The organism is Shewanella sp. 8A (assembly GCF_023475945.1).
Lineage (GTDB): Bacteria > Pseudomonadota > Gammaproteobacteria > Enterobacterales > Shewanellaceae > Shewanella > Shewanella xiamenensis.
The window spans coordinates 1-56,028 of the sequence record NZ_JAMDJP010000015.1; the positions used below are offsets into that span (position 1 = coordinate 1).

58 protein-coding genes and 1 other RNA gene (1 of these 59 only partly in view) are annotated in these 56,028 nt (G+C 46.2%); 37 read left to right on the top strand and 22 right to left on the bottom strand.

Annotated elements, in window-relative coordinates; all coding sequences use genetic code 11:
* The first annotated feature begins 992 nt into the window (after nucleotides 1–992).
* The 5 genes from M0413_RS12820 to M0413_RS12840 all read left to right on the top strand — a co-directional run bounded on the left by M0413_RS12820 (nucleotide 993) and on the right by M0413_RS12840 (nucleotide 3,809).
* Nucleotides 993–1,295, top strand: a complete 303-nt coding sequence (locus M0413_RS12820; RefSeq protein ID WP_133179628.1) for a c-type cytochrome — start codon at nucleotides 993–995, stop codon at nucleotides 1,293–1,295.
* Nucleotide 1,296: 1 nt separating this feature from the next.
* On the top strand, nucleotides 1,297–2,523 hold the full coding sequence (locus tag M0413_RS12825) for a sulfite oxidase (protein WP_249554476.1): 1,227 nt from the start codon (nucleotides 1,297–1,299) through the stop codon (nucleotides 2,521–2,523).
* The gene (locus M0413_RS12830) at nucleotides 2,523–2,906 is read left to right on the top strand and encodes a cytochrome c (RefSeq protein WP_037414220.1); all 384 of its coding nucleotides are present in this window, start codon (nucleotides 2,523–2,525) and stop codon (nucleotides 2,904–2,906) included. Before M0413_RS12825 ends, M0413_RS12830 begins: the two co-directional genes overlap by 1 nt.
* A complete protein-coding gene (locus M0413_RS12835) occupies nucleotides 2,903–3,238 on the top strand; it encodes a c-type cytochrome (protein WP_037414218.1) in 336 nt (111 codons plus the stop codon). Before M0413_RS12830 ends, M0413_RS12835 begins: the two co-directional genes overlap by 4 nt.
* A 100-nt stretch (nucleotides 3,239–3,338) precedes the next feature.
* Complete coding sequence (locus M0413_RS12840; RefSeq protein ID WP_240199973.1) at nucleotides 3,339–3,809, top strand: hypothetical protein; 471 nt, start codon at nucleotides 3,339–3,341, stop codon at nucleotides 3,807–3,809.
* A gap of 141 nt (nucleotides 3,810–3,950) precedes the next feature.
* Here the strand turns inward: M0413_RS12840 and M0413_RS12845 are convergent, their stop codons facing one another.
* Nucleotides 3,951–6,194, bottom strand: coding sequence for a TonB-dependent hemoglobin/transferrin/lactoferrin family receptor (locus tag M0413_RS12845; RefSeq protein ID WP_249554478.1), 2,244 nt, complete (start codon nucleotides 6,192–6,194; stop codon nucleotides 3,951–3,953).
* A 190-nt stretch (nucleotides 6,195–6,384) separates the two neighbouring features.
* Between M0413_RS12845 and M0413_RS12850 the strand changes: the two genes are divergently transcribed.
* Nucleotides 6,385–6,789 carry a carboxymuconolactone decarboxylase family protein gene (locus tag M0413_RS12850; protein WP_249554479.1) on the top strand — a complete coding sequence of 135 codons (405 nt, stop codon included), beginning with the start codon at nucleotides 6,385–6,387 and terminating at the stop codon, nucleotides 6,787–6,789.
* Nucleotides 6,790–6,990: 201 nt separating this feature from the next.
* Here M0413_RS12850 and M0413_RS12855 read toward each other — a convergent pair whose 3' ends face one another.
* Nucleotides 6,991–7,491 (bottom strand): hypothetical protein, encoded by a 501-nt coding sequence (locus tag M0413_RS12855; protein ID WP_249554481.1) that lies wholly within the window; start codon nucleotides 7,489–7,491, stop codon nucleotides 6,991–6,993.
* 185 nt (nucleotides 7,492–7,676) lie between these two features.
* Nucleotides 7,677–7,928, bottom strand: coding sequence for a DUF2999 family protein (locus M0413_RS12860; RefSeq protein WP_249554482.1), 252 nt, complete (start codon nucleotides 7,926–7,928; stop codon nucleotides 7,677–7,679).
* A gap of 387 nt (nucleotides 7,929–8,315) precedes the next feature.
* Here M0413_RS12860 and katG point away from each other — a divergent pair, with 387 nt between their 5' ends.
* The 4 genes from katG to M0413_RS12880 all read left to right on the top strand — a co-directional run bounded on the left by katG (nucleotide 8,316) and on the right by M0413_RS12880 (nucleotide 13,201).
* On the top strand, nucleotides 8,316–10,538 hold the full coding sequence (gene katG / locus M0413_RS12865) for a catalase/peroxidase HPI (RefSeq protein WP_249554484.1): 2,223 nt from the start codon (nucleotides 8,316–8,318) through the stop codon (nucleotides 10,536–10,538).
* A 197-nt stretch (nucleotides 10,539–10,735) separates the two neighbouring features.
* Nucleotides 10,736–12,229 carry an ATP-binding cassette domain-containing protein gene (locus tag M0413_RS12870; RefSeq protein ID WP_249554486.1) on the top strand — a complete coding sequence of 498 codons (1,494 nt, stop codon included), beginning with the start codon at nucleotides 10,736–10,738 and terminating at the stop codon, nucleotides 12,227–12,229.
* A 175-nt stretch (nucleotides 12,230–12,404) separates the two neighbouring features.
* Entirely contained in the window at nucleotides 12,405–12,701 is a 297-nt protein-coding gene (locus M0413_RS12875) for a DUF134 domain-containing protein (RefSeq protein ID WP_198783622.1), read from the top strand.
* On the top strand, nucleotides 12,698–13,201 hold the full coding sequence (locus M0413_RS12880; protein WP_037414203.1) for a NifB/NifX family molybdenum-iron cluster-binding protein: 504 nt from the start codon (nucleotides 12,698–12,700) through the stop codon (nucleotides 13,199–13,201). Before M0413_RS12875 ends, M0413_RS12880 begins: the two co-directional genes overlap by 4 nt.
* Nucleotides 13,202–13,701: 500 nt before the next feature.
* On the opposite strand, the gene M0413_RS12885 is transcribed toward M0413_RS12880, so the two are convergent.
* The 6 genes from M0413_RS12885 to M0413_RS12910 all read right to left on the bottom strand — a co-directional run bounded on the left by M0413_RS12885 (nucleotide 13,702) and on the right by M0413_RS12910 (nucleotide 19,374).
* Nucleotides 13,702–14,736: a transposase gene (locus M0413_RS12885; protein ID WP_203432239.1), complete on the bottom strand. Its 1,035-nt coding sequence runs from the start codon at nucleotides 14,734–14,736 to the stop codon at nucleotides 13,702–13,704.
* 292 nt (nucleotides 14,737–15,028) lie between these two features.
* On the bottom strand, nucleotides 15,029–15,433 hold the full coding sequence (locus M0413_RS12890; RefSeq protein ID WP_249554488.1) for a hypothetical protein: 405 nt from the start codon (nucleotides 15,431–15,433) through the stop codon (nucleotides 15,029–15,031).
* Nucleotides 15,427–16,782 carry an RHS repeat domain-containing protein gene (locus M0413_RS22945; RefSeq protein ID WP_283771956.1) on the bottom strand — a complete coding sequence of 452 codons (1,356 nt, stop codon included), beginning with the start codon at nucleotides 16,780–16,782 and terminating at the stop codon, nucleotides 15,427–15,429. The genes M0413_RS12890 and M0413_RS22945 overlap by 7 nt, the downstream gene beginning before the upstream one ends.
* A gap of 248 nt (nucleotides 16,783–17,030) precedes the next feature.
* The gene (locus tag M0413_RS12900; RefSeq protein WP_249554490.1) at nucleotides 17,031–18,008 is read right to left on the bottom strand and encodes a transposase; all 978 of its coding nucleotides are present in this window, start codon (nucleotides 18,006–18,008) and stop codon (nucleotides 17,031–17,033) included.
* Nucleotides 18,009–18,207: 199 nt separating this feature from the next.
* Entirely contained in the window at nucleotides 18,208–18,555 is a 348-nt protein-coding gene (locus M0413_RS12905) for a thioredoxin family protein (protein WP_169548405.1), read from the bottom strand.
* Between the two features lie 207 nt (nucleotides 18,556–18,762).
* Nucleotides 18,763–19,374 (bottom strand): excalibur calcium-binding domain-containing protein, encoded by a 612-nt coding sequence (locus M0413_RS12910; RefSeq protein WP_249554491.1) that lies wholly within the window; start codon nucleotides 19,372–19,374, stop codon nucleotides 18,763–18,765.
* Nucleotides 19,375–19,679: 305 nt separating this feature from the next.
* On the opposite strand from M0413_RS12910, the gene M0413_RS12915 reads away from it, so the two are divergent.
* Nucleotides 19,680–20,036 carry a PadR family transcriptional regulator gene (locus tag M0413_RS12915; protein ID WP_037414271.1) on the top strand — a complete coding sequence of 119 codons (357 nt, stop codon included), beginning with the start codon at nucleotides 19,680–19,682 and terminating at the stop codon, nucleotides 20,034–20,036.
* A 1-nt stretch (nucleotide 20,037) separates the two neighbouring features.
* Nucleotides 20,038–20,988, top strand: a complete 951-nt coding sequence (locus M0413_RS12920; protein ID WP_037414273.1) for an HAAS signaling domain-containing protein — start codon at nucleotides 20,038–20,040, stop codon at nucleotides 20,986–20,988.
* 34 nt (nucleotides 20,989–21,022) lie between these two features.
* Here the strand turns inward: M0413_RS12920 and M0413_RS12925 are convergent, their stop codons facing one another.
* Complete coding sequence (locus tag M0413_RS12925; protein ID WP_249554493.1) at nucleotides 21,023–21,823, bottom strand: transporter substrate-binding domain-containing protein; 801 nt, start codon at nucleotides 21,821–21,823, stop codon at nucleotides 21,023–21,025.
* Nucleotides 21,824–22,278: 455 nt separating this feature from the next.
* Between M0413_RS12925 and M0413_RS12930 the strand changes: the two genes are divergently transcribed.
* The 6 genes from M0413_RS12930 (at nucleotide 22,279) to M0413_RS12955 (ending at nucleotide 28,633) form a co-directional block, all read left to right on the top strand.
* A complete protein-coding gene (locus M0413_RS12930) occupies nucleotides 22,279–24,360 on the top strand; it encodes a TonB-dependent receptor (protein ID WP_249554495.1) in 2,082 nt (693 codons plus the stop codon).
* Between the two features lie 262 nt (nucleotides 24,361–24,622).
* A complete protein-coding gene (locus M0413_RS12935; RefSeq protein WP_249554497.1) occupies nucleotides 24,623–24,775 on the top strand; it encodes a hypothetical protein in 153 nt (50 codons plus the stop codon).
* 444 nt (nucleotides 24,776–25,219) lie between these two features.
* Nucleotides 25,220–26,050 carry a helix-turn-helix transcriptional regulator gene (locus M0413_RS12940; RefSeq protein ID WP_249554499.1) on the top strand — a complete coding sequence of 277 codons (831 nt, stop codon included), beginning with the start codon at nucleotides 25,220–25,222 and terminating at the stop codon, nucleotides 26,048–26,050.
* A gap of 102 nt (nucleotides 26,051–26,152) precedes the next feature.
* Entirely contained in the window at nucleotides 26,153–26,857 is a 705-nt protein-coding gene (locus tag M0413_RS12945) for a LysE family translocator (protein ID WP_249554501.1), read from the top strand.
* A 134-nt stretch (nucleotides 26,858–26,991) separates the two neighbouring features.
* Entirely contained in the window at nucleotides 26,992–27,801 is an 810-nt protein-coding gene (locus tag M0413_RS12950; RefSeq protein WP_249554503.1) for a hypothetical protein, read from the top strand.
* A 97-nt stretch (nucleotides 27,802–27,898) separates the two neighbouring features.
* Entirely contained in the window at nucleotides 27,899–28,633 is a 735-nt protein-coding gene (locus M0413_RS12955; protein WP_249554545.1) for an Lcl C-terminal domain-containing protein, read from the top strand.
* A gap of 37 nt (nucleotides 28,634–28,670) precedes the next feature.
* Here M0413_RS12955 and M0413_RS12960 read toward each other — a convergent pair whose 3' ends face one another.
* A complete protein-coding gene (locus M0413_RS12960) occupies nucleotides 28,671–29,213 on the bottom strand; it encodes a hydrolase (protein ID WP_037414286.1) in 543 nt (180 codons plus the stop codon).
* Between the two features lie 326 nt (nucleotides 29,214–29,539).
* Here M0413_RS12960 and M0413_RS12965 point away from each other — a divergent pair, with 326 nt between their 5' ends.
* The 5 genes from M0413_RS12965 (at nucleotide 29,540) to aroG (ending at nucleotide 34,274) form a co-directional block, all read left to right on the top strand.
* The gene (locus tag M0413_RS12965; protein WP_011071066.1) at nucleotides 29,540–29,878 is read left to right on the top strand and encodes a P-II family nitrogen regulator; all 339 of its coding nucleotides are present in this window, start codon (nucleotides 29,540–29,542) and stop codon (nucleotides 29,876–29,878) included.
* A 10-nt stretch (nucleotides 29,879–29,888) separates the two neighbouring features.
* On the top strand, nucleotides 29,889–31,139 hold the full coding sequence (locus M0413_RS12970; RefSeq protein ID WP_037414289.1) for an ammonium transporter AmtB: 1,251 nt from the start codon (nucleotides 29,889–29,891) through the stop codon (nucleotides 31,137–31,139).
* 115 nt (nucleotides 31,140–31,254) lie between these two features.
* On the top strand, nucleotides 31,255–31,602 hold the full coding sequence (locus tag M0413_RS12975) for a hypothetical protein (RefSeq protein ID WP_144345433.1): 348 nt from the start codon (nucleotides 31,255–31,257) through the stop codon (nucleotides 31,600–31,602).
* Between the two features lie 118 nt (nucleotides 31,603–31,720).
* Nucleotides 31,721–32,908, top strand: coding sequence for a tetratricopeptide repeat protein (locus M0413_RS12980; protein WP_037414293.1), 1,188 nt, complete (start codon nucleotides 31,721–31,723; stop codon nucleotides 32,906–32,908).
* A 307-nt stretch (nucleotides 32,909–33,215) separates the two neighbouring features.
* On the top strand, nucleotides 33,216–34,274 hold the full coding sequence (gene aroG, locus M0413_RS12985; protein WP_144376345.1) for a 3-deoxy-7-phosphoheptulonate synthase AroG: 1,059 nt from the start codon (nucleotides 33,216–33,218) through the stop codon (nucleotides 34,272–34,274).
* A gap of 50 nt (nucleotides 34,275–34,324) precedes the next feature.
* On the opposite strand, the gene M0413_RS12990 is transcribed toward aroG, so the two are convergent.
* Nucleotides 34,325–34,501 (bottom strand): hypothetical protein, encoded by a 177-nt coding sequence (locus M0413_RS12990; RefSeq protein ID WP_011624090.1) that lies wholly within the window; start codon nucleotides 34,499–34,501, stop codon nucleotides 34,325–34,327.
* Between the two features lie 503 nt (nucleotides 34,502–35,004).
* Between M0413_RS12990 and M0413_RS12995 the strand changes: the two genes are divergently transcribed.
* Nucleotides 35,005–36,795 carry an ABCB family ABC transporter ATP-binding protein/permease gene (locus M0413_RS12995; protein WP_249554505.1) on the top strand — a complete coding sequence of 597 codons (1,791 nt, stop codon included), beginning with the start codon at nucleotides 35,005–35,007 and terminating at the stop codon, nucleotides 36,793–36,795.
* A gap of 110 nt (nucleotides 36,796–36,905) precedes the next feature.
* Nucleotides 36,906–37,163, top strand: coding sequence for a hypothetical protein (locus M0413_RS13000; protein ID WP_037414299.1), 258 nt, complete (start codon nucleotides 36,906–36,908; stop codon nucleotides 37,161–37,163).
* A 23-nt stretch (nucleotides 37,164–37,186) separates the two neighbouring features.
* Here M0413_RS13000 and M0413_RS13005 read toward each other — a convergent pair whose 3' ends face one another.
* The 3 genes from M0413_RS13005 to M0413_RS13015 all read right to left on the bottom strand — a co-directional run bounded on the left by M0413_RS13005 (nucleotide 37,187) and on the right by M0413_RS13015 (nucleotide 39,634).
* The gene (locus M0413_RS13005) at nucleotides 37,187–37,393 is read right to left on the bottom strand and encodes a hypothetical protein (RefSeq protein WP_037414301.1); all 207 of its coding nucleotides are present in this window, start codon (nucleotides 37,391–37,393) and stop codon (nucleotides 37,187–37,189) included.
* Nucleotides 37,394–37,538: 145 nt separating this feature from the next.
* Nucleotides 37,539–39,029: an FMN-binding glutamate synthase family protein gene (locus M0413_RS13010; RefSeq protein ID WP_047538818.1), complete on the bottom strand. Its 1,491-nt coding sequence runs from the start codon at nucleotides 39,027–39,029 to the stop codon at nucleotides 37,539–37,541.
* Nucleotides 39,030–39,040: 11 nt separating this feature from the next.
* Complete coding sequence (locus M0413_RS13015; protein WP_099457011.1) at nucleotides 39,041–39,634, bottom strand: phosphoglycerate mutase family protein; 594 nt, start codon at nucleotides 39,632–39,634, stop codon at nucleotides 39,041–39,043.
* A 183-nt stretch (nucleotides 39,635–39,817) separates the two neighbouring features.
* On the opposite strand from M0413_RS13015, the gene M0413_RS13020 reads away from it, so the two are divergent.
* The 3 genes from M0413_RS13020 (at nucleotide 39,818) to M0413_RS13030 (ending at nucleotide 41,950) form a co-directional block, all read left to right on the top strand.
* Complete coding sequence (locus M0413_RS13020) at nucleotides 39,818–40,423, top strand: DUF5610 domain-containing protein (RefSeq protein WP_037414307.1); 606 nt, start codon at nucleotides 39,818–39,820, stop codon at nucleotides 40,421–40,423.
* 109 nt (nucleotides 40,424–40,532) lie between these two features.
* On the top strand, nucleotides 40,533–41,282 hold the full coding sequence (locus tag M0413_RS13025) for a ferredoxin--NADP reductase (RefSeq protein WP_099457010.1): 750 nt from the start codon (nucleotides 40,533–40,535) through the stop codon (nucleotides 41,280–41,282).
* 71 nt (nucleotides 41,283–41,353) lie between these two features.
* Nucleotides 41,354–41,950, top strand: coding sequence for a glutathione S-transferase N-terminal domain-containing protein (locus tag M0413_RS13030; protein ID WP_037414311.1), 597 nt, complete (start codon nucleotides 41,354–41,356; stop codon nucleotides 41,948–41,950).
* A gap of 6 nt (nucleotides 41,951–41,956) precedes the next feature.
* On the opposite strand, the gene M0413_RS13035 is transcribed toward M0413_RS13030, so the two are convergent.
* A complete protein-coding gene (locus M0413_RS13035; protein WP_249558829.1) occupies nucleotides 41,957–42,376 on the bottom strand; it encodes a hypothetical protein in 420 nt (139 codons plus the stop codon).
* A gap of 215 nt (nucleotides 42,377–42,591) precedes the next feature.
* On the opposite strand from M0413_RS13035, the gene M0413_RS13040 reads away from it, so the two are divergent.
* The 5 genes from M0413_RS13040 (at nucleotide 42,592) to M0413_RS13060 (ending at nucleotide 49,338) form a co-directional block, all read left to right on the top strand.
* The gene (locus M0413_RS13040; protein ID WP_249554509.1) at nucleotides 42,592–43,599 is read left to right on the top strand and encodes a Fe(3+) ABC transporter substrate-binding protein; all 1,008 of its coding nucleotides are present in this window, start codon (nucleotides 42,592–42,594) and stop codon (nucleotides 43,597–43,599) included.
* Between the two features lie 58 nt (nucleotides 43,600–43,657).
* A complete protein-coding gene (locus M0413_RS13045) occupies nucleotides 43,658–45,292 on the top strand; it encodes an ABC transporter permease (RefSeq protein WP_249554510.1) in 1,635 nt (544 codons plus the stop codon).
* On the top strand, nucleotides 45,289–46,338 hold the full coding sequence (locus M0413_RS13050; protein WP_037428482.1) for an ABC transporter ATP-binding protein: 1,050 nt from the start codon (nucleotides 45,289–45,291) through the stop codon (nucleotides 46,336–46,338). The genes M0413_RS13045 and M0413_RS13050 overlap by 4 nt, the downstream gene beginning before the upstream one ends.
* Before the next feature lie 142 nt (nucleotides 46,339–46,480).
* Nucleotides 46,481–48,193 carry a gamma-glutamyltransferase gene (gene ggt, locus M0413_RS13055; RefSeq protein ID WP_037428480.1) on the top strand — a complete coding sequence of 571 codons (1,713 nt, stop codon included), beginning with the start codon at nucleotides 46,481–46,483 and terminating at the stop codon, nucleotides 48,191–48,193.
* Between the two features lie 203 nt (nucleotides 48,194–48,396).
* A complete protein-coding gene (locus tag M0413_RS13060) occupies nucleotides 48,397–49,338 on the top strand; it encodes a Dyp-type peroxidase (protein WP_037414323.1) in 942 nt (313 codons plus the stop codon).
* Nucleotides 49,339–49,402: 64 nt separating this feature from the next.
* Here the strand turns inward: M0413_RS13060 and M0413_RS13065 are convergent, their stop codons facing one another.
* Nucleotides 49,403–50,305, bottom strand: coding sequence for a LysR family transcriptional regulator (locus M0413_RS13065; protein WP_088210150.1), 903 nt, complete (start codon nucleotides 50,303–50,305; stop codon nucleotides 49,403–49,405).
* Nucleotides 50,306–50,424: 119 nt separating this feature from the next.
* Here M0413_RS13065 and M0413_RS13070 point away from each other — a divergent pair, with 119 nt between their 5' ends.
* Nucleotides 50,425–51,057: an NAD(P)-dependent oxidoreductase gene (locus M0413_RS13070; RefSeq protein WP_037428474.1), complete on the top strand. Its 633-nt coding sequence runs from the start codon at nucleotides 50,425–50,427 to the stop codon at nucleotides 51,055–51,057.
* Between the two features lie 121 nt (nucleotides 51,058–51,178).
* Here the strand turns inward: M0413_RS13070 and argR are convergent, their stop codons facing one another.
* Nucleotides 51,179–51,649: a transcriptional regulator ArgR gene (argR, locus tag M0413_RS13075; RefSeq protein ID WP_011071072.1), complete on the bottom strand. Its 471-nt coding sequence runs from the start codon at nucleotides 51,647–51,649 to the stop codon at nucleotides 51,179–51,181.
* Nucleotides 51,650–51,938: 289 nt separating this feature from the next.
* Here argR and mdh point away from each other — a divergent pair, with 289 nt between their 5' ends.
* Nucleotides 51,939–52,874 (top strand): malate dehydrogenase, encoded by a 936-nt coding sequence (gene mdh, locus M0413_RS13080; protein ID WP_037414331.1) that lies wholly within the window; start codon nucleotides 51,939–51,941, stop codon nucleotides 52,872–52,874.
* A gap of 95 nt (nucleotides 52,875–52,969) precedes the next feature.
* On the opposite strand, the gene M0413_RS13085 is transcribed toward mdh, so the two are convergent.
* Nucleotides 52,970–53,359: a thiol-disulfide oxidoreductase DCC family protein gene (locus tag M0413_RS13085; RefSeq protein WP_218677881.1), complete on the bottom strand. Its 390-nt coding sequence runs from the start codon at nucleotides 53,357–53,359 to the stop codon at nucleotides 52,970–52,972.
* A gap of 211 nt (nucleotides 53,360–53,570) precedes the next feature.
* On the opposite strand from M0413_RS13085, the gene folM reads away from it, so the two are divergent.
* Nucleotides 53,571–54,290, top strand: coding sequence for a dihydromonapterin reductase (folM, locus tag M0413_RS13090; protein WP_249554512.1), 720 nt, complete (start codon nucleotides 53,571–53,573; stop codon nucleotides 54,288–54,290).
* 74 nt (nucleotides 54,291–54,364) lie between these two features.
* On the opposite strand, the gene M0413_RS13095 is transcribed toward folM, so the two are convergent.
* The 3 genes from M0413_RS13095 to M0413_RS13105 all read right to left on the bottom strand — a co-directional run bounded on the left by M0413_RS13095 (nucleotide 54,365) and on the right by M0413_RS13105 (nucleotide 55,656).
* A complete protein-coding gene (locus tag M0413_RS13095) occupies nucleotides 54,365–55,051 on the bottom strand; it encodes a 5-formyltetrahydrofolate cyclo-ligase (RefSeq protein WP_249554513.1) in 687 nt (228 codons plus the stop codon).
* A 7-nt stretch (nucleotides 55,052–55,058) separates the two neighbouring features.
* Nucleotides 55,059–55,239: non-coding RNA, 6S RNA (gene ssrS / locus M0413_RS13100), on the bottom strand.
* 114 nt (nucleotides 55,240–55,353) lie between these two features.
* Entirely contained in the window at nucleotides 55,354–55,656 is a 303-nt protein-coding gene (locus M0413_RS13105) for a cell division protein ZapA (RefSeq protein WP_037414335.1), read from the bottom strand.
* Nucleotides 55,657–55,881: 225 nt separating this feature from the next.
* On the opposite strand from M0413_RS13105, the gene M0413_RS13110 reads away from it, so the two are divergent.
* A protein-coding gene (locus tag M0413_RS13110; RefSeq protein WP_249554514.1) for a UPF0149 family protein crosses the window boundary here: on the top strand, nucleotides 55,882–56,028 show its 5' portion. 429 nt of this gene lie beyond the right edge of the window; 147 of the gene's 576 nt are visible here — the first part of the coding sequence; its start codon is at nucleotides 55,882–55,884; its stop codon lies off the right edge, out of view.

The window sequence follows — 56,028 nt, forward strand, 5'->3', positions numbered from 1 at the left end:
GTTGATTACAATCGAACCAGACGGCATAGTGCTCTTGGGTACTTAAGCCCTGAAAACTTTGAATTAAAAAATAGTGCTTAGCAAAGTGTCCACTATTACTGGATCAGATCATTTTCCATAACGGAGGAATGCGGCTTACTGAGCTAAATGAATACACCAAATATGATTTTAGTTAGACATCACTTGATGAATACAGCTAATTAAAGGGCAATAAATACCTAGGTATTTATTGGCACGCTTAATCGATATGAGTGAAAGCTCGAACAGGCACAGATCTTTGGGGATTAATAATTCGCTCTGTAGTCACAGGAGTTCACCTTCCCCTGCGAAGTTGCCGCAGGGCGTTGGAATAAATTGCGTGAGTCCGGTCATGGTCGTTCTCGTGCATCTGATCCATAGGGAAATGGAAAATGTCAGTATGATGTATGGAACATCATTGACCATGCACTTCACGACATTCAGGCCTCCTGCCTATCAGATGTCCGGCTAGCTTTCGTAGGTACAGGGGCGAATGAAAATCGGTGATTTTCGCGCTTATGAGCGAGAGGCTGGGACTGCCGAACTGGAGGGCTTTACATGGATGTAAAGTGGAGCCTTCGGAAGCGATAGCTATTTATCCATAAGACCAAGGCTGATTTATAAATAAAGCGTTAATGCATGTAACTTCGCTAGGGGCGCCGAGGCTTCGCTTTATGAATAATGCAAAAGGGGAACAGGCGTTTTTCCCCCTCTTGGTCGACTCTTTATTAAAAAATCAGGGGTTGAAGCCCCACGACTTTAATTCCACTTGGCCATAAGGCCACAAACCATCTCCCTTTTCTAATCAATGGCTTGTCATTTTACTACTTACTAATACAAGTCACTTCTCTTGAGCTTTTGACTCAATTGTATTGAATGTAAACCTCGATAAGCATTGATGTAACTTAATGTTATCTGAATGGCTACGTTCAATGACAGTCGTCGTGATGAACACTAACTGAAGAGAATAACGGATGTTGCTGCGAGTGATTTATTCGGCGGGTGTGCTGATGCTTATGTTACCGGCGGTAACCCACGCCGATGAGAGCAATAAATTGTTGAATATGTGCAAGGCCTGCCATGGCAAGTCTGGCATGAGTCGTTTTGAACATATTCCGAATATTGGATGGCAAAACTCGGATTATCTGTTGAAGCAGCTTCGAGCCTTTAAGGCTGGCACGCGCCAAGACCCCACTATGACTAAAGTCGCTCAGTTGTTGAGTGAGGCGGATATGCAGCAGATGGCGGAATACTTTTACCTCGGAAAGGACAAATAACATGGATCTTAATCGTCGAGTTTTTATAAAAGGTGCGGTAGCGACGTCGGTGTTATCCGCGCTGCCGGTTAAGTGGGTATTTGCCGATAAGCTTCCTGCTGGGGTGAGTGCTTTGGATATTTCGGCATTAACTTGGACTAAGGCTGAGGACTTACCGAGTTATTGCAAAGTATTAAACACTAATCCGCTGAATGCGTATCCGCCAGAGCATATGCTTGCGCCTGCGGTGACGCCTGCCGATGTTTCGTTTATCCGCTGGAATGGCATAGTGCCTGATTTTAAGACGCTGGATGCTAAAACCTGGACTTTTACAGTGGATGGCGAGTCGGTTATCACCCCTAAAACCTACACCATTGATGAGTTAAAGCGCCGCTTTAAACATCATACCTTACAGCTATTGATTGAATGTGGCGGTAATAGTCGCGCGGGCTTTTTCCCGAGCACTAAGGGCAATCAGTGGAATAACTCAGCGGTATTTTGTTCCGAGTGGACAGGGGTGTTGGTGAGCGATGTGCTTAAGGATTGTGGTGTTAAAGCCGATGCGGTTTACACCGGCCACCACGGGGCTGATGTGCATTTGAGCGGAAAAGGTGAGGCTATTTCCCGCGGTGTTCCTATCAAGGCGGCGCTCGAAGAGCTTGGGCTAATCGCGTGGTCGATGAATGGTGAGGATATTCCTTACCTGCATGGTTATCCCCTACGTATCGTATTTGGTGGCCGGCCGGGATCGGTTTCGCAAAAAGCGGCAACGGGGATCAGTGTGCGTAATAAAGTCCACGACGGGCATAAAATGGCAGCGCCAGCGTATCAAGTGCCTAAATATCCGATTGCACCCGGCGAGACGGTTGCTGAAAAAGACTATCGAATTATTGAAGAAATGATCGTGAAGTCTTTGATCACTCAACCACAATCTGGCACTGAACTGGCTCAAGGGCAAAAACTGACGGTTGCGGGCCATGCGTGGGCGGGCGTGCGCGAAGTGGTGAAGGTGGAGGTGAGTTACGATTATGGCACCCGTTGGTTTGTCGCGGAGCTACAAAAACCGAAAAACGCCACCGCATGGCAGCAATGGAGCATTGAGTTGCAGCTGCCAACACAGGGCTATTACGAAATCTGGGCCAAAGCGACCGATAGCGAAGGTGATAGCCAGCCCGTTGTACAGCCACAATGGAACCCTAAGGGATATATGTTTAATGGTTGCCACCGTATTGCCGTTAGGGTGGTGTGATGAGAGCGCATGTCAATAAGCTGATCATGTGTGGGCTGCTTTTCACTGGGGCGTCGTTCGCCACCGAGTATCCCGTGGACCCTCAATCGGGCCTTATTATGGCGCCCGGTTGGGAGTTGGTTAATTATCAATGCAATGCCTGTCACACCAGTATGATTGTTACCCAAAATCGCGGTGATAAAGCCTTTTGGAAAGAAACCTTGCAGTGGATGGTGGATACCCAAGGCTTATGGGATTTGTCGGATACGTGGGAGCCGACGTTGAGCTACCTCAGTACCTATTATGGTCAAGCTGAAATGGATATGACCCTCTTTAGGCGTCTGCCCCTTGACGCAAGCCAGTTACCACCGCCAGCTAAACCTGCCGCTAAGGGATCTCAATGAAAACGTTTATCGTCAGTTTGCTTGTCCTGTGCGGCTTATCCACAGCGGTTTATGCCGAAGGTTATCAAGCCGATATCGAGCGGGGTAAGGCTCTGGCCACGGCTCAATGTGAGTCATGCCATGGGCTGGCGATGATCGCCATGGCCAAGCAATTCCCCAATTTAAGGGGGCAAAAACCGGCTTACCTTAATAAGCAGTTAGTCGATTTCAAAGCGGGCTTACGCCTCGATCCGTTAATGCAATCACAGGTTAGTGCGTTGACTGCCGAGCAATTACAGGATGTGGCGCTGTTTTATAGTCAGCAACAGATCCCCAATCTCAGTGCAAATTAGTGCGGCTAGCCGTTTGCTTGCTGACAAGAGTAAGTTAAGCGGTTAGCATCATCACCATCGGCTTATGGCGACGACACGGCTGGAAATGGCGTTGATAGGAATGGCATTGATAAATCGCAGAAAATTAGCATCTCTTATTGGCGTGCTGGTGTTATTGCCAGCATGGGGATATGCCCAGCAAGCGGAGGTGAGCGAAGCTAATCACTGCCAGCCTGTCAGCGGCTCTGAACAACACTCAGGTCAGTGTGAGCACAGCGCGGATAATACCGCCTACGATAAATTTGATGGCGTGGTATACCGTGGCGTCATCAATACTAAGCCCGTCACGCTGGAAATTATTGGTCAAGGCAACCAATATCGAATGACCGTTGATGGCTTGGCAACATTTGGGGAGTTGAATACCGAGCGCGGCTTTGAGCAGGATGAAAACGCTTCGCTCTTTATCCTTAACTGGCAACAGCCTGAAGCAGAACAGATAAAGTTTGTGAAATTATCCAAAGACCATTCAGTACTGGTGCGGGTTGATGCCAATGGCCAGCTCGATAACACCGCAACCCTGCATACGCGATAAAATGAGTCATTGTTGTTGCGAGCGCTTGATTACAAATCAGGGGATGAAGCTGCGATTTTGATTGAGTGTATGGCTCAGAGAGATTGCTAAACATTCCCCGGTAAACACCGGGGAATCGCTTAGAAAGTACAACAGCTTGAATTAAAACTGATAATTAACACTCAGGTTGAAATAACGCCCAGGTTGGGTGAAATCATCCTTTTGCAAGTTCATGGTGCTATTGAGTAAGAACACGGATTGGCCAGCCACATCAGCGTAGTCAACATATTCCTTATCAAACAGGTTATACACCCCAGCACGCAGATGCAGATTGTCGGTAACGTGCAGGCCCATGGTTAAGTCAAACACGGCGTAACCGGCGGTGTTGTAGACTTCGTTAAAGCTTTCTTTAGGAATACATTGGCCCATCACGCAAATATCATCGATGGTCAGGTTGATATCGTGGGTGCGGTCCATCTTATCGGCCCAGCGTACTACTGCGCCAATATCGGTTTCCATTCCACCAATATTGCTATACCAATTCACCCCTAGGTTACCTTTTAGCGGGCTAACGCTGTTAAGGTATTGACCGTTTTCATCGGTTCCATGGGTATAGGAGATATTGCCCCATAGCTCTATGGTATCTGTCAGCCAATGGTTGGCTTGGGCCTCTGCGCCATAGAGGGTCACTTGATCGCGGTTGAAGTACTGGTATTTGAACTCCATGGGCTGCATCACCGGACCAAACACTGGCGGTTTAAAGCTGACATATTGCCAGTCAATAAAGTCGACCGCGTGGGTGTAGAAGGTGGTGAGTTCATATTGAGTATCTGCATGGTTGCCACGGATACCCAGTTCCCAGGTGTGGGATTGCTCAGACTTTAAGTCATAGTTGGCTTGAATGATCACATCGGTCATCGAGCCGCCATCGACCTCTAACTCCCCCCATTTTTGATCGGGCGTAGGCATTTTATAGCCATAGGCATATTGGGCGTAGGCACTCACTGTGTCGGTAAGTTTATAAACGAGCCCCACTTTGGGTGACCAAAAGGTGTCGCTCATTACCGCAAAGTCGGCTGGATCTTTACCTGCTTCCATCGCTTGTTGTTGGTCGGGGCTATTACGGAAATAGTCATAACGTAAACCGCCAATCAGGTTTAAATCCCCATTTAACAGGGTGATATCGTCCTGCAAAAATAGCCCTAAACGGTTGCTATCGGTATCGGCAAAGGTAAAGGGGATTTCGGTTTGCCAATCACCGCCGCTGCTAGCGATATTGTTGTTGCGATGGCGCATCATTTTGGACCATTCATAGTCCATACCGTAGGTGAGCTGATGGCCGTATCCCTCTGCGCCTAGGTATTTACTAAAGGTACTGGTTAATCCAAGCCGTTGATCTTTAAATTTATAGTCGCGATATTCGGTGAGTGGGCGCGCTGTGGTACGCAAATCAAAATAATCACGGTGTTCGAGTTGCTCCGTTTGGCCAAAATAGGCGGTAACGGTCAAATCATCGTGTAAATACGTGGCTTTATCGGAGCGCAATTGCAGGGCGCCGTTGATCACTTGGGTATCGCGATCGGTATCAATCCGCTCCTGCGGTACTTGGGCACGATTGAGCTTATCTTCCCAGCGTTCTAGCGTTTGCTCTAGGTAGTCGAGGGTGAGCTGCACTGTGGTGTGCTCATTAAAGCGGTATTTGCTCTTGAATAGCAGGCTGTCCTGTAACAGATCGCTTTCAGGCTGAGTATCAAAGTAGTTAGGTAACTCTTCGCCTTTGCGATGCTGATAGGTGAGCAAATTCTCAAAATCGCTATAGGCCGCTGCACTGGTAAAACCGCCGGAGTATTCGTTATTGATGCCTGTGTAACCCGCATTGAGCGACACATAATAATCTTCGCCCCGCAGGTAGTCGCTGGCATCTTTGGTGCGCATCACGACTACGCCACCGAGGGCATCGGAGCCGTACATAGTGGATGCAGCGGCTTTAACTACTTCAATTTGCTTAAGACTTTGCACTTCGGTTAAACCACGGCCTGTGCCTTCAGCACCTGGGCCTAACGGCGAAGCATACTGGTTATTTACCCGTACGCCATCTTTTACCATCATGACTCGGTTGCCGCCGATACCGCGAATGGTCACTGAGGTCGGTTTACCTGCACCACCCTTGATATCGACTGCCGATTCATTACGGAACAGGCTACCAAAATCATTGCTCATATTACGTTCGATGGCTTGTTCATCTATGACCAAAATAGAGCCTGCCACCTGTTCAATGTTTTGTTCCATACGGGAACCTGAGACCACAATTACTTCTTGAATAAGTGGTTTAGATTGTTCGTCTGCCCAAGCGGGCAATGCACTTGCGACGGCAAGGGCACATAGACTGAGCGGCAATGGTTTCATCAATCACCTTTTTATAAATGAGAATTGTTCTTACCTTGAATATGCGCGATAGCTTATATGGAATTTACCTTGAGGTCAGGTTTTAATTGCCATAATGTGATCGATGCAAAGCCTGTGAATGATGTTTTTAAAGGGAATTATCTATTGAGCCAGTTAACCTTGTCAGAGTGTAGAGTAAAAGGATTGTCAGATGAACGAAGAGCAATATGAAAAAGGGCTTAAGGTGCGCCGCGCTGTGATGGGTGACAGTTTTGTTGATAAGGCCCTTAGCAGCGCAACGGATTTTACCCAGCCATTACAGGCGTTAGTGACTGCCAATTGTTGGGGTGAAGTGTGGTCTCGCGAGGGATTACCGCTGCAAACGCGCAGTTTAATCACCATCGCAACCTTAGCGGCACTAAAAGCGCCAGCTGAGTTAAAAGGTCATGTTCGCGGTGCCTTGCGCAATGGCTGCACAGTTGCAGAAATACAAGAAGTACTCTTACATTCAACCGTTTATTGCGGTATGCCGTCGGGCATTGAAGCCTTTAGAGCGGCAAAGGAAGTAATTGAAGAGTGGCAAGCTGAGCTGGACAAGGTGTCGGAGCAGTCTTAATGTTAGACCCGTGTGGCATGTATCCTTTGAGCCATCGGATGTGGCACCATCACCTGATGTGTGCGTACTTAGGATACCTTGCCTGAACGAGGGGATGCTATTCGCTCGATGTTCAATGTTCGATGTTCGATGTTCGATGTTCAATAAGTGTGGCCTGAGTTTTTGCCTGTAGCTTGCGGCTCACACTCAGGCCAAGGCTTGTTAGAGTCGTGGATCGGCCGATTGGCTCTCGACTTGGCCGATGACAGTGATATCACTCAAGTTTGATAGTTTACCCCACTGCTGAATAGTCATCATGCCGGTGATTTCCAGGGCGGTGAAACTTAAACGTATGCCGTCTTTGCGGTATTCCTGCGGCAGATTTTTAGGCAATATTTTTTGGCCGTTGTCGGCGATAATCCCCCAAAAACCCCCTTCTAAATTGAGATATCTTACAGTGCCTTGCAGCATTATACCTTCTCCTTTAGGTGAAATACTTGGCTTGTTAACACCTTGTTTAGCAGCTTGCTGTTGCTGACTTTCGCGCTTATCCATATTGAGCGGATTGATCTCTACTGTAATTGCTTGAGCCGTGCTTGTTTGTGAACTCGTTTGCTCGGCGGGTTTGTCCATACCTTGTGCATGTTGCGCTTGAGTTTGCTTTTGACAACCCAACAACAGTGCGGGCAACAGTAATGCAAATAGACGAATAGGTGGGCGCATCTTGATTCCTTTCAATCACTTTTGGTTATGATGGCGTGTTGCAACACTCTAGCAAATATTGTCCGCGAGGGGCGATAAGGTTTTTATATCTTTGTGTAGCAGTGTGAAAGGGTAGAGATAACAATTTGAATAAAAAGGCAAAGCCAATACTGCTTTGCCTTTATAAGCCGATTGGCTGGGATAAATTACTTTTGTAGCTGCGCTTTAGCGGCTTCAACCTTAGCAAAATCTAAGCCCAGCTCGAGTACCGCTTCTTTAATCACGGCAGGGTTTTGCATTACCAGAGCGATCAGTTGTTGCAGTTTTTCAGGTGGAATACCGAGCTGGCCAATAATGCCCATCGCCATCAGGGGATTATCGGTTAATGCTTGAAAAAGCTCGTTAATTTTTGCATCAGTGACATTGTGTTCTTTTAAGATGGCAATAATCGGATTCATTGCAATACCTTATCAACGTTAACGGAAAACGGCCGCTATGCTATCACAGATAGCTAAACCTTTTGGATGAACAATTTTATACCATAGTCATTCCCTATAAGTTGACTACTAATACAGTATGGATTTCGGTAAGCGGCAACTTTCTTAATGCTTTCATAAATTAACCATCGTTAATCTATTTTCGCGATTCCAATCATCGGTATTAATCGTTTCAATTACTTAGAAGCCTGTCATTAGACTGCAATCTCGGTTGTGTTAACGGCATATGACAATTTTGCCTTGGAGTAACACAACGATAAGGATTGCTGTATGCCGTCAAGCAGCAAGCGGATGGCTCATTGTTAATACAAATCAATGGGCCGAACAGGACGAAACTAGGTAACGATCATGAAAATAAACACCCTTCCTACGCTATCGGCGTTAACTTTGGCTATGTCTCTCGCATTGGGGGCGGGAACGGCCACAGCGCAAGAGCAAGTCACAGGTAATCAATTTTGGTGGCCTGAAAAATTAAATCTCAGTCCATTACGTCAAAATGCGATTGAATCCAATCCCTATGGCAGTGATTATAACTATGCCGAAGCCTTTAAAACCTTAGATCTCGATGCGGTAAAAAAAGATATCAAATCCTTGATGACCGAGTCTCAGGACTGGTGGCCCGCCGATTATGGTCACTACGGACCTTTCTTTATTCGTATGGCGTGGCATAGCGCGGGCGTATACCGGATTTTTGATGGCCGCGGTGGTGCTGCGGGTGGCCAACAACGCTTTGAACCCTTAAATAGCTGGCCGGATAACGTGAGCTTAGATAAGGCGCGCCGTCTGTTGTGGCCCATCAAGCAAAAATACGGCAGCAAGCTTTCTTGGGGCGACTTGATGGTGCTAACCGGTAACGTGGCATTAGAGTCGATGGGCTTTAAAACCTTTGGTTTTGCGGGTGGTCGTGAAGACGACTGGGAAGCCGAAATGGTCAATTGGGGCTCAGAAAAAGCGTGGCTCGATAGTAAAAGACGCAACGAAAAGGGCGAATTGGCTAAACCTATGGGCGCGACCCAAATGGGCTTAATTTACGTTAACCCAGAAGGCCCGAACGGGGTGCCCGATCCTTTAGCATCGGCAAAGGAAATCCGCGATACCTTTGGCCGTATGGCGATGAATGACGAAGAAACCGTTGCCTTAATCGCCGGTGGTCACACCTTTGGTAAGGCGCACGGCGCACACGATCCCGCAAAATGCGTGGGGGCCGATCCGGCTGCAGCAGGCATTGAAGAGCAAGGTCTAGGCTGGAAAAACAAATGTGGTAAAGGCCACTCTGAAGACACTGTTACCAGTGGTCTGGAAGGGGCTTGGTCATCCAATCCAACCAAATGGACCATGGAATATTTAACTTGGTTGTATACCTTTGACTGGGTACAAACCAAGAGTCCAGCGGGCCATATCCAATGGACGCCAGCCGATGATAAAGCGGCAAATCTGGTACCCGATGCCCACTTACCGGATAAGCGCCACGCGCCGATTATGTTCACCAGTGATATAGCATTGAAGGAAGACCCTATTTATCGCGAGATCACCACGCGTTTCCTGAAAAATCCTAAGGAGTTTGAACTAGCCTTCGCCAAGGCATGGTTTAAATTAACTCACCGCGATATGGGACCAAAAGCGAGATATTTAGGCGCCGATGTGCCAGCAGAAACGCTGATTTGGCAAGATCCTATTCCTGCGCTTGATCATCCGCTTATCGATAACACCGATATTAAAGCCTTAGGCAATAAGATATTAGCTTCAGGGTTAACGGTGCCAGAATTGGTGAGAACAGCTTGGGCATCTGCCAGTAGCTTCCGTGGCACCGATATGCGTGGCGGGGCAAATGGCGCGCGCATTCGTTTAGAGCCTATGATGAACTGGCAGGCCAACAATCCAAAAGAATTAGCTAAGGTGTTGGCTAAGCTTGAGAAAGTCCAAAAAGACTTTAACGGTTCGCTCAAGGGCGGCAAAAAAGTCTCCTTAGCTGATGTGATTGTGCTTGGCGGTAGCGTCGCGGTTGAGAAAGCCGCGAAAGAGGCGGGAGTGATGATTTCGGTGCCATTTACCCCAGGTCGTATGGACGCCACACAGGCGCAAACCGATGTGAACTCTTTTGCGGTGCTTGAACCTACGGCCGATGGTTTCCGTAACTATTACTCAAAAGACAGCAGTCTTTCTCCCGCTGAGATGCTGATTGAGCGCGCCAATATGCTTAATCTGACCGTGCCCGAAATGACTGTGCTGGTGGGTGGTTTGCGTGCGTTGGATGCCAATAGTGCTGGCGTTAAACACGGTGTATTTACCGATAAGCCAGGTGTGCTGAGCAATGACTTCTTCGTTAACTTACTCGATATGTCAACTAAGTGGAGCAAGTCAGCCAAACAAGAGGGCATTTACGAGGGGCAAGACCGTAAGAGCGGTAAGCTTAAGTGGACGGCAACCCCTGTCGATCTTATCTTCGGCTCTCACTCTGAATTGCGCGCCGTGTCTGAAGTCTATGGTGCACAGGATGGTCAAGACAGATTCGTGCAAGACTTTGTGAAAGCGTGGAATAAAGTCATGAACGCCGATCGCTTCGACATCTAAAGTGAGCGGTTAACCTCAAGCCCATCCGCGCGTTTTCGTCGGGTGGGCTTTTTTATTTTTGTGGGTAATCAGTGTTTGAGCGATTGCTGGCTGGCATTCCATTCTGCTTATTTACTCAGTAGTATCAATGCCATGATAGATTTTACGCATATTCAGTCGAGTCAATGTTAATCGGGTTGAATACCTAAGGAAGTGGGATGGGGAATAGTGCAACGTACGGGGATAAAACGCTTGTTGTAAAAGGGTTGCGCTACGGTCGTGGCAATGAGCTGCTAGTCGTTGAAGATTGGCAGTTAATGTCAATGCAACATTGGGCCATTTTTGCGACCGACAGCTATAGCGGCTCACTCCTTGGGCGAATATTAGCGGGTGATATACAGCCTGATGAAGGCGAGATATCTGGATTACCGTCGCGAATTGGTTGGGTATCTCTCGGTTTACAGCAGGCATTACTTGAACGTGAGCTAGCAAAGGATGAACTCGACTATGGTTCAACGGTTGAATCCTTAGTGCTGGAGTCTTGTTTGCATACTGAGCGTTTGAGCGCCTTTTTACAAAAAGTGGAACTCGAACACTTAGCGCAAAGAGGATTTAGACAGTTATCGACTGGTGAAACCCGGCGGGTGATGTTAGCGAGGGCACTGGCAACTGAACCTGAATTATTGATTTTAGATGACCCCTACGCTGGGTTGGATAGCGAGCATCAACTCAGCCTATCACGGCTGTTAGTTGAAATTGCCGAATATACTCAGTTGCTTATCATCACCTCCCGCCAAGAAGAGTTACCACCCTGTATTAGCCATGTGGCACTGTTTAATAGCGATATGCTCAAATCAGGTCAGCATGTGCATCAACTCAGTGCACCCATGTCGATTGAGCAATGGCATAGTCATCCCGTGATGGCACACTTAAATGCGCTTTCGGCTAGCCGCAGTGCCGAGTTGTTGGCGTTAATGGAACGCCAACGCCACAATGCCGAAGCCTTTGATCCCTTAGTTGAGATTAAAAATGGCAAGGTGGAATATGTTAGCGGCTTGATTTTTAAAGATGTGAATTGGCGGATTAATGCGGGCCAACATTGGCAAGTGCGGGGGCCAAATGGTTGCGGTAAGAGTACCTTACTCGGGCTGATTTTGGGCGATCATCCCCAATGCTACAGTAACGATATCACCCTCTTTGGGCGTCCACGAGGCAGTGGTGAGAGTATTTGGCAAATAAAACAACGGATTGGAATAGTGTCATCGGCCTTGCATTTGCAATACCGAGTGAGTTGTTCGGCGCTCGATGTCTTGCTATCGGGTTTTTACGATTCTATCGGCCTGTACCATAAACCCACTAAAGCTCAGGTCGATTTGGCGAAGGAATGGTTAGCGATACTGCATATGAGTGAGTTTGCCAGCACGGGCTTTAAGCAACTGGATTACGGCCAGCAGCGGCTATTGCTTATAGGCAGAGCCTTGATTAAACAGCCGTTATTGTTGATTTTGGATGAACCATACCAAGGGCTCGACTTTATCAATCGCATTTTGGTGATGCGGGCGCTGAATATGATTGCCGAACACCATCTTAGCCAATTGCTGTATGTCTCCCATCATAGGGAAGATGCCTTGCCAGCCATTAAAAACTTTGTCGATTTTATCAAGCAGGAAGAAGGTTATTCGGTTGAGATTAGTGAGGGTGCCGATGTGTAACTCGAATTAGCTATCGAGCCGAACCTTATCATCATGGTGAGTAAAACTGTGATAACAACCTCGGTTTAAAAGTGGTAAATGACCATAATAGTTTTTGGCGTACGCCAAAAACTATTCAAAGGGAGCGTCAATACTCGATTGCTTTCTAACATTTGCCCCTGAGGTGCAATTACAAATGCCCAGACCCAAAAAGTGCCGTCAATTATCGAGTTGTGTGCCCTGTAGTCTGTTTAAACCTAATGGCATACCAGCGGCTAACTTATCCCAAATCCTTTTAGCTGCCGACGAGTTTGAAGCCTTGGAGCTTGGTGATGTGCAGCGCTTAAGCCAGCTTGAGGCCGCAGCGCAAATGGGGATCTCGCGGCAAACCTTTGGTTATCTGCTCGCCAGTGCTCGCCAAAAAGTGGCGACCGCCATTACTCAAGGGCTGGTGCTGAAATTACCGACTCCAAATGATAAGGACCCAGTATGATTATCGCCCTACCGATTAGCCGTGGACGGCTTGCCAGCCATTTTACTAAGGCGCAGCAAGTCCATTTTTATGATGAAAATCATCAGCTTTTACTTTCTATCCCGAACCCCGCCCTTGGCGGCAATTGCCAAGATAAAAAAGCCTTGTTAGATGTCATTCGTGCCCAGCACACCAGCATTGTGGTGGTGCAACATATTGGTGAGCGTATGCTTGGTAAGCTGCTCGATGCAGGGATCAGTGTGAGCCGAGGGGATAATCAATTATCGATTGCCACGCTGCTCGCCCAGAGTAAAGAGGTGAATTTGCGTTTAACCCAAGCATCACAGGGGCGTGCATCCCTAAAACATTTAGCCAAGGGCGGATGCTGTGGTGCTAAAAGAAGTTGTGGCTGCGGCGGTAAGGCAAAGACAACTCAAACCTTGTTGAGCCTGACTCAAGCGCAGCCAAGCTTAACCTTAGCTAAACCCATCGCATACAGTGGTTTTAGATTATCAAAATAGTCATGGCATTATTGTAGGAGCGGAATAAAGTTTGATACTAAACAATCAATTACCCCTGCGAGTACCGTTTAGATTAAACATGACCCAAAATAAAGATTCATACTAATTGCTACTACTCAGTCCGAATCGAGCTACAACCAAGTTTTAAAGTATCATACCCGTTGTAGCTCACTTCGGGACAAAAGCGATTAATCTTTTATCTATTTATGGAGTTTATTGTCATTGTTTCCCCAGTGACTCGCCGCCTCTTTATTTAACATGAAGTATCCCTATAGGCTCGACGGCGACATCTGCGGTACAGGATGTACTAATGCAGCGATCACATGGATGTGAATGAGCTGCCATGTCGCCAACGGTCACTGTAGACCCAATGCCAATTTTAACTACCCATTTGCGATATGTACGTAAAAAGCAAAGGGACAAAAAGCGTGCTATGTTTTGCGCGAAATTACCTCCATTTCGGATAAAAAAATAATCCTAAACGCTGAGTCGTGAGCAACTTAAGGATGTAACGCTTGGCTTGAGGCTTTACCTTTACACCATTTTCCGCTGTTATGCTGCTTTTTAAATGCACACATGCTATCCCATCGACCACTTATGCCACTGTATTGACGACGAAACTCTTTGGCTGATGTGAGCCACGCATCGGGCGCAATACCTAATTCATGGAGCAGCTTAGGTCTCTGGTTATCGATATAGCCTTTCTTATCAAGGCGAATGGCGCGGCCTGTCCAATCAATCAGTTCGAGATAATCGGCAAAATGAAATGGAATGCCCACTTGCTGATTCTGGTGAGCTGCGCCATCGAATTGGACGAGATACTTGTGAAGAATATGAGCTTGATTGGTTGCGGAGTCAGTTTGTGGCGTTGAGATAGCTAATGGGCGCTTGGGTGAATCTAGCGAGTTAATTCGCTCCTGAATCGATGTAAAATCAGAGGATTGCAAAGAATCGGCAATGCCTGCTCTGATTGGATTTAAATCCACATACATCATACAGGCCAGTAGTGCTTGCTCATCTAACAGTGCTTGCGATTTAAAACGACCTTCCCAAAAGGCGCCTTTACACTCATCTTCTCGATTGGCTTTACGGGCAATTTCTTCATTTAAACAACGCATAAACCAAGAAATACTGCTTAATCGTTCATGCCACTCAGTAATTAAGCCATCGAGTAACATGCGTTCACCTTCGATTAAAGCATCACCATTCATATACTTAGTAGCAATTGCATGGCCTTTAGTGATTTGGCACCAACGGCTGATAATGTCTTTTTGCGTTAACGATTTGGCCTTATCGACATCTATTTTAAGCACTAAGTGGTAATGGTTACTCATCACCGCGTAGGCGCAAATATCGATACAAAATATCGTAGACAAGGCTTTGATTTTATCAACAATCCAGCTACGTCGATGCTCGTAACTACGTCCAGAGAGCTTATCCTCACCACACAAAAAAGCCCTTCTGACACAGCGATTTATCACATGATAGAAGGGCGTTGCATTAGCATCAATTAGCTGTCTTCTGGCCGAAGTCATAGCAAACTCCACACAGACAAAATCAGGATAATTTAAAGCCTAGTTGAAGGTGCTGAATAACACAAAAAGATATGGCTGTCCCCGATATCCGATATCCCCGATATTTTGTTATTTTAATAATGATAGATATTTGTCTCTACTTTGGGATAAATTAAATCATTTGCAACTGTAGAGGAGCAAATAATTTCTCCATTTACATTAACCAATGAGAGCTTTGTATTCGTCAACGGTGGTGTATGGGATGGAACCACTACCTCTCCAATAAAATGATCAAATCTAAATGACTTAGATTTCACTCCTTCAACAACCAAAACATTTCATCATTTATTTCATTTAAGCCCAAAATCATGCCATGAAATGTTTTATTTAAAACTTTTCCATAATTTATGATTTCCAAAGTAGTAATTGCCCAATTTTTAGAGTCACTCTGCACCTTAAAAGATACAGAAAGCCTACCATTACTGAGCATTTTACTTAATGGAGAATACTTTTCTTTCACAGATGCAAGACTAATCCCTGAGTAATCCCACTTATAATTTTCATTGAAACTATTATTATCATAATAATCTATTACATTAAAATTTATCAATTCATTATTAAGATATCCTGCACATTCATGTTGTGTACTAGTTATTGTGGCTGATGAACAGCCAGAGATAAAAGCAAAAATAAGCATATAAATGTATATTTTTAGCATCCACATCCTCCTAATTTAAACCAAGCAGAAGACTTTATGTAAGACGCCGTAGCAGCCCGTACAGCATTGGAAGTTGTAATTGAAGCAACGGAATCTTGAACTCCATGAGCCCAAACTGCTGGGTTCAAGTAATTCATTCCATTCCAAGGTTGCATATCTCTATGAGCAGGGGAAAAACTATCTTGCAATGCATGTATTCCTGCCGCCAAGTCATCTTTATTACAACTGGTTAGCCCCTTGCTTATTAATTCGTTATACAGTTCTGTTGTGTCTTGAATAGGTTGATCAACTTTACCGTCTCTCATGTGGTGTGTATAAGAATTTTCAGGCATTTGACTGCCCGGCCTGAAATCAACTCCTGCAACATCACTTCCTAAACTTCCACAACTGCATCCCAACATTCCCATTGCTTCATTTGTCCATCGATTATGAAACCCTGGAACAAATAGCCCTGTAGGGTCAGTTAATGCAATAGAGTTATTTTCTGCATAAGTATAAGTATTAGAGCCCCCCGCCAAACCAATCGGGTCGCTTTGAATATACCTACCCAGTTGAGGATCGTAATACCTAAACATGTTGTAGTATAAACTGGATTCCATATCGAAATATTGTCCAGGGAAGCCTATGTTGAACTCACTAATACTACTGGTTAGTACTGTCCGGTCAAAGGCTTTCAGGTTAGCTTTCCAGACAACAGCTTGACTGGTATTGGTCAGTAACTCTGGCCTACCTAATTGATCATTGTGGACATAATACAGCTGATTGCTTTTGACATAGCCTACAGGCTGACCGCCATAATAAATATACTCTTGGGCACTGTTTGGTTCGGCAAGCAATAATCCTGCTGTAGAATAGACATAACGTTCGGTGCTGCTGCCGTTGGCCTTATAAGCTCGCTGACCAATTGCATTATATCCGTAGCGAGTATCTACCCCATTTTTAGTGAGCTTAATAAGTTGTTCGAATGCATCATAGGTATAAGTATTACCACGGCTACTGTCAGATATAATGTTCCCGTTTGCATCATGGCCAATACTCTTAGCCACACCATTCGGCAGATACTGATTTAGTCGATTACTGATAGATGAGTATTGATAGCTATGATTGAGGTTATTAACGCTGTGAGTCTTACGATTGCCAACGTCATCGTAGGTCATAAATTGATTGTCAGCCGAGCTCGTTACGCTTTCGAGACGATATGCATCATCATATCCTAGTGTTTGGCTATAGCTGGTATTTTGACCATTGGTGATACTGTCAATGTTATTAGCAACATCATATTCAAAATGGAGGTCTTGTTTACCACTCGTATCAATATCTGTTAACCGATAATCCATATCATGTGTCATAGTTCGTGTCAGAAAATAAATCGAGCCACCCATTTTAAATCAACAACATAATGCACTTTCCGTTTACCTACAACTTGTAAAAGTTAATATTGTTCAAAAAAGAACCATCAAAAGTCACAGGGATAGCATCTGAGGTAATAAATTGAGCTAATTCCTTAAAAAATAGTGTATTTCAGACGAGGTAAGTCATCCCATAGTGCTTGGGAAGTTTTAGGCAATGATTGTTGTCGAAGGGATATAAGCAGTTGTCAGTCACTGTAAAAGTGCTGGCAGCTTGCGACAAAGTGCCGTCGTCGCTTTTCTAAGTGTTCGCAGTAATGAGTCAGTTCTTGTAATGTGCCTACTGGACCATGAAATAGCTTACCAAACTCGGTAGTCAATTTGAGCCAATTGTCATGGGGGATATTTAATCTGGTCAGTAACTTACCACTATTTTCACTGATGCTTCCACGTTTATCATTGCGAATGATTCGGCCTGTATCTTCCACCAATTGAAGGTAATCGGTTAAGGAAAACGCAATGCCATTGGGTTGGTTGTCACACTCGTTACCAATAAACGGTAATAGATTACTCGGCTGCTCACCTTTTAATGCGGCCCGAATACGTAGTTGGATACTGGTATGGGCGGATTGTTCTAGTGTATCAGCAAGTTGCGCTCGAATCGGATTCAAATCAACATAGGTCATACAGGCTAATACCGCAGCTTCATCGAGTAGGGCTTGCGATTTAAATCGCCCCTCCCAGAAACGACCTGTACAGTTATCCTCTTGATTTGCTTGCCTTGCTATTGGTTCGTTAAGGCAGCGCATAAACCATGAGATATCACACAAACGACTACGATAAAGGGCGATTGAGTGCTTTAATCGGTTGACCTGATGGGCTTCGACTAACTCACCTTTAGCGAATTTTTGCGTTAACTCATCGCCTTTAAACAACTTATGCCACTGCTCAAGCACTTCGCGGTCAGTCCAACGATTTGCCGTCTCGATATCGACTCGCAACACCAGATGCAGATGATTAGACATCACGGCAAAGGCTGCGATATCAATAGCAAAAACAGCTTCAAGTTCAAACATTAGCGATTCTACCCAACCTCGACGATGGTCATAATTTTTACCCGAGTAACTGTCATCACCACATAAAAATGCCCGCCGCACCACGCGGCTACAGCAATGGTAATAGGGCGTGTCTTCAAGACTTATCTGAGTTCTGCGAGGGCGCGGCATACAAACCTCCTTGTTCAATGCTTAACCAAAGCATAGTCGGAGGTTAGCTACCTCGCTATTAAGGTTGGGTGTCCATGTTTTGTCCTAATGTTTTGTCCTATGTTTTGTCCATGTTTTGGGGGCATAAATATTTTAGAAAAGGCTGTACACCGATGTGTTAGCTGCCTTTTAAGTATGATTCTTTATTATTTGGTGACAGTTATTCTGCATTCAGTAATTTATAGGGGCGGGCAATCGCTCCTTTGAGATCGCCGAGGGAAAACACCTTCGAAAAGCGCGCAAAGCTTTTGCCATAAAATATTGTTTCTACCACGGGCAGACTAAAGACATTGTATCTCGCGGCAAGCTCTAGGTGAGCCTCACAGTCGATATAGACTAACTGCATTTGGGGAAAATCCTCCGCTAGCATAGCGGCGATTTGCGGTTTTAGTACCTGACATACCCCACAACTTGGCGCACCAAATAGCAGTAATACCGCTGGATTTTGCTTTAGTATGGCATCCAGTTGCTCAGGTGTTTCAAGGGTGTGGATAACGGCAGTCGGCATGGACAATCCTATCGAATTTGGGGTTTTACAGGCAGAGTATCACGGAATTAATCCCCATTTTACGGCACTGCTGCCGATAAATGAGCCTACGAAAAATAGACCCACCGTCAGTATGATAATGCCGAATACTATTAGTCCTGCTATTTGTGCTCCGCTGAGCTTATCGATCCAATGCGAAAGCTTATTTATCATTTTTGTTTTACCTCGTTACAACATGGATGAGCTGCACCATTGGCTTTCACAGGGAATACCATCGTCGTCACCATCCATTTGCGTGTTGGGACAATTTTGAATGTAAAAGGTCGCTTCAGCACAGGAGCGCATATGGCTGCAATGCGTTTTACCTGCTTCACAGTGAAATTGAGGTTCGACTGTTCTTGGAGATTGTACTTCGGAATAAGCGGCTGGTTTTTCCTCAATAATAGTCTCTTGCCTTTGCTGAAATGCCTTATAGCCAAATCCCGCTATGGCAACAAGTAATAATATTGAAATCAAACGGTTGAGTGATGTCTGGGGTTTCTTGGTATTGGCGCTTTTGTTGCCTCGATTGACCTGCGGCGTTCGGCTTGCGGCTGTTGATGTGGGGGTTGCTGCCAGTACCGCAACGCCCTCTATTGAAGCGATTACAGCTTTAATTTTGCCGTCATTCTGGATTTCTGTTTGGTATAAAATGCTATCGCCGACTTTCGGTTTTCGCGCCATCTTCTTAAGCACTGAGATATGGATAAACACATCGCGATCACCACTTTTATCGGGCTGAATAAAACCAAATCCCTTTTCATCGTTCCAGCGTACTAAAACGCCTCTCTCCATGAGCATTGATAGTTTCCTTATGAGTTGATTCTGCGCCTAATTGGATTTACTTGCATAAAAGGCTGCCAGCTAAGTTACTCAAGTTACAGCCTTTTGGCAATTTGTATCTGGGTTGCATCGCGATTGATGCACTTTGCTTTGTGCGGGCGATGGCCTCAGTACCTTGTGGTTTATTTGATTTGAAAAACAACTCACCAAACCGTTTTGACTAAATTTTGCGCTAAAAACTTGCCATATTACTGTGTGTCGCATAGTATTTGCTGTGTGCCACATAGTATGTACGGCACAGTGTTAATCAATAGGAATTGATCATGACAAGTTCACAGCTAGTCAAAATGCGACTCGAGTTACGCCGTGGCGTATTAGTGTTGGCGGTATTGGGATTGTTAAAACAACCCCATTATGGTTATTCGCTTCGCAAACAGTTGCAGGACGGCGGTATCGATATCGACGAGGGAACGCTGTATCCCTTAGTGCGCCGTTTAGCCGAGCAGGGATTGTTAGAAAGTGAGTGGCGACAGGCTGAAGGACGCGAACGCCGTTACTATCAATTGTCATCATCGGGGGCTGAGTTACTTAGCCAACTGACCGAGGAATGGCAGCAACTTAATGGGGCTTTAGCATTTTTGCTAGGGCAGGTTACCGATGAGAATACAGAGGAAAACTGATATGGAATTAGTTGACCGTTATATTGCCGCTGTGCAACGGGAATTGCCCGAAGATAAACGTCAGGAAATTAGTCGTGAACTAAAAGCCAATATCTGTGATCAATTGGATGCCCTTGCTGAACAAGGTGAGCTGTCGGAATCACAAATCGCCGCAGTGTTAAAGCAAATGGGACATCCGGCACAGGTCGCTTGGCAATTTGTGCCACCAAGCCCCATAGTGGCTAATGAAGATATCTCTTTGTTTAAGTACACCTTGTATATGGTGCTGGGCGTCTTATTTGTATTGCAGGTGATTGGCGGTGCGACCCAATGGCTTGGTGCGAGTGAAGGGAGTTTATTAGGATTTCTGCTGCATATTGTCCATGGCTTTATCGGTGATGCTTGCTTTGCATTTACCGTAATTGTGTTGTCATTTTGGAGTTTTTCAATTCAGGGAAAATCAATTTCTGCTGGCTGTAATAAAGACTGGCAACCGCAACAACTGCCCAAAGTGGTGCCTTCTTGGCAGCAAATCCGCTTTAGTGATGTGTTTTTCGATCTAGCGACTTATCTTTTTTTACTCTTAGTAATTTGGAATAGTGTCTGGATGAGCGCCGAGCAACTGGCGGCACGTTCAGTTATCTTCAGTGTTAATGCACAGCAATTGCTGCAATGGTTTAGCCCCATTATCTTGCTGTCTATTTTCAATAGTCTTTGGCAACTGCGCCGTCAGGTGTGGACGGCAACATTATTGCTAACGAATATGGGGATGAATCTAGCCTATGCGTTATTGCTTGTTTTTCTGGCGTTTAACTCGCCATTGTTACAGGTTCAAGGATCTGACTTAAATGGTCTTTTTACAGTGGAACAGTTAGATAAATGGTTAAGCCATGTCCTGTTGATTACCGCATTATTCCCCAGTTATGAATGTATCCGTGATCTGTTGAGGTGGCGCAAGTTAATCGCAAGCTAGAGGCTTAAATGGTGGCGTGATTCGTGGTGAGGGATTATTTGTTTTGCTTACTGCTAATACTTGCTTGCGCTTGTTGCTTGTAAAGTTCAAATAAGCCTTGCTGCTTCATTTTTTTGAGTTGTGCAGCGAGGTTTATGGCCAGTTGGCTATGGCGTTCGTTTAAATACCCATAGCTTGTGATTGCCTCTAATGTCGCTATCGGTTTTATTAGGCCGTCTTTAAACTCAGGAGTTTGCTGAAGGAGTTGTGAACTTATTTCTGAATCGATGTAGATATCTATCCGGCCGTGAAGTAATTTTCGAAATGAGTTAATGGGTGAAGATGATTCACTAAGCCGCGTTTCTGGGATAAGCGCTGTAAGGATTTGTTCTACTCGCAATATGCCTCGGTAATATTCAACCTTATAGTCTGCTGTGGTTAGTGATTGCCAATCAGCAAGCTTGATATTCGGATTATTACTAAAGGCGATTAAATGTGTTTCGATAATGGGTTCTTCAACCCTAATCACATGTTGTACTTTATCGCCATAGGTGAACACTCTACCGGGTTCGCCATCGACTTTACCTGACTCCAGCATTTTGCTGGCTCGAATTGCGGGTACGAGTTCATAACTAAATTGATAACCCAGTTGGTCTAAGGCATGGCTGTAAATGAGTTCGGCCCATTTAAAGTAAAAGCTATGCTCAGGATCCTCATAAAACGCCATAGTAAATATGGGCTTATCCGTTACAGTCGCCGCTGTTGGCGAAGGTGTGGTTTCACTCGCTTGGGCGCTTAAGCAAAAGACGATTCCAATTAATATATTGGATATACCCGCAAGGTTCCTAAACGGCATACTCACTCCCTTTAATATTGACTATATAACCTGAACTCGGGGTAACGAGTGTCGAAAAATCTAAACTCAACAAACTAAATCAATGCTATAAATGATTATTTTTAAAAGAAAAATTTTTCTGACTGAATGCGCAGATTTTTGCGCATATCAAGGCGCGCTGTCGTACGCATAGTGAGCTCAGGTTATATAGAGTATAGCCATCCTAATTCACTGGCTTAGCTTTATTCTGCCTTGTTCTTCGAACGGTGAAAAACCTCAATATCGGCAATAAAGTGTGATCTGGTGACGGACAAATTGTCCTTTTGTCAGTAAAAATGTGCGACTCAGCACATAAATTTGACAGATAAATGTCGTTGGCGATTTTTCTCTCACTGGAGTTTGAGCTAGATCCGCTTTTGTGCTGTGAAGACAGTGTTAAATCCGCGTCATCAACTCGTTGACTCGGGAAACACTCAATGAAACTAAAACAACACGTTTTAAAAACACGGCCAGCTAAAGTCTATTTAACTGGCCTATGTTTATTGCCACTTAGCGGCTTATCGGCCACAGCACTTGCTGATGATCTGGATAAAATCGAGCGTTTAGAAGTGCGTGGCAGGCAAATTAACACCTTAGGCCATAGTACTTCGGCGTCAGAAGGGATTGTGGGGGCGGCGGAGATCGAGAGTCGCCCGCTGCTGCGCACGGGGGAGATCCTTGAGTTTGTCCCCGGGATGATAGTCACTCAGCACAGTGGTTCGGGTAAGGCGAATCAGTATTTTCTGCGTGGCTTTAACTTAGACCATGGCACAGATTTTAATACTCGCGTCGAAGGTATGCCGGTCAATATGCGGACTCACGGGCATGGGCAAGGGTATACGGATCTTAACTTTTTAATCCCCGAGCTGTTAGGGGAAATACGTTATGCCAAAGGAGCTTATTATCCTGAAGTGGCAGACTTTTCTGGCGCGGGTGCGGCGCAAATTCTGCTCGCCGATGAACTCGCTTATCGCCAAGTTGGGGTGACCTTAGGGGAATACGGTTATCAACGGCTGGTGGCCACTCAGGATATGAAGACCGAGGTCGGCCGATTTATTTTAGGCACAGAATTACAGGCTTACGATGGTCCTTGGAGTGATATTAAGGAAGATGTCAGCAAGGTCAATGTGGTTGGTCGCTATCTTACCAAGCTTAATGGCGGGGACTTTAGCCTCACTATGATGGCCTACGACAATAGCTGGAATTCGGCGGATCAAATTCCGGCGCGGGCGGTGGAGTCTGGGCTGATTGATTTTTACGGTTCACTCGACACCGATGTGGGCGGTGAGGCCAGTCGTTACAGCATTTCGGCGAATTATGACGCTGGCAACTGGCAGGCCAATGCCTATGCCATTCGCTCGACCATGGATCTGTTTTCAAACTTTACCTACTTCTTAAACGATCCCATCAATGGCGATGAATTTGAGCAGGTCGATGAGCGCACCATTTGGGGCGGCGATATTAAACGCGACTGGCAAATGAGTCTGGCGGGGACACAAATCAATTACAGTCTAGGTGCCGATGTGCGCTACGACGATATTGGTGCCGTGGGTTTATATAACACCAAAGCACGGGAACGCCTCAGCACTGTGAGGCTCGATGAAGTGCAGGAATTCTCCACGGGATTGTTTGGCAAGCTGGAGTGGTTGCCTGCTGACCAATGGCGTTTGAATTTAGGCTTGAGATACGACTATTTCGATGTGCAGGTCGATAGTGATAATCCCCTCAACAGCGGCGATGCTTCCGATGGTATGTTGAGCTTAAAGGCGGGCGCTTCCTACCTAGTAAACGATAATCTGGAACTCTATATGAATGCGGGGCAGGGATTGCATTCTAACGATGCCCGCGGAGCAACCATTAAGGTCGACCCAGTCACGGGCGATCCGGTTGAAAAGGTCGATTTGTTAGTGCGCTCCAATGGTGGCGAGTTTGGGGTCAAATACTATGATCGCGACTTTATTAACTTCTCGGCGGCGCTTTGGTATTTGGAACTCGACTCTGAACTACTCTTCGTTGGCGATGCGGGCAATACCGAACCAAGCCGCGCCTCTGAGCGTTACGGCGCTGAAATCACGGCCTATTATTGGCTTAACGATGATGTGAGCTTAGATATGGAACTGGCCTGGACCCGTGCCCGTTTTACCGAAAATGAACTCGATGAAGGCAAATATGTCGATGGTGCCGTGCCCTTTGTTGGCAGTGCGGGCATTACCTACCGTCCCGATGGCGATGGTTGGTATACCAGTGTCAGGCTGAGATATTTAGGTGAGCGAATTCTCGATAGTTTTGATGAGCATAAAGCTGATGACACCACCTTAGTTAACCTTGCCCTGGGTTATCAGTTATCTGGCTTCGATACTAAGCTTGAGCTATTGAATATATTTGATAGCAAAGACCACGATATCGATTATTTCTACGAGTCTCGTCTAGCGGGTGAGCCAGCTGAAGGCGTGGAAGACTTGCATTATCATCCTGTTGAGCCGCGCATGGTGCGGGTGAGTGTCAGTTATCGTTTCTAACTTGAGTGACCGAGTGACCATTGCTAGCGCCAACCGATACGCTAAGTTTGTTCCGCACCTAGGATAAACTTAGCGTTTCTATTCTGTTTAACATCATCATTTCGACATCTAGCTCAAATAAAATATTTTTAAAATCAAGATAGTTAGTCATGTTAGACATTGAGGTTGTAGGCGCTTTTAAGGGAATACCCTCAAACACTCAATACTAAAATTGGTGATGAATATTAAACGGATCGCTGCCGTTATCTCCTGAAGTTTAATCATGGCATTAGCCACTCCCGTTACCGCTTCTTCTACCAACGAGGTGAATGCCCAATGTGCAACGTTTAAGGCAAGCCACTTAACAGCCCAATACCAAGTGAACAATGCTAATAAGGAGCAACGCTGGCAGATGACACTACTCAGAGTTATTTAAAGGGATAACACCACCTTTGAACAATAGGCTCCCAATGGCGAGTATTTGCATTATTTCTCCGTTGAAAGTGCTCTGTCACTTAGCGCAAGGGTGACTTTCGGGCGTTAAACATCAAGCACGATCGTGAACCCTTATACCATGTGATCTCACTGGTATTGCCCGCTGATATAACTAACATTGACCTAAAACAACTACTTTATTGAACTAACACAATTACTTTGCTTTGTGGTTTAAAGCGTTATCGAACACGGTCACAGTGGCTTCTATAATAGCGAAGGCCATGCCATTGAGGCGTAAGACGGCCATGGCAGTCATTCGCACTCATCCGCCATTTGGCATTTTTTGGGCGGGCGCTGCAATAATTTACTATTCCGACCAAGAGCTCGGCGGCTAAAATGAGTAGTATCTAAAGTTGTGTTTGCCCTGTGAGATTAAGCTTGTCCTATGAGCCGTGTGACTCCTGTTGAAAATATCAATTACTGGCGCCATCCCAGTCTCTCGGGCATTGAACTGAGTCAGGCGGAATTTACCCATTTCAGTTTTGATAAACACGTGCATCTGGATTATCACTTAGGTGTGGTGACTCAAGGGGCACAGCAATTTATCAATAAGGGCTGTCATTATCAGCTAGGACAACATGGGCTATCGACCCTCAATCCCGATGATACCCATGATGGACAAAGCCGCGACGCCGAAGGTTATCGGGTTAAGGTGATGTCGATCCCCGTGGAATATATGAATGGTATCAGCCTAGAGTTAGGGCTGAAGGCACATTTCTTTAATGCGCCGATGGTGGATGATCCCGCGTTATATCAGTACTTTATCCAGTTGCATGATTTGCTTATCCAAGGTCAATGTTCTGAGCTTGCGGCCGAGTCCCATCTGCTGAATTTTATGCAGCTGTTATTAACGCGCCATCCGGCAGGAGTGCTTAAACTTGAGCAGGATAGGGGGCTATCATGGCAGCAGTTAAATCGAATCAAACAGAAAATCCACGATGAACCGTGGCAAAACACTCAGCTTGAAGGTCTAGCCAATGAGGTCAACCTGAGTAAGTTTCAATTTTTAAGGCAGTTTAAACAGGCAACGGGTATGACGCCCCATGCCTACGTTAAGCGGGTGCGATTAGAGTTAGCGAAAAAGTCCTTAACCGATGGCGCACTGGTGGTAGATGTGGCACAGCAGTTAGGCTTTTTCGATCAGAGTCATCTAAATAAGGCGTTTAAGCAGGCTTTTTTACTCTCTCCCGCCCAATTCCAGCGGCGCATGCTTTAATTTGTCTCGGTAAATTAGCGGCGTGCAATTTATTACAATGCAAGCTCTGGCGATTTAGTCATACTGGACTTTCTGTTTTTCTTGTTTTGCGGAGCCGTATTGATGGATGTATCCCTGTTAGTCACCTTAGCCGTTATTCACTGCGTAGCCTTAGTCAGCCCTGGGCCGGATTTTGCCATTATGGTGAAGATTGCCACCTCACAGCCACGAAACACCGCAATCGCCACGGCGGTCGGAATATCGGCGGCGATTTTAGCCCATACCATTTTGAGTTTAACTGGCGTTAGTTTAGTGATTAAAAGCTCCCATAGCTTGTATCTCTTAGTGCAATTGCTGGGCGCTTTGTATTTGGCGTGGATGGGATTTGGCGCACTAAAGGCCGCGGTGACCTTTTTCAGTAAACCCAAAACCGTATTGAACGGTGAGGGCGCCGATTCTTCTGGATTCACAACGACATCGGAAAACAGCGCTGATATGTCAATGGCGGGTGCGGTCGACGCTTTGTCACCTAAACAGGGTTTTATGAGGGGGCTTTATACCAATTTATTGAATCCTAAAGCCTTAGTGTTTTTCATAACCTTATTCTCCGCACTGATCACCCCCAGCGTGACGCCTTTGACTAAAGTCGCTGCCGCGCTGTTGTTATTTGTGTTGTCACTGCTGTGGTTTGGCTTTCTGGCGCTGATGCTCTCAAAAGCCAAGGTACAGCAAAAGCTGCAACGACTGACGCCTATCATCGATGGGGTGATTGGGGTGATCTTTATGTCGGTCGCAGTGGCGATAGTGTCGAGTTTGCTGTTGGCTTAATGAGAACTGAGCGAGGCTGTGATTCGGCTTTTAACACATAGGCTTGGATGGGATTGTTTATGTTTATCCCACCTTAGCTATGCTATCCTTGCCAAGTCTTAATTTGGATGTTTTTGACTTTAAAGGAATAAGCCATGCCTCATGCTCTGTATTCTCGAACATATTCAGCTATTCATCGACTTTCGCGCTTAGGGCTTTTTGCAGGCTTGCTGCTGGGGAGTCTAAGCCTTGCGCCACAGGCTTTGGCCGCACTAGAAGCGGAATATGTGCCGCAGGTGCAAGCTTTGATTGATGCGGCCAAGGCGGATGATCGTCAGGCGATTGCCAAGCAGATTGCTTATCCTCTCAAGCGGGAATATCCGCTCCCCGATATACAAAATCCACAGCAAATGCTGACGAGATTCCAGCAAGTCTTTGATAGCAAGTTGCTGAGTCAAATCGCCCATTCGACCACAGAGAACAACTGGGAGACTATGGGCTGGCGCGGCATTATGCTCGATCACGGCAGTGTTTGGTTGGACTTTGATGGCAAAATCTCGGGCATTAATTATCAAAGCCCAGAGGAAGCCAAATTAAGAGACGAGCTAATCGCGCAGCAAAAATTGATGCTACACGAGAGTGTGCGTGAATTTGCTAGCCCAGTACTCGCGTGGGAAACCGCGCGATTTACCATACGTGTCGATGCCATCGATAATAACCAATACCGTTATGCCGCTTGGGCAAAGGGTAAATCCCTGAGCGAGAAACCTGATTTAGTCCTCAAAAAGGGTCAATTGGTGCGCGAGGGTACTGGCGGTAATCATTCCTTCCAGTTTAAAAGTGGTCCCTATCTTTATGTCTGCGATGTGATAGTGCTCAGCGCCGAAGAGAGTCCAGTGGGTAGACTTTATGTCTACAAAAACGATCAATTGCTGGTACAGGAGCCTGTGATTAAGGCGCTATAGCTTTATTGGTCATTCGCTTAAGGCTATTCCCTGATGCGAATGCCATCGAGGTTGTCTGTAGCTGTCTTTTATCAATACCGGATTTAGGTTTGTTGTGATGATTAATCCCGCCAAAATCGCCGTTTTCGGCACTGCCATAGTGCTGTTGTTTTTACTCACTGAATGTCGCCAAAAAGAGCAAATTCCCCTGTGCGGCCATGTCGAAGGTACGCCAATCGATACCAGCTTTGATGGCGGCCTAGACAATAACGACCGCACTCTGGCATCAACCAACTGCTTAAAAATCAAAGCACTTTACGATAAAAGTGATCGCCAAACTAAATGGTTTAGCAGTTCGCCTTCTATCGCGGTGATGAACGCCTTGGGTTACTTAAAACAAGATGATGCCGACAACAGTGGCGATTCCTATGCGATGACATTTAATGTACAGGAGGAATTTGTGTTTGGCCCAAGCCGAGGAGAATATGCGCAGTTTCGTCAGGACGGTAAGGGCGTTATCTTACCCGGCACCGAAGCGGCCAAGGGCAATGAGGCCAAGGTTGGTGTTAACGGTCAGTTTGACCGCTGGTGCCAAAAATTGGCCTCAATCGAGTTTGCTGGTAAAGACAATTGGCGCAGGCCAACGGAGCAGGAGTTAAATACCCTCTATGGGGATGGCGAGAGTCGCGCAGCCTACCAACGTGCGCAGTGGAGCTCAACAATCTCTTCTTGGTCTAGCACAGTGTATGAGACCGAATTCGAGGTCGGCATTATCTCGGTCGCCTCCAGCGGTTATAGCTTTCGCAGTTATGCCAATAGTGCCAAATTTGCTGTTTGTGTCGCCGCGTTTTGACCCGCTAAAGAGAGCTTGAACAAGCTCTCTTCTCGTCTTATTTAATCAACTTAATCAGCGCTTTAAATCGATCGCCTTGGGCCTCGTGTTGCAGTTCAAATAACAGTGACTCCACATTGGTCAGCGTGGCTCCCTTGGCGGTCATCATTTGAATGCCCAGTTGTTTATTGTCAACGCTGCGGGAAGAAACGGCATCGGCGACGACATGCACTGAGTAGTGCTGATCGAGCAGATCACGGCAAGTCTGGTATACGCAAACATGGGTTTCTATCCCTGCGAGCAACACCTGTTTCCGCCGAGTTTGAGTTAACGCATTAGCAAATTCATCACAATACCAACCACTAAAGTGTTGCTTGGCAATGGGCGAGCCCGTTTTTTCGAGTAAGGTTTTTAACTCTTCAGTGGTCGAGCCTAGTTTGGCGGGTAATTGTTCGAGCCAAAGGATAGGAATTTCAAACAGCTGCGCGCCTTGGATGAGTGTACTCAACTGCTGATGAAGCTTGGCTGAGTTGTCCATAATCTGAGCGAGCTTTCCCTGCACATCGACGATAACGAGTACACATTCTTCGGGTTTTAACATCGGGTATTCCTTCTGCGCGGGTGGAATAAAGGCATCGTTTAGCGATTGCTCTGCTTATTTTGTGAATTGTGTGTTTTTTACACTGTTAGTAAACCCTAATTGAGCAGCCTCACCAATAGGGCAAAAGTCGAATATGCCGTGCACTTAAATTGCTCACTAAAAGAGTGCGCTGCCTCAACGCTTGCACAAGTCTGGTGCATTTTTAATCGGCTAATTCAAGTGTATTCTTTATTATTTATTTTAAATCAATGAATTAAAATTCTGGCCTAATGATTGAATTATCTTGGCTACAAGTTAATAACAATCGCGTTTTTTTGGAGGTCAGGATGAAACTAGTCAGCGCTATCATCAAGCCATTTAAATTGGATGATGTCCGTGAAGCTATCGCCGGAATTGGTATTGAGGGGATGACGGTGACCGAGGTTAAAGGTTTTGGCCGTCAAAAGGGGCACACAGAGTTGTACCGTGGCGCTGAGTATCAGGTGGATTTTTTGCCAAAAGTAAAACTAGAAATTGCCACTAAAGCAGAAAATCTCGACATGCTGATTGAGGCGATTACCACTGCGGCTCATACGGGAAAAATTGGTGACGGCAAGATTTTCGTTATCGACTTAGAACATGCTATCCGTATTCGTACGGGTGAACTCGACACTGAAGCGCTATAGGGGGCGGAAGATGGAAGAACTAACAAAATTAGGCGTGACAGTCTCTGAACTGCGCTTTGCACTCGACACCTTTTATTTTTTGATTTCTGGCGCCTTAGTTATGTGGATGGCAGCGGGTTTTGCCATGCTAGAAGCTGGCTTGGTACGCTCTAAAAATACCACCGAAATTTTAACTAAAAACGTGGTGTTATATGCGATTGCCTGTGTGATGTATCTATTGGTTGGCTACAACATTATGTATGTCGACAATGCTGAAGGTGGCTGGTTGCCTTCACTCGGTACGCTAATTGGCTCACAAGCTAGCGATGCTAACCATGCCTTGGAATCTGACTTCTTCTTCCAAGTAGTGTTTGTAGCAACGGCGATGTCGATTGTCTCTGGCGCTGTGGCGGAGCGGATGAAGTTATGGGCTTTCCTGTTCTTCTCCGTGGTGATGACAGGCATTATCTACCCAGTTGAAGGCTACTGGACTTGGGGTAAAGGCTTTATCTCTAGCTTAGGTTTTGTGGACTTTGCGGGTAGCGGGATTGTGCACATGACAGGTGCTGCGGCGGCTATCGCTGGGGTGTTACTGCTCGGTGCTCGTAAGGGCAAATATGGCCCTAACGGCCAAGTCAACCCAATCCCAGGCTCTAACCTGCCAATGGCGACCTTAGGGATGTTTATTCTATGGATGGGCTGGTTTGGTTTCAACGGTGGCTCACAGTTGATGGTTTCAGATGCGGCTAACGCTAGCTCTGTCGCTAAAGTCTTTGTGAACACTAACACTGCGGCCGCTTTTGGTGCTATTTCTGCCCTCGTTGTGTGCAAAATGATTTGGGGTAAAGCAGATTTGACCATGATCCTCAACGGTATTCTGGCGGGCTTAGTGGCAATTACCGCCGATCCGCTGTCGCCTTCACTGCTGATGGCGGGTGTGATTGGCCTAGTTGCTGGTGGCTTAGTGGTGTTCTCTATCGTGGGTTTGGACAGAATTAAGATTGATGACCCAGTCGGTGCAATCTCTGTACACGGCGTAGCGGGTTTCCTCGGTTTAATGTGTGTGCCGTTATCAAATGCCGACGCCACTATCACGGCGCAATTAACGGGTGCAGCGATTATCTTCGCATGGGTATTTAGCGCGTCGTTTGCGGTGTGGTTTGTACTGAAGATGACCATGGGTATCCGTGTTTCTGAGGAAGAAGAATATAACGGTATGGATGCATCTGACTGTGGTATCGATGCTTACCCAGAGTTTGTAACTGTAAAAAGTGCGGGCTAACTCGCGCTGATACACTTGATGCCTCTAAGGGATAAGAGGATAGTAAAGCAGAGCCAAGTGCTCTGCTTTTTTTATGGGTCTTCGACTGTCATGCTTATACCACAAGGAGCGAATGATGCGCTTAATCTTTGATTCCACTGGACAACTCAGACGCACCTGTTTGTTTGGGGGTATTCTGAGTGCTCTCTTAGCCTTGCCCACTTTTGCGGGGCAAGTTGTGGTGACTCGCTCGGATAAGCCTTTCGATGCTTTTGCTGTTCGCGACCAAGTGCTGAAAGATTATGAATGGCAGGAGTCTTTGAGAAGACAGGAGCAAATTCAAATTCTGCAAGCCTTGCCCCTTGGGTGTATAGTGCAGATGCAGCCATACCGTTACTTTCGCTGTGGCCAAGATAACTATCGTCCTTACCGTTATCAGCAGCAGGATGTGTATATCAAGGTTGACCCTCCGGCGCAGCGTTAACTCTCAAACTGCCGCAATCCTATGCGACAGGTCGTTATTTTTTGTAACCAATTAATGACGTCTTTTTGGCCAAGTGTAATAAGCTCAAATAAGAGCCTTATGGTCTGGGGGACGTATCATGATACAACTGCGCACCATCTCTAGCGGTATATTCTACTCATTATTACTTTTACTATTATTGGGTTGCAGCTCGACAGCTCCCAAACCTAGTGATAATGAGATAGATGCCCTGTTTGCCGATTCGTTGTTTACACCGGTTAATAATATTCCTAGCGTCGAGGATATTTTTAGTCTTCCGCCCTCTGTGGTAGCCGATGTCCGGCGTGCCTACGATCGCTATAGCTTCTCGACGAAAAATCCCCTTGCGGTGCACGAATGGTTAGCCAGTTATATCAATGCTAACCAAGATGGTGGCCACAGCGACTTTCACTATCAAGATAATCTGACTCAAACCGCCAGCGAAACCTACGCCCAGCGTGCGGGGAATTGTATGTCGTTGGTGGTCATGACATCGGCGCTAGCGGATATTTTTAAGATTGGCACTGAGTTTCAGGATATTGCGATTGAACCCGTTTGGGATAAACAGGGCGAGTTTTATCTGATCAATGGCCATGTCAATCTACGCTTGCTACCCGCTTCAAGCGTGCATGCGGTTTATGTGTCGACCCATGCCATTTTGGTCGACTTTATGCCCGAGCGCGCCCTGCGAGGCTACAACAAAGTGCAAATCAATCGCCAGACCTTAACGACTATGTTTTACAACAATATGGCCGCCGAATCTTTAGTCGAAGGCGATTTAGACCGCGCCTATGCGCTGATTAAAGCGGGTTTAAAATCTGGACACTTTATCCCTGCACTCAACACCTTAGCCGTGATTTATCGCCATAAGGGCGATGAGCAACGTGCAGAGCAAGTTTATCGCTACGCCCTTAAGTTTGATGCTAGCGATATGACGACCCTCTATAACTTAGCGGTGATCTTAGGTGAACAGGGGCGTTTAGATGAGTGGGCACAGATCCATAAAGTGCTTGAATTAGCACGCATTCGTAACCCTTATTACTACTATGATATGGGCGAGCAGGCCTACGATGAGCATCAATACCGTGAGGCGCTCGCTTGGTATCAAAGGGCGGTCGATAAGGCCGATTATCGCCATGAGTTTTTCTTTGGTCTGTCACGCACCTATTGGGCGCTGGGGGATGAAAAACGTGCTAAACAGAATATGGAAAAGGCGGTGGCATTGAGCCGCGAAGCCACAGATAAGCATCGTTATCAGGCCAAGTTACAGGCCATGCAGCAACACTAAATTCCTAACTCAACCTTCTTTATTTGTGCTTAATACCTGATAAAGGAGGTTTTTTATTTCCGCTTTCATCACCGCTTGCTTCCAACCCCAACACTTGCTTGGCTTTAGTTTGCATATCATATTGAAATATTTGGATTTGTATTTTTTAAAAATATGTTAAAACAAGACCTTATAGCTGATTTGTTGAAATGGAGACAACTTGGTTGCATTAGCGGCGCAGACTGGATAAATTGAATTCAGTATTGCAGTCGAGATCCCTATTGCAGCGATAAAAATAGCCTAAACACGAGAGTTGGAGCAGTAAATTATGTATTACCAAAATGATGACGTTCGCATTAATGAAGTCAAAGAGTTACTTCCACCGATTGCGATTCTTGAACGATTTCCTGCTTCCGAAAACGCTGCTGCAACTGTGTTTAACGCCCGCCAAAGCATCCATAACATTCTCGCTCGTCAAGATGATCGTTTGTTAGTCGTTATTGGCCCTTGCTCTATTCATGATCCTAAAGCTGCATTGGAATATGGCCAGCGACTGGTTGCGCTCAGAGAACGTTATCAAGATCAGCTCGAAGTGGTGATGCGTGTTTATTTTGAAAAGCCGCGTACCACAGTGGGTTGGAAGGGGCTCATTAACGATCCTTATATGGATAACAGCTTTAAACTGAACGATGGTTTGCGTACCGCGCGTAAACTCTTGGTCGATTTGAATGACTCTGGCATGCCGACCGCGGGTGAGTTTCTCGATATGATTACCCCGCAGTATGTGGCGGATATGATGTGTTGGGGCGCTATTGGTGCACGCACTACGGAATCACAAGTACATCGTGAGTTGGCCTCGGGGTTATCTTGTCCAGTAGGCTTTAAAAATGGTACCGACGGCACGATTAAGGTGGCGATTGATGCCATTGGCGCCGCGAATGCGCCGCACCACTTTTTATCGGTAACTAAATTTGGCCATTCGGCGATTGTGTCGACCAAAGGTAATCCTGATTGTCATATCATTTTGCGTGGCGGCCGTGAGCCAAATTATAGCGCAGGCCATGTGGCGCAAATCAGCGAGCAGTTGAAAAAGGCTAAGCTAGTCGACAATATCATGATCGACTTTAGCCACGCCAACAGCAGTAAACAATATCAACGTCAAATGCAGGTTGCGAACGAGGTTGCTGAGCAAATAGCGGCGGGTAATAAGGCAATTTTCGGTGTGATGGTTGAAAGTCACTTAGTCGAGGGACGCCAAGATCTGATCGAAGGTCAAGCCTTATGTTATGGTCAGAGTGTCACCGATGCTTGTATTGGCTGGGAAGATACGGAACGTTTGTTAGCGGTGTTAAATCAGAGTGTAACTGAGCGTCGTCAGCGCGATTAATACGCATAAAGATCAAAAACAAAGGCGCTATCCCAGCGCCTTTATTTTTATTATTTTTTGCTCATTTCGGCTAAATATTCGTTCGCTTTGGCTAAGCTACCAAAAGCGGCAATCAGGTTATTTCGGCCTTTGTCCTGAATTTCTGGATTCCCTGACTCGATCATCATCCACACCCAAGTTTGGATCAGTGGTAACGGCGGGTATTGAACTTTGGCTGAATCCAACATAAAGCATCCTTCGATCTTGATTTATTTGAGTTATCTTAGTGTTATCGCAAAACGAGTACAGAGCATATTGCTTCGCTCGCTGCTGCGGCCAGAGGTTTGCAAATCCTGCTGCTAGTGAACTTAAGTCCATGGGGCATTTTGGGTAAAACCGACAAAATAATCAACACTCCAATCCATGTTATCGCAGCCTATTTTAGCGTTCATTATTCGGATAAAACCTTGCAACTATGGCATTTCTTATCGTTAATAAGCCCTTAGTGATTTCTCCTAGGGTAAGTCGTTAGTGTGACATTTTTATATCGAGGCACTTCTATGCGGATATCTAATTAAAGACGTCTCATTACTTCAGTACTGGCAGCTGGTATAAGTGGTAATTGTGCCAAGTGATAAGTGGTTTGTCTGTCAGAAAAATCTGATTGATTTTATTAAAACTTTATCCTTTGATTAACTTTATTATTCGCCATGCTGTTACAATTGACCGACTTAGGCAAAGGTTTAGATATATGCGTCCAACACTGTACTTTGAAGGTCCCATCGATAAGCTCAATTGGCATGTGATTAAATTGCTCTGGCCCTATTTGCTTGAATATAAGGGGCGGGTGGCATTGGCTATGTCTTGCCTTATTGTTGCTAAGCTTGCTAGTGTCGGTTTGCCGTTTATTCTCAAAGATATAGTCGATACTTTAGATGTTAATAAAACAGCGCAGGCCTTGAGTGTGCCTATCGGCTTAGTATTGGCCTATGGCGCAGTACGACTGTTAACTGCCATTACAGGGGAAATTCGCGATACCTTATTTGGTCGAGTAACAGAGCGGGCTATTCGGCGTTTAGGCCTTGCGGTGTTTGATCACCTACATCGCCTCGATTTGGATTTTCACCTAGAGCGACGCACGGGCGGTTTATCGCGAGACATTGAACGTGGCACCAGTGGCGTGAGCTTTTTGATGCGTTTTATGGTGTTTAACATAGTGCCGACGCTGTTAGAAATTGCCATGGTCATTGGCATTTTCTTTTTTAATTATGGACTTGCCTTTGCAGCGATCACTTTTACCTCCGTGATGGCCTACATTTGGTTTTCGGTCATTGCTACCGAGTGGCGTACCGAATATGTGCGCGATGCCGCCAAGGCCGACTCCCTCTCTAATACCCGCGCTATCGACAGCCTGCTGAATTATGAAACCGTGAAGTATTTTAATAACGAGAAATATGAATCGGATAGATACGATCAGGCCCTAGAACAATGGGAAGTCGCTAAGCGTAAGAATCGTTTATCGCTTTTTGCCCTCAACGGCGGGCAGGCGCTGATTATTGCCTTAGCGATGACGGCGATGATGGCGTTAGCGGCTTATAAAGTGACCAACAATGAAATGACCATAGGTGACTTTGTGCTGATCAATGCTTTTATGATGCAGCTCTTTATGCCGCTAAACTTCTTGGGATTTGTCTACCGTGAGATCCGTGGCGCTTTAGCCAATATCGAGCGGATGTTCAGTTTGCTGGATAAACACCCTAGTATTATAGATAAATCCGATGCATTAGATTTTCACCCTTCCCTTGGCGAGCTTAGTTTTGAGCAGGTCAGTTTTAACTATGATGACAGACCCATACTGCGTAATGTTAGTTTTAAAGTTGCAGCGGGTAAAAAGGTCGCTGTGGTTGGGGATAGCGGTGCGGGAAAATCCACATTAATCAAACTATTGTTCCGCTTTTACGATGTAGAGCAAGGACGTATTTTGATTGATGGACACGACATTCGCCAGTTAACACAAGATGCGCTTCGCAGAGCGATTGCGATAGTGCCACAAGATACAGTGTTATTTAATGATTCTTTAGTTGAGAACATTCGTTATGGTCGCCCTGATGCGAGTGATGACGAAGTGCGCGATGCTATTAAACTCGCTCATTTAGAAGATTTTATTGCTTCACTTTCACAGGGTTGGGATACCAAAGTGGGTGAGCGGGGATTAAAACTTTCAGGTGGCGAGAAACAACGAGTTGCGATTGCTCGCGCGATCTTAAAAGGATCGCCAGTGTTAGTATTTGATGAGGCGACTTCATCCCTCGATAGTCGCTCCGAACAGGCTATTTTAACGGCCCTTCGCGAGGTGGCCAAAGGACACACCAGCTTAGTGGTTGCACATCGATTATCGACTATTGTTGATGCTGATCAGATTGTTGTTTTAAGCAAAGGTGAAATTGTTGAGCAGGGACATCATACAGCATTATTAGCCCAGGACGGCCTTTACGCTAAGTTGTGGCGGATACAAAATGAACAACAACAGCTCTTGGTGTAATTATCAAAAGCGTTTGCTGTAAGCCTAATAGCGTTGCGACAATTCAGTTTTTATTCAGCTAAGGCTCTCTATACTCGAATCCAAGCAAATAATCATAAGAGGTGCTTGGCATGGAAAATATGGCATTAAGAGTCAATATTGAAGGCAGAGAAGAGAAAGTCAGCACAGACTGGTTTGCGATTATGGCAACGCTTCAAAAGCGCGGTGTAGATTATGATTCGCTACAACGAATTCATGCTGAGCTCAATGCAGGTCTGAAAGTGACAACAAGACGGTTAACGCTGGCCAAACTGAATCTAGATATGGGACTGGCTGGGATTATTCGTGGAACGAATGAATATAACGCTGATATTCATGGTGTTTGTTAAGCAGAATAATAGGATATATAAAATTATATCCCCTTGGGTTTTCCAGCCTTCCAACCTTCACACAGCAGATTGAATTTATTGGTCGAGTCGTCAATTCGTTTCAGACGAATGACTTGACCTTCACGAAAACACAACAGCTCGCCTTCGATCTCTGTTAAGCGATTACAGCTCTTACAGCTTGTGCTGGCAGTTTTGCTGTCAGACATTTGGCTTACAAAGCTAGATTTCACAGTGTTTCCTTAACAATAAATATGAAATGATTTAATTCAATGCGTGTATCACGGATTTTACTCCTTTTGTGATACACATTCAAATTAGTTATTGCTGAATTAACTTTAGATGAAAGTCGTATGTTATGCACTGGAAATTTATTAATTATTGATTGATATGGGAATAATATTTATCCAGTGAAACCGACAAGCCACTTTCAAGTACAATCCGTACATGGGAAGGTTTGAGCTGCCTTGGTTCTGTTACCCCACATGCATGGGCTATTAGCGCCAAGTCGTGGTGTAGATTATGGTTATAATTGGCAACTCGGTTAGATTTATCTTTTGGATCAAGTCCTTGCTGAAGTTTTTTATTGTGTGTGGTAATTCCAGTGGGACAAGTATCCTTGTTGCATTGCAATGCTTGAATACAGCCTAAGGCGAACATATTCCCACGGGCTGAGGCGATAAAGTCAGCGCCTAAGGCGAGCGCCCAAGCGACCCGTGAAGGGACGATGAGTTTACCAGAGGCGATCACTTTGATACGTTTACGCAGTCCGCGTTGAATCAATACATTAACCAAAATAGGTAGACTTTCTTTTAGCGGTAGGCCAACACAATCCATTAAAGGTTGCGGCGCTGCACCTGTTCCACCATCGGCGCTATCTAAGGTGAAAAAGTCTGGAGCAGATGCTTCTCCACGACGTTCAATTTCATCGCAAAAATCTTCAAGCCATGTTACGTCGCCGAGTACGGCTTTTATTCCTGTGGGTTTACCCGTTACTTCGCGCACTCTGGCAATCATATCCAGAATATCGCCAACATTTTTAAACTCGATATGACCGTTGGGACTGATGGAATCTTGTCCCTGTGGAATACCGCGAATATGGGCGATTTCCTCTGTCACTTTTACGCCAGGTAGGATGCCACCTTTACCGGGTTTTGCACCTTGACTCATTTTGATTTCAAACATTTTGACTTGAGGGTGCGCTGCAATTGTTTTGAGTTTGTTATCGTCTAAATGGCCGTGCTCGTTACGAACGCCATATTTGGCGGTGCCGATTTGAAAGACTAAATCACAGCCGCCCTTTAAATGATAAGGGCTTAAACCGCCTTCACCTGTATTTAACCAACAACCTGCCTGCGCCGCACCATGGGATAAGGCGGTGATAGCGGGGCGGGACAGAGCGCCAAAGCTCATGGCAGAGATGTGGCAAATGGTATTTGTGGTGTAAGGTTCGCGGCAATCGGCGCCAATAGTCAGCGGATGAATGGGTGTAATGTCCTCATCTTGGGTCGGAAAGGCGGTATTCATAAACATAATCGTACCAGTCGTGTCCAAGGGCCGGGTCGAGCCAAATGCTATCGTTCTATCGACATTTTTAGCCGCTCTATATACCCAGCTTCGTTCTGCGCGGTTAAAGGGGAGTTCTTCCCTGTCCTGGGCAAAAAAGTATTGTCTGAAAAATTCACCTTGTTTCTCAAATAAATATCTAAAACGACCAATCACAGGATAGTTATGGCGTACTGCCTGTTTGGTTTGCAATTTGTCAGCAAAGTACATGTAGACAATGGCTAGAGCGCCAAAACCGATAATGATTAAAAACAGCCCAGATAAGAGATCTAGTCCCCACATAAACCAATTCAATTCGTGCATTTTGTTATCCTCTATTCATTGCCGTAGCGGGTGGAGATCAAGCTGGCAGGTTGTCCATCATTAATGGAAAGTAAAAACAACTGGCTGTAATCATCTTCACTGATGTTGGGAATGTCTGGTCCACCGAGAGCCTTGATGATAAGTGGCACGGTGTTGGAGTGCCCTGCAATTAAGCTGTTACCTTTAACCGCATGTACTTGTTCAACAATATGTTGGATATGGGTTTCGAGAGGTTTTTTTGCCTCGAGCACAGTAATCGGTAAATGCCGTTCCGTTGAAATCGGTAATAAGGTTTGCTGAGTTCTTTGATATTGGGTCGCAATCAGCTGTGAAATGGGGGTACGTTTTAAGGCGCTGATAAGCGCCTGAGCACGTATATTGCCACTGGCTGAAAGGGGAGGATCGCCTGCGGGCTCATCAGCTTTTTCTGCATGTCTTACGATAATGATTAATCGATTATCGGCAATAGCTTGATTGATCGGACTAAGTCCAATGCTGGCGAAGAATAGCAGACTTATCAGTAATGATTGTATTAGCGTTCCTGAATTGAAACCGATTCTTCGATTATGCCGCAAAAAACCATGTACATACTGGGCGATTGCCATGCCTTATATCCTTATTTTATGGGCGTGTGCAAGAGTGGGGTTAGGATGGTATTGAATAAACAAACCTATTCTCTATTTGTATCATCGCATTAAGTATGAATGGTACTGCAATTTATAAAATTGCTAAAGTTGCTCAAATTTTGGTCGATAATTAAGTCTCCCCAAGTTGAGTGGACTAGCATCATGGAAATCAATAACCCTGCACAGGTACAGAGCACTTCTTCGACCCACAGTAAATATGCTGAAAACGCGGCAAATAGTGATAAGACGAAAAATGTGGATGCCACCTCTAAACAGACGGCGCAGCAAACTAGTAAGCAGTTAATGAATCAAGCAATTCTATCGGCGCAGGAAGATGTAAGCCTAAAGTCGGGTGATCAATCTATGACCTTGCTTTATCGCGCAGCAATCGAAGCGATAAACAAAGAGTTAGCTCCTTCTATGGGCGAGAACGCGATTCAAACCGCCTATGATAACGGTGTCGATACGTCCCCCGAGGCCACTGCCGATCGTATTGTGAGTTTCGCGACGCAATTTTTTAGTGTTCATCAGCAGCAAAATTCGAATATGAGTTTTGACGAACAGCTCGACAGCTTTATGACCATCATTGGTGGCGCTATCGATAATGGCTTTAAAGAGGCGAGGGATATTTTATCTGGTCTTAAAGTGTTGCAGGGCGATATTGCCGATGGTGTGGATAAAACCTATGGGCTCGTTCAAGAAGGATTACAGGCCTTTAGGGACAGTTTTAATAAAAAATCAAATGAGACTCAAGCGACTAACACTTAATTTAATCCTGCATATCTTAACTCTTAAGCCCCTTACAATAAGGGGTTTTTGTTGTGTGAATAACCGTCTATGCTAGGAGCCTATTTAACGTTTTGCTTGAGGGCGAGTTATGTGGACTAGGGGACGCGTTATTGAACGTATTGATTGGAACGACAAGTTATTTTCACTGCGGATAGCGGCCGAGTTAGCTCCCTTTATTCCCGGTCAATTTATTAAACTCAGTCAACTTCAAGATGATAAGCGTATCGCTAGAGCTTATTCCCTGGTTAATTCTCCCGATAAACCCTATGCCGAGATTTTGGCTGTTGCTGTAGAGGATGGCCAGTTATCCCCACAATTACAGAATCTTACCATCGGTGATGAAATAGAAATCACTCCAACGGCAACGGGTTTTATGACCTTAGATGAGATCCCAAAGGGAGAATTACAAGGTCGGCATTTATGGTTTTTAGCCACAGGTACGGCCATCGGGCCATTCTTATCCATGCTGGATACCGCCGAACCTTGGCAGCGTTTTGAGAAAATTGTGCTTGTCTATGGTGTGCGCGAAGCTAAAGATTTAGCCTACCTCGATAAACTAAAGGCTTATTCGATGCAATATCCAAATCAGTTTATCCTGTGTTTAACTGTGACCCGTGAAAAGCTTGATGACGCATTGCAATGTCGTATTCCCGATGGCTTAGTCTCGGGTGAAATCGAGCGAAAAGTCGGATTAACCTTAAGTGCGGCGGATTCCCAGGTGATGATTTGCGGTAATCCTGGGATGATTAGCGGCGCCCAAGCGGCATTGCTTGATAAGGGGCTCTCGAAAAATTTACGCCGTGCTCCTGGGCAAATTACCGTAGAAAAATATTGGTAATAATGAGAGTGTTTAGCATCCGTTACCAACGTATTCGTTGCTTTATAGTTGTCGTTTAGAAGGATTTTTTGATGAAGTTGCTCTGCTCCCTTGCGTCACCCTATGCTCGCTGTGTTCGTAGCTTAATCCGTTATTTAGGGATTAAAGATATTGAAGAAGTTCTCGTTAATCCAATGGAAAATACGGCACAGTTGCTTGATGTTAATCCGTTAGGTCAGATTCCTTGCCTGATCACGAATGATGGCGTGCCTATTTTCGATAGCGAAGTGATTATGCGTTATCTGGACGCAGAATTAGGTTCACAGGAAATGTTTGGCGGTCAACCTTATAACTGGGTATTGCAGTGCCAGTACTCGATGATCAAGGGATTAATTGATAGCGCGGTGAAGTTGCGCCAAGAGCAAATGCGTGAAGATGAGGGGGTGAGATCAGCTTTTTGGACATCACGTTTTGAGCAGGCTCTGCTGCGTGGGTTGATGCAGATGGAGCATCAGAGCGTGATTACTCAAGCAACCATACAAGCGCCACAGTTAGCGTTAATCTGTTTGTTGGATTATGTGGATTTCAGACACCCTGAACTCGATTGGCGTAAAGTTGCTCCAGCGACTGCGATCTGGTTTAGCGAAATGCGTGATTTACCTGCGTTTGTAGATACTCGCCCACAATAAATATTGTCAATGGTCGGTTAAGCGCCGGCCTTTAGGCTTATCTCGGCGATTATGTTCACCAAATGCGCCGAAGAGATCTTTAGTTATGCCGTAGTCAACTCGGCGATCGTTACCAGCTTGGCGCCTATCGTCATAGTGTTTATAGTGGCACTGACATTGGCTTTGGGTGCAGCCTTTCATTGGAATTTCAGGCGCTTCTTTTGACAGGAAGCGTTTTCCTTTAATTGCATCGACCTGTTTGCAGCAATTAGCTTCGTTTTCAATACTCACGCAGTGGAAGGCATTCAATATCGTCGTTCCGTGCTTTGCTCGTTTTGCCAAACTCGTGGTTTTGGCAAACGACTTGTGCTGCTTTTGACTATTTTGGTAGGTCATAAATATCGCTAGTCCAAGAATGGTAATGAAGAGTAGTAGCATGCTAAACATAATACCTCCCAACTATTTTTAAAAATTAAGATTCAGTTTAGTTTGGTTTGAGATAATTCGCCTTTTTATATCTTAATTTCATTAAAAACAAAAAGTTATACTAACTATTGCTCTCCTCAAGTCGATCAATTACTCTTGCGAAACTGATAACTATTATCATTTTTAGTCTAAGAACGACTCACGTTTGACGTCATCATTTTGAGGAGAAATCGCGAATGAAATGGGTAACTTGTGCCGCTTTAATTGGGTTAATATCGGTTGCACAGTCTGCACATGCGGATGAAAAATTAACGGTTTATTCCTATCGTCAAGCGTTTTTGATTGAGCCCATCTTGAAGCGCTTTACTGAAGAAACAGGCATTGGCGTGAATGTGGTGTTTGCCAAAGACGGGATTGCCGAACGTATCGCCCGTGAAGGTCGCTTATCGCCCGCCGATCTAGTGTTAACTTCAGATTTTTCTCGTTTGGTCGAATTAGTCGAAAAAGATCTGACTTCTCCCGTGAAAAGTGAGCAGCTCAATAGCAATATTCCAGCGCAATACCGTGATCCGGATGGGCAATGGTATGCCTTGACGATGCGTGTTCGAAACCTCTATACGGCAAAAGATCGCTTAGGCCCACAAGCGATTCGCTATGAGGATCTCGCCGATCCTAAATACAAAGGTAAGATTTGTACTCGCAGCGGTAAGCATCCTTACAACATCGCCTTGGTGGCTTCGATGATTGCTCATCACGGTGAGGCGGACACGAAAACGTGGCTACAGGGCGTGAAAACTAACTTAGCCCGCAAGCCTCAAGGTAACGATCGCGGACAGGTTCAAGCGGTAAAAGAAGGCTTATGTGATATCGCGATTGGTAACAGCTACTACTATGGCAATATGCTGCAAGATCCGGAGCAAAAGAGCTGGGCTGAAGCCGTGGTGATTAATTTCCCTAATCAGGCTGACCGCGGTGCCCATGTCAACGTTTCAGGTATGGTACTCACTCGCTACGCGCCGAATAAAGACAATGCTATCAAGTTGATGGAATTCCTCTCTGGCGATGTGGCGCAAAAAGCCTATGCCGAAGTGAATATGGAATATCCAGTAAAAGCCGATGTTGCACCTTCAACCTTAGTGGCCTCTTGGGGCGAGTTTAAATCTGATAAGTTGCCGATTTTCAAGCTGGCGGAATATCACCAAGCAGCAGTGAAATTGTTAGATGAAGTTCAGTTTGACCTCTAGTTAGGCAGTTAAATCGATAAGTGCGCCATTAATTGGCGCACTTGTTTAAAGGAGCCACATGATTTTAGGATTAGCCAGAAGCTGGTCGCTTACTGGTTATGCCATAGCTGTGCTACTGGTGTTACCCCTCGTTGCGTTACTTCTTCAAGCGGCTCAGCCCGATGAGGCCGTTTTTGGTCATCTACTTTCTACTGTATTACCGACATACATCACTAATAGCTTATGGTTGATCCTGTGGGTGAGTACTGGCTCACTCTTGCTAGCGTTGCCCTGCGCTTGGTTAATGGCGCGCTGTGAATTTGTCGGTAGACGGTATTTGCAATGGGCTTTGTTATTGCCCTTAGCCATGCCAGCCTACATTGTTGCCTACGTGTATACGGATTTATTTGATTACGCCGGCCCAGTACAAAGGAGTTTGCGCGCGCTCTTTGGTTGGAGCTCTCCGCAGGATTACTTTTTCCCTGATATTCGCACCTTAGGTGGTGCAGCGTGTGTGTTATCGCTGGTGTTATTTCCCTATATTTATCTGTTAGCGCGTACCGCGTTTATGGAGCAATCCTTAAGCTTGGCGCATGCATCAAGGATCATGGGCTGCTCGCCGTGGCAGAGTTTTTGGCGTTTATCTTTGCCAATGGCAAGGCCCTCCTTGGCCGTGGGTGTGGCATTAGTGGCGATGGAAACCGCAGCGGATTTTGCAACGGTTAACTATTTTGCCGTGCCAACCTTAACGACAGCCGTATATGACACTTGGTTGGGCTATGGCAATTTAACCGCCGCGGCAAAGCTGTCGGCCATTATCCTGCTGGTGGTGTTTAGCTTGATTGGCGTTGAGCGTTTTGCCCGCCGTAAGCAGCAGTTATTCCAAAAACAGTCCCGCATTCAAGTGAGCGATTTATATCGGCTCTCACCAATGCAAACCCTGTTTGCCCTCGGTTATTGCATCACCTTGTTACTGCTGGCCTTTGTGCTGCCAAGCGGCATTTTACTCTCCTACGCTATCGGTTATTTTGAGCAGAGCTGGGATTCGATTTTCTGGCAATTGAGCGTGAATAGCTTGAGCCTCGCGCTCATTACTAGCCTAGTGTGCTGCGCGATTGCATTGATATTGATGTTTATTCGCCGTGTGAGCCCAAGATTGAGCGATGCGCTGCCATCGCGCTTGGCTTCAACTGGCTATGCTTTACCCGGTACGGTACTTGCCATTGGTGTATTGGTGCCATTAACCCTGCTGGACTTTGCGATTAACGACGTCGCCGATTGGTTGGGCATGGCAGGCCCTGGGCTGCTGCTCACTGGCAGTACGGTTGCGCTGGTTTTTGCTTTTTGTGTGCGCTTTGTGGCCATTGCGATTGGCAGTGTTGAGACTAGCTATAAACGCATCTCGCCCTCACTGGATATGGTCAGTCTAACTCTTGGGCAAAGCCCTCGACGTTTGCTCCAAAGAGTGCATCTGCCGCTGCTCACTAAGGGGTTATTTGCCGGGGCGCTGCTGGTGTTTATCGAAAGCATGAAAGAATTACCGGCGGCATTGTTGCTGCGTCCCATAGGGTTTGAGAATCTTGCGACCTATGTATTCCAGTTTGTCTCAGACGAAAAGCTTGAATATGGCGCCTTGCCAGCCATTGTGATTGTGCTCGTGGGTTTAGTCCCGCTGATTTATTTAAACCGTTCTTTGGAGCAAGATAGCCGATGACCAGTACGCTCAATCTTCATCAAGTTCATAGCGATTATCAGGGCCAACAGGTACTCAAAGGCTTAGATTTAACCCTGGCACAAGGGGAAATCCTTGCGCTGCTCGGCCCAAGTGGCTGCGGCAAAACCACCTTGCTGAGGGCGGTGGCAGGATTGCAGGCGATTAGCCAAGGTGAGATCCAAATCAATGGCAAGACGGTCAGCGGCGCAGGGCAATTTGTGCCGAGTGAGCAACGGGGCATAGGGATGATTTTCCAAGACTATGCTTTGTTCCCCCATTTGACCGTCGCCGAGAATATTCTCTTTGGTGTGGCAAAATTAACGCCAGCGCAGCGCAAGGCGCGGTTAGATGACATGCTCGCCCTAGTAAAACTTGAAGGCTTAGCCAAGCGTTATCCCCATGAGTTGTCAGGTGGTCAGCAGCAGCGGGTGTCGATTGCCCGCGCATTAGCCTATGAGCCGCAATTACTGTTACTCGACGAGCCTTTTTCGAATATCGATGCACAGGTGCGCCACAGCATGATGGCGGAGATCCGCAGCATTCTAAAGCAGCGTAATGTTAGTGCGGTTTTTGTTACCCATAGCAAAGATGAGGCCTTTGTGTTTGCCGATACCTTGGCCATTTTTAATCAAGGTGTGATAGTACAACATGGCCGAGCGGAAGACTTATATGCCGCACCAAATAGCCGCTATGTGGCTGATTTTCTGGGAAGTGGCAACTATTTACCCGCCGAGGTCGTTGATGGCCACCGTGTTGTCACTCCTATTGGTGAGCTGCGAAGCCTCACGCCCTTGTCAAAGTCTAATGCATTTAATGGCCAAGTGTTTTTGCGGCCACAGCAATTGGCGCTCAGTGCCGATGATGCGGGCGTAGGGACAATTACCGAGCGGCGCTTCCTCGGCGCATTTTGCCATTATTGGGTAAAAGTCGAGGCGGCATCCCACGCCCATTATGTTGAAGTGCGTAGCCAAATTATGCAGTTCAATGTTGGTCAGCGAGTGGGCTTAAATACTGAGCCACATTCCCTAGTGCTATTTGAGTCTTAATGCCTAGGCCGAACTCGATATGCCAGTGTCTCAGCAGAAAGCATGACATTTTTGCTTACGTTTAACTTGGGTAAAAAACACCTAGATTGCTGATATTTTCAGCCTTCCTTGTTACCTTAATTCCTCCAGAGTGGGAGGAATTATGATAAAAACAATAAAATCAATTTGTACCTTAGTCACAGTGGCGACAGCAATGTCGTCATCGGGAGTGTTAGCCATGGATAGGATCACGGGTAAAGCCTTTGCGACGCGCTCAGAAGTGTATGCCACCCACGGAATGGCGGCGACCAGTCAACCGCTGGCGACACAGGTCGCGATTGATGTATTAAAACAGGGCGGCAGCGCTGTGGATGCAGCCATTGCAGCGAATGCCATGCTGGGCTTAGTCGAGCCGACTGGCTCGGGTGTTGGTGGTGATTTATTTGCCATCGTCTGGAGTGCTAAAGATAAAAAGCTCTATGGCCTTAATGCCTCTGGTCGCAGCCCCAAATCCTTAACGCTAGAGAAGCTAAAATCCCTCGGATTAGATTACTTGCCTCCTTTGGGGCCGCTACCCGTATCCGTTCCTGGTGCGGTGGATGGATGGTTCGAACTGCACGATAAGTTCGGCAAGTTACCAATGGCCGATAATTTAGCCCCAGCGATTCGTTATGCCCGCGAAGGTTTCCCTGTCTCCGAGTTGATTGCCTATTACCTTGAGGGCAGCGGTAAAAAGCTCGCTCAATTCCCCGGTTTTAAAGAAACCTATATGCCCAATGGCAAGATGCCTGCGGTGGGCGAAATCTTCAAAAATCCTGCACTGGCAAACACCTATGAGAAAATTGCTAAAGGCGGCCGCGATGCCTTTTACAAGGGGGACATTGCCAAAAGTATTGATAAGTACATCAAGGCTCAAGGGGGCTATTTAAGTTATGAAGACTTAGCCAGCCATACCAGTGACTGGATTGAACCCGTATCGGTCAATTACCGTGGTTACGATGTGTGGGAGCTACCGCCAAATGGTCAGGGGATTGCCGCGCTACAGATCTTAAAAACTATGGAACCCTTCGATGTCGCCGCCATGGGCTTTAATAGTCCCGAATATGTGCACTTATTTGTAGAGGCCAAAAAACTCGCCTTTGCCGATCGCGCGAAATTCTATGCCGATATGGCCTTTAACAAAGTGCCTGTAAAAGAGTTGATCTCGCAGCAATATAATTACGATCGCGCCAAGTTAATTGATTTAAACAAGGCGGCTAAGAGTGTCGATGCGGGCAATCCTGCGCTGCAACATGGGGATACTGTGTACCTCACTACCGCGGATAAAGACGGCAACATGGTGTCGCTGATCCAGAGTAACTACCGCGGCATGGGCTCAGGTATGACGCCGCCGGATCTCGGCTTTGTGCTGCAAGATCGCGGGCAGATGTTCGATCTCACCGAAGGTCGATTTAACACCTATGCGCCGGGTAAGCGGCCCTTCCATACCATTATTCCCGCCTTTGTGACCAAAGACGGTAAACCTTGGCTCAGTTTTGGGGTGATGGGCGGCGCAACACAGCCGCAAATGCATGCGCAGATTATTATCAATCTGATTGATTTTAAAATGAACTTGCAAGAAGCGGGTGATGCCCCCAGAATTTTACACTCAGGTTCGACTGAGCCTACGGGGGAGATAATGAATGACGGTGGCTATGTGAGCCTTGAATCAGGCTTCCCCGTTGAAACTCGCCGTGAGCTGATGAAGAAAGGCCATGTGCTTCGCGATGTTCTCGGTGATTTCGGTGGCTATCAAGCCATTGGCTTTAATGCTGAAACTGGCGTTTACCGCGGTGCATCAGAAAGCCGAAAGGATGGTTATGCCGCAGGATATTAACGCATCACTCGTTTTGCTCTACTGAAGCGAATGCAGAATAGTCAACATTGACGAGGCGTAATAGCCTCGTCAATTTTTATATTTCAGCCTCAAAAGGCCTTTACATCACAAAGACGGACAAACTGTGCGTTACTTAATGTCATTTTCAGGTAAAGTTGCGGATAATATTGCCGAAAATGAATCGACAACAGGGTGATAACCAGATGGATATTCAAAATATGCCGCGTGAACAGTTAGGTGTGTGTGCAGAGGGAAACTTACATAGCGTCTATTTGATGTTTAATGCGAGCGACAACGATAACGTTGAATCGCAATTGCGTCCCTGTATTGCCAACGTTGCGCAGTATATTTATGAGTTGACGGATCAGTATTCCGACAGTGCATTCAATGGTTTTGTGGCCATAGGCGCCAACTATTGGGACAGTCTCTATCCCGATGCTCGCCCAGAAATGCTTAAGCCTTTCCCGGCGATGCAGGCGGGTAACCGCGAGGCGCCTGCTATCGAATACGATCTGTTTGTGCATCTTCGTTGCGATCGTTACGACATTTTGCATTTAGTCGCCAACGAAATCAGCCAAATGTTCGAAGACTTAGTCGAGCTAGTGGAAGAAGAGCGCGGCTTTAGATTTATGGATAGTCGCGACTTAACGGGCTTTGTGGATGGCACCGAAAACCCGAAAGGGCGTCATCGCCAAGAGGTCGCCTTGGTTGGGGATGAAGACCCTGAATTTAAGGGCGGCAGCTATATTCACGTACAAAAGTACGCCCACAACTTGAGTAAGTGGCATAGATTACCGCTTAAAAAGCAAGAAGATATTATCGGTCGTACCAAGCAAGACAACATCGAATACGAGTCGGAAGATAAGCCATTAACCAGCCATATCAAGCGGGTAAACCTCAAGGATGAAAACGGCAAGTCCATCGAGATTTTGCGCCAGAGCATGCCTTACGGCTCGCTCAAAGAACAAGGTTTGATGTTTATTTCAACCTGCCGCACACCGGATCACTTCGAGAAGATGCTCCATAGCATGGTGTTTGGCGATGGTGCGGGTAATCACGATCACTTGATGCACTTCACCAGCGCATTGACGGGTTCTTCTTTCTTCGCCCCAAGCTTAGATTTTTTGATGCAATTCGATAATTAACCCTTAGCAAATCGCGACTAAACGCACTGAGCCTTAAAACCTCAGTGCGTTTTTGTTTGTGGGCTTAGCTCGCCGCTGTCCACTTATTGATATCGAGCTGCCATTGCTGAGCGGTAAAATCGATAAAGGCGCGCACTAGCGCTTGTTGGTAGCTGCGAGATAAGTACACGGCCCAGAGGGTTTGGCCTGGCGCCGTGTATTCGGGGAGCACTTCTTGCAGTTGACCGCTGGCCAGATATTGATTAGCTAAGTCACAGGGCAAGTAGGCAATCCCATGCCCGCGCAACGCGGCGCTGACCAGCACTCCCATTTCATTGGCCATCAGATTCCCCATAGGTTTAATCAGCTCACTCTGTTGCTCCTTGAGTAGCTGCCAATGTTGCTGCGAACTATGGATAAGGCAATTATGGCTGAGCAGATCGTTAGGGAGGGTTAACGGCTCGGCTTGAGCCAAGTAACTGGGCGCAGCACATAAAACGGCATCAATGCTCATCAGTTTACGGGCGATTAGATTCTCATCTGGCTGCTCGGTATAGCGCAGTGCTACGTCCACCCGCTCATCCACCAACTGGGCAAAACTGTCCGACATTAACAGCTGAATATTGACCTTAGGATGCAATTTTATAAAGCGATCGACCACATCAAACAGACTGTGCTGCCCAAGTCCGACGGGTGTGGCAATACGAATACTGCCGACTAATTCAGTGTTATGACTATGGGCGCGGCTTTCCATTGCGGCGACTTCGCTCAGCACCCGCTGACAATATTGCAGGGCTTCTTCACCCTGTAAGGTCAGGCTAACGCTGCGGGTGGTGCGGTGTAGCAGGCGTAAACTGAGCCACTGCTCAATTTCTTGAATATGGCGAGAAACCTGTAAACGACTGAGATCGAGGTGTTCTGCGGCCTTAGTAAAGCTGCCACAGTTGGCCACTTCGATAAAGCTACGCATGGCGGCGATTTTATCCATATATAATTACACCCATTAGTATCTCAGTTTGAAACAATCCTGCTCATTTATCGATATTTATCACGCTAAGTATCGCAAGTAAACTGGTCTCAATTTAAATCAGCAGTGAGACTTATCAAATGAAAATTGCAGTATTAGGTGCATCAGGTTGGATTGGCGGAACCATTTTAAATGAAGCCTTAAGCCGTGGTCATGACGTCGTTGCCTTAGTGCGTGACCCAAGCAAGCTTGGTGAAACGGCGGCAGAAGTGCGTAGTGTTGACCTGACTCAGCCATTAACCGCTGAAACCTTTGCAGGCGTGGATGTGTTAATTGCTTCAGTGGGCGGCCGCGCCGAGCAGAATCACGGCTTAGTGGCGAAAACAGTTAATAATCTATTAGCCGTATTGCCACAGGCTAAAGTGCCACGTTTATTGTGGGTCGGTGGGGCTGGTAGTCTAGAAGTGGCACCGGGAGTAACCTTGGTTTCAAGCCCAGATTTCCCGCCCGCTTATAAGGATGAAGCTCTGGCTCAAGGTGAAGCATTAAAGGCATTTCGCGCCGCCAACACCACTGTTAACTGGACTTTTGTCAGCCCAGCGGCAGAGATCTACCCTGGTGCAAGCGAAGGCTCTTACCGTTTAGGTGGCGATAGCTTCTTTACCGATGCAAATGGCCGTAGCCGGATTTCGGTGAGTGATTACGCCAAAGCCATGCTCGATGAAGCAGAAAAAGCGGCGCATCCCAATCAAAGGATCAGTGTGGCTTACTAAGGCTGAGGAGTTTCGGCTAAATACTGTAACGTAAGCGGGACACAAGCCCTGAAATTAGGCTAATCCTGGACTGAAAAGCGTACAGTGGAAATAGAACAGGTCAGCAAGCTGACCTGTTTTTTTATTCTGCGTAGTTGAATAAAGATTTGATGGTTTCCAAGGTATCGGCGATATCTTGAATGCTAGATGGACAAATAAAGATCGTATCGTCACCCGCAATGGTTCCCAAAATCCCTTCAGGTTTACCGATGGAGTCTAACAAACGAGCAATTAATTGTGCGGCGCCTGGGCTAGTGCGGACAACAATCATCGCTTGGTTATGGTCAACATCGAGTACTAAATTCTTTAACGGGCTGCCCGCAGTGGGCACGCCTAATTCGGCAGGTAAGCAATAAACCATCTCCTGCTTAGCGTTGCGAGTGCGCACGGCACCGAACTTGCTGAGCATACGAGACACTTTAGATTGGTTTATATTAGTAAAGCCTTCTGCTTGCAAGGCGGTGACGATTTCACTCTGGGAGCCAAAGCGCTCCTCTTTTAAAATCGCCTTAAAAATTCTAACAAGGTCATCCTGATTCTTGGTCGTTTGCATAGTCTTATTCTTTATTCAAAAAAACAGGCTTATTCTGAATAGTTTTGGTTAAACTGTCAACAAATAACCACAATGACTGAATAAAAATGCAATTAGCTCACTTTATGCTAATTCATTTATAAATGTATTTGTTGAACTAGAGTAAATATTCAACATTGCAACGCGCTGTTTTAGTAAATCTTTGAATCAACGACTAAGGGATAATTGAAATTAGCGTGACATTCCAGTAATGTGACGCCAACGCAAATTAGATCCATGTCACAATATCCGAGAAATAACGGAGATAACTATGAAAGTTGCTGTACTTGGTGCTGCTGGTGGTATCGGCCAGGCTCTTGCCCTACTGTTAAAAACTCAATTACCTGCGGGTTCTCAACTGTCTCTATACGATATCGCACCGGTAACTCCGGGTGTTGCGGTTGACTTGAGCCATATCCCAACTGCGGTTGAAATCAAAGGTTTTGCTGGTGAAGATCCAACGCCTGCCCTCGTGGGTGCTGACGTTGTGCTTATCTCTGCTGGTGTTGCACGTAAGCCTGGTATGGATCGTTCAGATCTGTTCAATATCAACGCAGGTATCGTTCGCAACCTGATCGAGAAAGTGGCTGTTACTTGCCCTAAAGCGCTCGTGGGTATTATCACTAACCCAGTAAACACTACAGTTGCTATTGCTGCTGAAGTGCTGAAAAAAGCAGGTGTTTACGATAAGAACCGTTTATTCGGCGTGACCACTCTGGACGTTATCCGTTCTGAGACTTTCATCGCTGAATTAAAAGGCTTAAACGTTGCTGACGTTAAAATCAACGTGATCGGCGGCCACAGTGGCGTGACTATTCTGCCATTACTGTCTCAAGTTGAAGGCGTGACTTTCTCTGATGAAGAAGTGGCTTCTTTAACTAAACGTATCCAAAACGCGGGTACTGAAGTGGTTGAAGCTAAAGCCGGTGGCGGCAGCGCGACCCTGTCTATGGGTCAAGCGGCATGCCGTTTCGGTATGTCTCTGGTTCGTGGTCTGCAAGGCGAAGCTAACATCGTTGAATGTGCTTACGTTGACGGCGGCAGCGAACACGCTGAATTCTTCGCTCAACCAGTATTGTTAGGCAAAAACGGTATCGAAAAAGTACTGCCTTACGGTGAAGTGAGCGCATTCGAAGCTAACGCCCGTGATTCTATGTTAGATACGCTGAAAGGCGATATCAAACTAGGCGTTGATTTCGTTAAGTAATTCTTCTGAATTATGAGAAAACGGAGCCGAATGGCTCCGTTTTTTTATGCTTTAAACTTTGTTCTCTAAACAGGGGTTCTTAATCTTGAGTCTCGCTATTTAGGCAGTTGGCATTGGCTGTCACAGCGGGCTTTACCCGTCAGTAGATAGGAAATACGGTATCTGTGCTTGGCGAATCTCAGGTAGCACCAATCCGCGATAGGTTTGATAAGCGGTAAGCGTAGCGCTTGTACCCAAGGGCGAGTGCCTGTTAGCGCCCATGCTTTGCAGGTGACATCCAGCCCGAGCAGCACTTGGCCGGAGGCGGTTTCGCCATGGAGAATGGTATTGGCGTAGTCTTTATCGATATAGCTGAATCTTGAGCTGAAATTGTCAGCATTAAGATCCACCAGTTCAATTCTGTCGTGGGGATCGCGCGCTTTGAGTTGACGCATTTCGGCGCTACATAATGGGCAATTGCCATCGAAAAAAATCCGCAGTTCCATTAGGTCTACCTCTTACTGTGTGTCCCTGAGTATACGCAGTTGCCAGGCATTTAGATCGACATGTTTACGGTTTTAATTGTTATACACTCTTGGCTAGAGGCATTAAGCTATTGCGATGAGTGACATGATTATGTGATTACGTGATTGTGCGATTAACAATCTGCCAAATGCGTTTGCTTTTAATCAGTGCTTGGCAAATAACAGGATGGATATGACAGCTCCCATTATTATCACTGGCGTGGGTAAACGTATTGGTTACGCCCTCGCGAAACACTTGCTCACCCAAGGGCACAAGGTGATTGGCACTTACCGCAGCCATTATCCCAGCATCGATGAGTTGCAGTCTTTAGGCGCGACCTTAATCCAATGCGACTTTTACGATAATGCGCAGCTCCAAACCCTGATTGAGCAATTGAGCCAATACCCCAAAATCCGCGCCATTATCCATAACGCCTCTGACTGGTTGCCAGACAACAGCCCAAGCCTTGCTGCCCATGAAGTGATGCAGCGCATGATGCAGGTGCATGTGAGCGTACCCTATCAAATGAATTTGGCCTTAGCCTCACAGCTGCGAGCGGGAGCCGAGGGCGAGATTGGCGCCAGCGATATTATCCATTTCACTGACTATGTGGCCGAAAAGGGCAGTGCCAAGCACATGGCTTATGCGGCCAGTAAAGCGGCGCTAGATAATTTAACCTTATCCTTTGCGGCGCAATTGGCACCTGAAGTCAAAGTCAATGCGATTGCGCCGGCGATGATCCTTTTTAATCCAAGCGATGATGAAGCCTATCGACAAAAGACCTTAGCCAAGGCCATCTTGCCAAAAGAAGCTGGAAATCAGGAGATTATTGCCTTAGTGGATTATCTATTGGCGAGCCGTTATGTCACTGGGCGCAGCCACAATGTCGATGGTGGGCGGCATTTAAGGTAAAAAAGAATCTAGATTTTAGGTCCTAGGTCCTAGGTGCTAGGTCCTAGAATCTAGTTATCTAGCACCTTCTTTATTCAAAACTCCCATACTCGACTTGGAGTGATGATCGTCGGCAAGGGCACATCCCAATGTTCGCATGGCAGGCTCGGTACTTGTTGGCAATCATGGGCATACCCCATCGGCAGAGGTTTACCTCTGCTGTGCCAATTGGCGAGCGTTCTGTCGTAATAGCCGCCGCCCATGCCCATGCGATTGCCTTTGATATCAAAGGCAACCAGCGGGGTGATCACCACATCGAGTCGCTCAATCGGCATAACGTTACGCACATCTAGCCGTGGCTCTAAAATGCTAAATTGATTCGGCTGCATTGGCGAGTCGGCGTGGTAATGCAAAAACAATAATTGCCCAGCATTAAAGGGGTGCAGCCGTGGCAGATAGGTTTGAATCCCCTGTTGCCAAAGCGCTTCGATAAGCGGAGCTGTTGCCAGTTCGCCATCGTGGGTGAGGTAAAGCGCGACATGCTGGGCCTTCAGCGCGCTGAGCTTTTCGAGCATTCGCTGACATGCGGCAAGGCTTGCCTCGGTTTGCACCTCTGTCGAAAGCGAGCGGCGGGCTAAACGGATTTGTTTGCGTAACTCGGCGCGGCTGAGAGTTGGGCTTAGATTTGGGCTTAGCGACTTGGCGTCAATTTCAGGCTGAGTGCCATGTGGCCCCTTGACTGTTGAGGCCGAAGAGTTCGAGACAGGTGAAGTGATAGACATAAATAAGATGCTCCCCAGAATGCCGCTACCGGTGTAGCCCTTGAACCGTAGGTTCAAGGCGGGTAAATGATTACCTCCTAAGGCTTCTCGGTACGAGCCGAGCATGCTCAATGTCAGTAAAGCATTCACCCTGAGATCAAAATTATCGGCACAGGGACATTACCAGTTGGCCTGCATCCCAGGGAGCAAAAACGGTATTGAATCGCTAATCGTTTGGCTTAAAAAAGTATAGGCCAGTTAGCCATTCACTGTGCAACTCTTCTCAGATAGATGGTGCTTGGCACCGAGTGCACAGTCTAAAACTATTTGGTTGAACGCTCAACTAAGGCGTTTTCCAAGGTTGACTGCAACAGGCTGATGCGGTCATCCATTTGTTTCATATAATGCTTATTCTTTTGCTTTTCTTGGTACAACTCGTGGCCAATATTCAGCGCCGCCATAATGGCAATTTCTTCGCGGCTTAAGCTATTAGTGCGATTTTTTAGGGTGGTGAGTTGCTGCTCAACCCCTTGAGCCACAATACGTAGGGCATCTTCCTGACCTTTCGGACAGGCGATAGAGTAGGTGCGCCCCAGCAGGGTGATTTCAACTGCACTGTTACTCATTCGAAGATGATCCTTTCGTTGGCATCGATAGGGCGGACTATATAGGGCTGATATTAAAAGTGCAAGGTAAGCCGCTGATGGATTGCACATTCGCCGTTTTGTTTGCTGCTTGTGTGAGCAGTTGCCGGAATTTTTATCTTCAACCCTAAGAATGCCGGATCAGAGTTGGTTCAAGTCTTTAACTCTGCTAGCATTGCTGCTGGAAAATTCTGATTGGAATCTGATATGGCGACCCCTCCTTCGTTACGTATCGACAGCTTAAAAATAGCCCTAGATGCGGCTGAAATTGGTCAGCATCCCGTGGAAGTTCACGGTGCTCTTGTGGGTTTAATCTGCGGTGGTGTAGATCAAACCGGTGATTTGTGGATTAAA

Bases quoted from the DNA above. Each gene is read 5' to 3' on its own strand.
- M0413_RS12965 (WP_011071066.1), top strand. From the start codon at position 29,540: ATGAAACTAGTCAGCGCTATCATCAAGCCATTTAAATTGGATGATGTC.
- M0413_RS12910 (WP_249554491.1), bottom strand. From the start codon at position 19,374: ATGCTCATGGAGAGAGGCGTTTTAGTACGCTGGAACGATGAAAAGGGA.
- argR (WP_011071072.1), bottom strand. From the start codon at position 51,649: ATGCAAACGACCAAGAATCAGGATGACCTTGTTAGAATTTTTAAGGCG.
- M0413_RS12880 (WP_037414203.1), top strand. From the start codon at position 12,698: ATGATTATCGCCCTACCGATTAGCCGTGGACGGCTTGCCAGCCATTTT.
- M0413_RS13015 (WP_099457011.1), bottom strand. From the start codon at position 39,634: ATGGCAATCGCCCAGTATGTACATGGTTTTTTGCGGCATAATCGAAGA.
- M0413_RS12995 (WP_249554505.1), top strand. From the start codon at position 35,005: ATGCGTCCAACACTGTACTTTGAAGGTCCCATCGATAAGCTCAATTGG.
- M0413_RS12820 (WP_133179628.1), top strand. From the start codon at position 993: ATGTTGCTGCGAGTGATTTATTCGGCGGGTGTGCTGATGCTTATGTTA.
- M0413_RS12925 (WP_249554493.1), bottom strand. From the start codon at position 21,823: ATGCCGTTTAGGAACCTTGCGGGTATATCCAATATATTAATTGGAATC.
- M0413_RS13060 (WP_037414323.1), top strand. From the start codon at position 48,397: ATGGATATTCAAAATATGCCGCGTGAACAGTTAGGTGTGTGTGCAGAG.
- M0413_RS12830 (WP_037414220.1), top strand. From the start codon at position 2,523: ATGAGAGCGCATGTCAATAAGCTGATCATGTGTGGGCTGCTTTTCACT.
- M0413_RS12940 (WP_249554499.1), top strand. From the start codon at position 25,220: ATGAGCCGTGTGACTCCTGTTGAAAATATCAATTACTGGCGCCATCCC.
- M0413_RS12835 (WP_037414218.1), top strand. From the start codon at position 2,903: ATGAAAACGTTTATCGTCAGTTTGCTTGTCCTGTGCGGCTTATCCACA.
- M0413_RS12970 (WP_037414289.1), top strand. From the start codon at position 29,889: ATGGAAGAACTAACAAAATTAGGCGTGACAGTCTCTGAACTGCGCTTT.
- M0413_RS13050 (WP_037428482.1), top strand. From the start codon at position 45,289: ATGACCAGTACGCTCAATCTTCATCAAGTTCATAGCGATTATCAGGGC.
- M0413_RS13010 (WP_047538818.1), bottom strand. From the start codon at position 39,029: ATGCACGAATTGAATTGGTTTATGTGGGGACTAGATCTCTTATCTGGG.
- M0413_RS12955 (WP_249554545.1), top strand. From the start codon at position 27,899: ATGATTAATCCCGCCAAAATCGCCGTTTTCGGCACTGCCATAGTGCTG.
- M0413_RS12905 (WP_169548405.1), bottom strand. From the start codon at position 18,555: ATGCCGACTGCCGTTATCCACACCCTTGAAACACCTGAGCAACTGGAT.
- M0413_RS12885 (WP_203432239.1), bottom strand. From the start codon at position 14,736: ATGACTTCGGCCAGAAGACAGCTAATTGATGCTAATGCAACGCCCTTC.
- M0413_RS13065 (WP_088210150.1), bottom strand. From the start codon at position 50,305: ATGGATAAAATCGCCGCCATGCGTAGCTTTATCGAAGTGGCCAACTGT.
- M0413_RS12945 (WP_249554501.1), top strand. From the start codon at position 26,153: ATGGATGTATCCCTGTTAGTCACCTTAGCCGTTATTCACTGCGTAGCC.
- M0413_RS12850 (WP_249554479.1), top strand. From the start codon at position 6,385: ATGAACGAAGAGCAATATGAAAAAGGGCTTAAGGTGCGCCGCGCTGTG.
- M0413_RS12875 (WP_198783622.1), top strand. From the start codon at position 12,405: ATGCCCAGACCCAAAAAGTGCCGTCAATTATCGAGTTGTGTGCCCTGT.
- M0413_RS13095 (WP_249554513.1), bottom strand. From the start codon at position 55,051: ATGTCTATCACTTCACCTGTCTCGAACTCTTCGGCCTCAACAGTCAAG.
- M0413_RS12920 (WP_037414273.1), top strand. From the start codon at position 20,038: ATGGAATTAGTTGACCGTTATATTGCCGCTGTGCAACGGGAATTGCCC.
- aroG (WP_144376345.1), top strand. From the start codon at position 33,216: ATGTATTACCAAAATGATGACGTTCGCATTAATGAAGTCAAAGAGTTA.
- M0413_RS12980 (WP_037414293.1), top strand. From the start codon at position 31,721: ATGATACAACTGCGCACCATCTCTAGCGGTATATTCTACTCATTATTA.
- M0413_RS22945 (WP_283771956.1), bottom strand. From the start codon at position 16,782: ATGACACATGATATGGATTATCGGTTAACAGATATTGATACGAGTGGT.
- mdh (WP_037414331.1), top strand. From the start codon at position 51,939: ATGAAAGTTGCTGTACTTGGTGCTGCTGGTGGTATCGGCCAGGCTCTT.
- ggt (WP_037428480.1), top strand. From the start codon at position 46,481: ATGATAAAAACAATAAAATCAATTTGTACCTTAGTCACAGTGGCGACA.
- M0413_RS12870 (WP_249554486.1), top strand. From the start codon at position 10,736: ATGGGGAATAGTGCAACGTACGGGGATAAAACGCTTGTTGTAAAAGGG.
- M0413_RS12990 (WP_011624090.1), bottom strand. From the start codon at position 34,501: ATGTTGGATTCAGCCAAAGTTCAATACCCGCCGTTACCACTGATCCAA.
- M0413_RS13000 (WP_037414299.1), top strand. From the start codon at position 36,906: ATGGAAAATATGGCATTAAGAGTCAATATTGAAGGCAGAGAAGAGAAA.
- M0413_RS12840 (WP_240199973.1), top strand. From the start codon at position 3,339: ATGGCATTGATAAATCGCAGAAAATTAGCATCTCTTATTGGCGTGCTG.
- folM (WP_249554512.1), top strand. From the start codon at position 53,571: ATGACAGCTCCCATTATTATCACTGGCGTGGGTAAACGTATTGGTTAC.
- M0413_RS13045 (WP_249554510.1), top strand. From the start codon at position 43,658: ATGATTTTAGGATTAGCCAGAAGCTGGTCGCTTACTGGTTATGCCATA.
- M0413_RS13035 (WP_249558829.1), bottom strand. From the start codon at position 42,376: ATGTTTAGCATGCTACTACTCTTCATTACCATTCTTGGACTAGCGATA.
- M0413_RS13070 (WP_037428474.1), top strand. From the start codon at position 50,425: ATGAAAATTGCAGTATTAGGTGCATCAGGTTGGATTGGCGGAACCATT.
- M0413_RS13085 (WP_218677881.1), bottom strand. From the start codon at position 53,359: ATGGAACTGCGGATTTTTTTCGATGGCAATTGCCCATTATGTAGCGCC.
- M0413_RS13030 (WP_037414311.1), top strand. From the start codon at position 41,354: ATGAAGTTGCTCTGCTCCCTTGCGTCACCCTATGCTCGCTGTGTTCGT.
- M0413_RS12890 (WP_249554488.1), bottom strand. From the start codon at position 15,433: ATGCTAAAAATATACATTTATATGCTTATTTTTGCTTTTATCTCTGGC.
- M0413_RS12860 (WP_249554482.1), bottom strand. From the start codon at position 7,928: ATGAATCCGATTATTGCCATCTTAAAAGAACACAATGTCACTGATGCA.
- M0413_RS13025 (WP_099457010.1), top strand. From the start codon at position 40,533: ATGTGGACTAGGGGACGCGTTATTGAACGTATTGATTGGAACGACAAG.
- M0413_RS12960 (WP_037414286.1), bottom strand. From the start codon at position 29,213: ATGTTAAAACCCGAAGAATGTGTACTCGTTATCGTCGATGTGCAGGGA.
- M0413_RS12975 (WP_144345433.1), top strand. From the start codon at position 31,255: ATGCGCTTAATCTTTGATTCCACTGGACAACTCAGACGCACCTGTTTG.
- M0413_RS12855 (WP_249554481.1), bottom strand. From the start codon at position 7,491: ATGCGCCCACCTATTCGTCTATTTGCATTACTGTTGCCCGCACTGTTG.
- M0413_RS12950 (WP_249554503.1), top strand. From the start codon at position 26,992: ATGCCTCATGCTCTGTATTCTCGAACATATTCAGCTATTCATCGACTT.
- M0413_RS13020 (WP_037414307.1), top strand. From the start codon at position 39,818: ATGGAAATCAATAACCCTGCACAGGTACAGAGCACTTCTTCGACCCAC.
- M0413_RS13105 (WP_037414335.1), bottom strand. From the start codon at position 55,656: ATGAGTAACAGTGCAGTTGAAATCACCCTGCTGGGGCGCACCTACTCT.
- M0413_RS12915 (WP_037414271.1), top strand. From the start codon at position 19,680: ATGACAAGTTCACAGCTAGTCAAAATGCGACTCGAGTTACGCCGTGGC.
- M0413_RS12825 (WP_249554476.1), top strand. From the start codon at position 1,297: ATGGATCTTAATCGTCGAGTTTTTATAAAAGGTGCGGTAGCGACGTCG.
- M0413_RS12845 (WP_249554478.1), bottom strand. From the start codon at position 6,194: ATGAAACCATTGCCGCTCAGTCTATGTGCCCTTGCCGTCGCAAGTGCA.
- M0413_RS12935 (WP_249554497.1), top strand. From the start codon at position 24,623: ATGGCATTAGCCACTCCCGTTACCGCTTCTTCTACCAACGAGGTGAAT.
- M0413_RS12930 (WP_249554495.1), top strand. From the start codon at position 22,279: ATGAAACTAAAACAACACGTTTTAAAAACACGGCCAGCTAAAGTCTAT.
- M0413_RS13040 (WP_249554509.1), top strand. From the start codon at position 42,592: ATGAAATGGGTAACTTGTGCCGCTTTAATTGGGTTAATATCGGTTGCA.
- katG (WP_249554484.1), top strand. From the start codon at position 8,316: ATGAAAATAAACACCCTTCCTACGCTATCGGCGTTAACTTTGGCTATG.
- M0413_RS12900 (WP_249554490.1), bottom strand. From the start codon at position 18,008: ATGCCGCGCCCTCGCAGAACTCAGATAAGTCTTGAAGACACGCCCTAT.